Source organism: Pseudonocardia spirodelae (assembly GCF_037727765.1).
GTDB lineage: Bacteria > Actinomycetota > Actinomycetes > Mycobacteriales > Pseudonocardiaceae > Pseudonocardia > Pseudonocardia spirodelae.
In genome coordinates this window covers 1-45,263 of the sequence record NZ_JBBJUP010000027.1, presented here as the reverse complement: position 1 = coordinate 45,263, position 45,263 = coordinate 1, and the positions used below count along the sequence as shown (strand labels likewise).

The window sequence follows — 45,263 nt, the reverse complement described above, 5'->3', positions numbered from 1 at the left end:
GTGGCTCTGGAAGCCCCGAGGGTTCCCCTCGGAGCGCGCCGCTGCCGGGGGCGGAGGGCATGCGGCGCGCGCCGGGGTAGTTGCCGATGCTCAGTAGCCGCCGAGCCGAGGAGCTCCCGTGCCCCGCCTGTCCCCGACGGTGGCGTTCGCCGCCGTGGCCGCGACGTTCGTCTGGTTCCTCGCCGCGAGCTCGGCGCCGTCGCCGCTCTACGTCGTCTACCAGGAGCGGTTCGCGTTCACCGAGTCCACGCTGACCGCGGTGTTCGCCGTCTACGTCCTCGCGCTGATCGGGGCGCTGCTGGTCGCCGGGTCGCTGTCGGACCACGTCGGTCGCCGGCCCGTCCTGCTCGGCGCGATCGCGCTGGAGATCGTGTCGCTGGTTCTGTTCCTCGCCGCCGACCGCGTCGGCTGGCTCGTCGCGGCCCGCGTCGTGCAGGGTGTCGCCACCGGCGCGGCGACGGCGACGCTGCCCGCGACCGTCGTCGACCTCGCCGTCCGCGGCGGGCGGCCCGCCCGCGCGGGCACCGTCAACGGCACCGCCCCGCTCGCCGGGCTGGCCCTCGGCGCGCTCGGGTGCGGCCTGCTCGTGGAGTACGCCCCGGCCCCGACACGGCTGGTGTGGGTGCTGCTGCTGGCCGGGCTCGTGCTGGCCGCCGTGCTCGTCGCGCTGATCCCCGAGACGATCGACCGCCGCCCCGGGGCGCTCGCGTCGCTGCGCCCGCGGGCCGGGGTGCCCGCCCGGATCCGCGCCGGCTTCCTCGCGATCGTGCCGATCCTGCTGGCGAGCTGGTCGCTCGGCGGGCTGTACCTGTCGCTGGGGCCCTCGGTCGTCGCCGAGGTCCTCGGGGTGCGCAGCCACCTGGTCGGCGGTCTGACCGTCGTCGCGCTGGTGGGGACGGGCGCGGTGACGGCGTTCGCGCTGCGCCGGCGTGTCCCGGCGCGCCTGCTCGTCCCGGCTGCGGCGCTGCTGGCGCTCGGCACCGTCGTGACCCTCGCCGGGGTGGCCGCCGGGCTGCTCGTGCTCGCCGCGGCGGGCACGCTGACCGCGGGGTTCGGGTTCGGCGCCGCGTCCTACGCCACGTTCGGGACGCTGTCCTCGCTCGCGGCCCCGCACGAGCGCGGCGAGGTGTTCGCCGCGACCTACACCCTTGCCTACCTGGCGTTCTCGGTCCCGGCGATGGTCGCCGGGGTCGCCGCGACCGCGGCCGGGCTGCGCCCGACGGCGCTGACCTACGGCGGGGTCGTCGCGGCCCTCGCCGTCGTCGCGGTCGTGCTGGGACACCTCGTGCGCCCCGCGTCGACCGGAGAACCGGTGCCCGCGGCGAGCTGCCGCGGCTGATCGGCGGACGGCGCGACGCCTCTGCGTTACTGCATTCGTCGGTGATCGACGGCAGGCGACCGCTCGTCGCGCACCCGTCGGTGAGCGCGTGTCACGGGTTGTGACCGAAGGTCTCGGCATGGTTACGGTGTCCGCCGCTCCGGGCCGCTCCCCGTTCACGCCGGCCCGGGCGAGGAACTGCTCCCCGAGGTAGGAGGACGACCATGGCAGGACGCCACCGCAAGCCCACCGAGACCGGCCGCATGGTCGCGCGCGTGAGCGCGCTCGCCGCGATGGCCGCCGCCCCGCTGGGCATCGCCGGGACCGCGTCGGCGGCCGAGTCGGCCTCGTCCGCGGCGCCGTCGGTCGAGCGCACCGCGACCTGGGAGAAGCTCGCGCACTGCGAGAGCACCGGCAACTGGGACGCCGACACCGGCAACGGCTTCAAGGGCGGCCTGCAGTTCACGCCGTCGACCTGGAAGGAGTTCGGCGGCCGCCAGTACGCGCCGAGCGCCGAGCAGGCCACCAAGGCCCAGCAGATCGAGATCGCGAAGAAGGTCCAGGAGGAGCAGGGCTGGAAGGCCTGGCCCGCCTGCACCGAGAAGCTCGGCTGGCGCTGAGGCGCCACACTGGCGGCATGGATCTGGACGCGGTACGGCGGATCGTCGCCGAGGACTCCGGGCTGTGCACCGTCGCCGTCGTGCGGGCCGACGGCCGCCCGCACACCTCGCTGGTGAACGCCGGCGTCCTCGACCATCCCGTCACCGGTGCGCCGGTGGCCGCCTACGTCACCTACGGCCCCGTCAAGCTGCGGGCGTCGCGTGCGCGACCCGCGACGTCGCTGCTCTGGCGGGCCGGGTGGCGCTGGGCGGCCGTCGAGGGCGACGCCGAGATCATCGGCCCGGACGACCCGCGCGACGGCGTCGACGTGCCCCGGCTGCTGCGCGAGGTGTTCACCGCCTGCGGCGGCACCCACGACGACTGGGACGCCTACGACCGCACGATGGCCGAGCAGCGGCGGGCGGCGGTGTTGGTCGCGCCGGTGCGGGTGCTGGGCAACGCCTGAGCGGCGCGGCCGCTCCAAACGCTCGACGACGACGTCGCCGGGAGACCGTCGCCACCCGGGCGGTGCCGGCGTGGCCCGTGTCCCGCGGTGACCCGGCCCGGGGCGGGCGCGGTCACCGGTGCCGGGGACCCGGCCGGGCGGAACCGGCCCGCGGCGGGCGTCGTCCAAGCCGCATGACCCGCACCCGGACGGCCGCGCCGTGACCACCTACGCCCACGACCCGGCCGCGTCGACCCTCCTCGCCTGCTGGCCGACCGGCGACGGCGCCGTCGCCGCGCGGGTGGCCCGCGTCCCGCGCGGCCTCGACCCCGTGCGGGCCCGCCGGGCCGCGAAGGCCCTGACCACGCTGTCGGCGCACCTGTGGGCCGCCTACGCCGAGCGGGCCGTGCACGAGATCGGCGCGCTGCAGCTGCCCGAGGCCGTGCGCCACCCGAACCAGCCGGTCGGCGACCTGCTGCGCGTGATGGAGGACGGCTGCGCCGAGACCGCGCACCTGCTCGGCCGGATCGTGGCCGACGCGCCGGGGCGGGCGTTCCGCGAGGCCGTCGTCGCCGAGGTCCGCACCGAGATCGGCGCCGTCCTCGACGCCGACGACGGCGTCCTGCGCGGACGCTGCGCCCAGGCCGTGGCCCACCTCCGCCGCGACGCCCCCGCCGAGCAGGTGCGGCTCGCCCACTCCCTGCTCCACGACGACCCGCTCGGACCGCCCGCGATCGTGACCGACGTGGAGCCCGCGGCCGCCGCCGTCGCGCTGCTGGGGTGGCTGCGCGCCTCGGCCACGGTGGTGTCGGCCCGCGTCGGGCACGCGGTACCCGACGTCGTCGCGCTGGCCGAGGCGATCGGGCACGAGGACCTGCCGGTGGTGCGCCACGCGCTGTGCGGGCCCGGCGGCGTCGCCGACGACGAGCTCGTCACCGACCTGCTCGAGGAGGCGGCCCTGGCCCGGCTCGGCTGGTTCGTGCTCTGCCCGCAGCGCTCCGGACCCGCCGCGGGACCGGAGGGGCACCGCGCGTTCTCGACCGTCCTGGACCCGCTGGACCCGGCGTCCTGCCTGCTCGACGGCCTGGTCCGCGGCCTGCACGGCTGCTTCCGGGTGTGGCTCGACGACGTCGCGGGCGGGAGCGGGCTCCCGGCCGCGGCGCTGCGCGAGCGCTACGCCGAGCAGGTCCGCCGCGAGATCCGGGCGGGCCGGTGAGCGGCGCCGGTCGTCGCGACCACCGGCGGCGTCAGCCGTCGACCCGGCGGCCCGTCAGCGCCTGGACCAGGGTCCCCGCGACGGGCAGCACCAGCAGCAGCGCCAGGGCCGTCGCCTGCCCGAGGACCGGGGCGAACCCGCCGATCACCGCGGCCCCGATCCCGGCCCCGGTGAGGAAGCACAGGGTCGCCACCCCGATCGCGCCGCTGCGCCGCGCCGGGGCGACCGCGGTGCCGACGGCGGCGATCATCGCGGGCTGCCCGGTCCCGAACGCCAGCGTCACCAGCGCCGGTGCCAGGCCGAGCACCCACGGCAGGTGCGCGGCCACCCCGGCGACGGCCACGCCGAGCCCGGCGACGGTCGTCGCGCAGGCGAGGGTCAGCGTGCGTCGCGGCCCGATCCGGGCCTGCAGGTACGCCGACGCGGCCGGGCACGCCAGCGCCACCAGCGCCGAGGGCACCAGCACCAGCCCGGTGGCGAGCGGGCCCCACCCGCGCTCGGCCAGCGTGAGCGGGATGCCCAGCAGCAGTGCGAACCAGCTCGCAGGGATCGCCGAGGCGCACAGCGAGCTGCGCACCACGGTCGGGTCCAGGACCACGGCGCGCGGCAGGAACCCGTCGGGCCGGGCCCGCACCCACAGCGCCGTCGCGGGCACACCGGCGGCGAGCAGTACGCCACCGGCGACCGCGGCGGCGGTGCCCGCGCTGGGCGACTGCACGAGCAGGACCAGGCCGGACACCGCCGTCGCGACGATCACCGCGCCGGCCAGGTCGACGCGGGCGCCGTCGCCGGGGACCTGCGCGCGCCGCCACAGGTACGGCACCGCGAGCAGCGCGAGTGCGGGCAGCGCGACGGCCGCGCGCCAGCCGCCGACGGTGGTGAGCGCCCCGCCGACGAGCGGGCCGAGGGCCGACAGCATCGCCGAGGTCCCGGCGAGCCTGCCCAGCGCGCCGCCCCGGCGTTCCGGCGGGGTGCGCGCGCTCAGCAGGGCCGCGGCCAGCACCGGGACGGCCGCGGCGCCGAGCCCCTGCGCGACCCGCGCGACCATGAGCAGCCCGAACGACGGCGCGCACGCCGCGCCCAGCGCACCGAGCCCGAGCAGGCTCACCCCCGCGCACAGCGGGGCGCGGATGCCGACGGCGTCGGCGAGGCGCCCGTGCACCGGCGTCGCGACGGCCAGCGCGACGGCGTAGCCGCTGACCATCCACGTCGCGTGCGCGGTGCCGACGCCGAGCCCCTCGGCGAGGTGCGGCAGCGCGACCGTCACCCCCGACGTCGACGTGCCCGCCAGTCCGAAGAGCAGTCCGAGCACGACCGAGAGCAGCACACCGCGATCCTCACCCGCCCGGGCCGCGGGCGCACCGTGATTCGCTGTGCGACGTGACCGACCGAGCCGTGATCCGACCCGCCACCGCCGAGGACGCCGACGCCTGCGCCCGCATCTACGCGCCCTGGGTCCGCGACACCGCGGTCACCTTCGAGGCCGAGCCGCCCGGCCCGGTGGAGATGGCCGAGCGGATCGCGGCCGCGCAGCAGCGCCACGCCTGGCTGGTCGCGACCGCCCCGGACGGGGAGGTCCTAGGCTACGCCTACGGCGGCCCGTGGAAGTCCCGCGCGGCCTACGCCTGGACCTGCGAGGTCAGCGTCTACCTCGACGGCGCCGCCCACGGCCGCGGGCTGGGCCGCGCGCTCTACGACGCGCTGTTCGCCGAGCTCGCCGCGCGGGGGATGGTCGTCGCCGTCGCCGGGGCGACCGAGCCGAACCCGGCGAGCGCCGCGCTGCACCGCGCCGCCGGGTTCACCGAGGTCGGGACCTTCCGCGGGGTCGGCTGGAAGCACGGGGCGTGGCGCGACGTCACCTGGTACCGCCGGGCGCTCGCCGACGCTGCCCCGGACGGCCCCCGGGCCTGACGCCGTCCGCCCCCGGGGCACGTGCGAGGATCGGCGCCCGTTGCGCCCCGCACCGCCGCGGCCCACCGGCCCGCGACCGGCGGTGGCGCGCCCCGCCCGCGATCCGGGCCGGGGGAGCGGTACACCTGCGGGGAGCACGATGGACGGCCTGCGCCGTGATCTCGACGGACGCCAGATCGGCATGATCGCGGTGGGCGGTGCGATCGGGACGGGCCTGTTCCTCGGCTCCGGTCTCGCCATCTCCATCGCCGGGCCCGCGGTGGTGGTGGCCTACGTGGTCGCCGCCGTCGTCGCGCTGGTGCTGGCCTACGCGCTGGCCGAGATGGTCGTCCGCCACCCCGAGGCCGGCGGGTTCGGCCCCATCACCCAGCGCTACCTCGGGCACGGCGCCGGGTTCGTGCAGCGCTGGATGTACTGGGCCGCACAGGTCGTCAACATCGGCAGCGAGGTCGTCGCGGCCGGGCTCTACCTGCAGTTCTGGTACCCCGACCTGCCGCTCTGGATCCCGGTGGTCGGCTTCTCGGTGGTCATGCTCGCGGTGAACGCGGGCGCGGTGCGCTTCTTCGGCGAGACCGAGTACTGGTTCGCGATGATCAAGGTCGTGACGATCGTCGCGTTCATCGTGGTCGGGGTGTGCGCGATCGTGTTCGGGCTGCCCGGGCAGGAGCCGGCCGGGTTCGGCGCGCTGACCGCGCACGGCGGCTTCGCCCCGAACGGGCTCGGCGCGATCTGGCTGGCCCTGACCGTGGTGACGTTCTCCTTCCTCGGCACCGAGGCGGTCGCGGTGACCGCCGCCGAGTCCGCCGACCCGGTCCGCGACATCCCGCGGGCGGCCCGCCGGACCGTCGTGCGCCTGGCGATGTTCTACGTCGGTGCGATGCTGGTGGTCGTCACCCTGCTGCCGTGGAACAGCGTGACCACCGGCGACGACGTCACCGCCTCGCCCTTCGTGCGCCTGTTCGACCTGGCCGGGGTGCCGGCCGCGGCGGCCGTCATGAACTTCGTGGTGCTCACCGCGGCGCTGTCGGCGATGAACACCAACCTCTACGTCACCGCGCGCATGACCTACTCGCTGGCCCGCGACGGCTACGCGCCGCGCGCGCTGGCCCGCACCAGCCGGCACGGTGCCCCGCAGCGGGCGCTCGCGCTGTCCGCGGCCGGCCTGGCGCTCGCGTCGCTGGTGTCGGTGTTCGCCGAGGCCACCGCGTTCCCGCTGCTGGTCGGGCTCGCGCTGTTCGGCGCGCTCGTGACCTGGCTGCTGATCTTCGCGAGCCACCTGGTGTTCCGCAGGCGGACCGCGCACGAGCCCGGCCCGGTACGGCTGTGGGGCGCGCCGTACACGACCCTCGGGGCGATGCTGTTCGTCGCGGCCGTGCTGGCGACGACGCCGTTCACCGCGCAGTTCGCGACGGCGGCGCAGGCGGGCGTGCCCTTCCTCGCCGTGCTCGTCGTGGCCTACCTGGTGGTCCGGCGCCGTCGCCGGCGGCTCACGCCTTCTTCAGCTCCGAGTGGAGCTTGAGGACCGTCTGCCCGTCCTCCTGCTCCAGGACGTAGGCCGGGTTGTCGTCGGTCCCGTTGCGGGAGTGCGTCGTCCCGTCGATCGTCTTCTCGATCCGGTCGGTGGAGTGGTCCACGACCTTGCCGGTCGGGGTCCCGTTGCCCCAGTTCCACGCGACCCACGTGCCCTTGGCGAACTTCTGCGTCATGGGGACGGATACCCCTGCGCCGGGCGGTCAACCCGGCGCAGGGGCGGGGTTCACCAGATCCGGACGCGCTTGTCCGGGTCGGTGTAGAGCCCGTCGTCCTCGGTCACCCCGAACGCCTCGTGGAAGGTGTCCAGGTTCGTGACGACCGCGTTGCAGCGCAGGTCCGGCGGCGAGTGCGGGTCGGTGGTGAGCCGCCGGATCGCCTCCGCCTCGCGGGTCACCGCCCGCCACACCTGCGCCCAGCCGAACAGCACCCGCTGCTCGCCGGTCAGGTCGTCGATCACCGGCGGCTCGCCGCCCTCGTGCGCGATGGCGTAGGCCTTGAGCGCGATCGTGAGGCCGCCGAGGTCGCCGATGTTCTCCCCGACGGTCAGCGACCCGTTCACCGTGTGCCCGGGCAGCCCGGCGGGGGACAGGCCGTCGTACTGGTCGATGAGCATCTGGGCCCGGGACTCGAACTCGGTCCGGTCGGCGCTCTCCCACCAGTCGGTGAGGTTGCCGTCGCCGTCGTAGCGCGAGCCCTGGTCGTCGAAGCCGTGGCCGATCTCGTGGCCGATCACGGCCCCGATCCCGCCGTAGTTGGCGGCGTCGTCGGCGTCGGCGTCGAAGAACGGCGGCTGCAGGATCGCGGCCGGGAACACGATCTCGTTGAGCCGCGGGTGGTAGTAGGCGTTGACCGTCTGCGGGGTCATCAGCCACTCGGCGTGGTCGACGGGGCCGCCGAGCTTGGCGTACTCGAAGTCGTGGCGCCACTCGGCGGCGCGGCCGGCGTCGCCGAGCAGGTCGGCCGGATCGATCTGCAGGTCGGAGTAGTCCTTCCACGCCTCCGGGTAGCCGACCTTCGGGGTGAACTTGCCGAGCTTGTCCAGCGCCCGCTCGCGCGTCGCGGGGCTCATCCAGTCCAGCGTCGAGATCGAGCGGCGGTAGGCCTCGACGATGTTGTCGACCAGCTCGGTGATCCGCGCCTTCGCGTGCGGCGGGAAGTGCCGCTCGACGTAGATCCGGGCGACGGCCTCGCCGAGCGCGCCCTCGACCAGCGACACCCCGCGCTTCCAGCGCTCCCGCAGCTCCGGGGTGCCGGACAGGGTGCGGCCGAAGAAGTCGAAGTCCTCCTCGACCAGCTCCGCGGTCAGGTACTCCGCGCAGGACCCGGCGACGGCGAGCGCCAGCCAGGCCTGCCACTGCTCCAGCGGGCGCGCGGCCCACAGCTCGCCGGCGGCGGTGACGAAGCTCGGCTGCCGGACGATCACCTCGTCGTAGGCGTGCGCGGGCACCCCGAGGGCGGTCTCCCACTCGGCCCAGTCGAACCCGGGCGCGCTCTCGCGCAGCTGCTCGCGGGTCATGAGGGTGTAGGTCTTCTCCGCGTCGCGGTTGGTGACGCGGTCCCACGAGGCCTCGGCGAGCGCGGTCTCCAGGTCCAGGACCTGCTCGGCGACGCGGGCCGGCTCGGCGAGCCCGACCAGCTCGGCGAGGCGCTGCAGGTGCTCGGCGTACTTCCTGCGGATCTCCGGGTCACCCTCGGAGCCGTAGTAGGACTCGTCGGGCAGCCCGAGCCCGGCCTGGTTGAGGTTGACCAGGTAGCGGGAGGAGTCCTTGAGGTCGGTCGCGATGAACTCCCCGAACAGCGCGGCCCGGCCCTCGCGCTGGCGCCGGCCGAGCACCGCGGCGAGCGCGGCGCGGTCGCCCGCGGCGTGGATCTCGTCGAGCAGCGGGCGCAGCGGGGCCAGGCCGAGCTGCTCGACCCGCTCGACGTCCATGAACGCGCGGTACAGGTCGCCGATCTTGCGGGCCTCCGTGCCGGGCTCCGGCGACGACGACGCGCACTCCTCCACGATCGCGCGGACCTGCTCCTCCGCGCGGTCGCGCAGCACGCGGAACGCCCCGTCCTGCGAGCGGTCGTCGGGGATCTCGTGGGTCGCCAGCCACCGGCCGTTGACGTGGGCGAACAGGTCGTCCTGCGGACGGACCCCCGGGTCGACCCACCTGAGGTCGAGACCGGAGGGGCGCGCGGTCGGTGCGGACTCGGTGGTGGTCATGGGGCCATCCTGCCTGTCGGGGCCGACGGTTTCGAGGAACGACCGCCGACACGGCGGGCCACCCGGTCCGTGTGCCGTGGGGGAGTGCTGTCCGGCGCTTACCCCGTGAGCGGGTCCGCAACCGTCCTGTCCGGATCCCGGCACGCGGCCCGTGCTCAGACGGGACGGATCAGGCGCGCCGTCCCGTCCGGGCGGGAGTCCATCGTGATGGTGTCGGCCCGTACCGACGTGGGGAGCGACGCCTGGGGCGCCAGCGCTGCGGCCAGATGCGCGAAGAGGGCCTGCGTCCGTGCGTTGTCGGCGGCCTCGTCGCTGGCGAACGCCGGCAGGAACCGGCCGGAGAACGTGCTGGCCATCAGCGGTGTCGCCGCCAGCCGGGTGAACAGCGTCCGCATCCGGCGCACCTCGTCGGCGCGCGCGGCGAGATCGGCGTCGACCGCGGCGCGGAACGCGGAGAGGGGTGCACCGGGGTTCCGCAGCTGCGCCTCGGTCGCGGTGAGGACGGTGCGGCGGCTGTCGAGCGCGATCGCCCGGTAGGCCGTGTGCACGGCCAGGCCGAAGCCCTCCCAGCCCAGGGCGCCGACGTTGCCCAGCTTCTCCCGCAGCTCCGAGCCCGACGTCGTCGCGGCGCACTCCCCGACCACGTGCTCCCAGCCGTCGAGCAGCGCCACGGAGCGGTTCCGGATGACCTGCAGGTCCCGCATCGCCGCCCCGAGCCCCACACTCTCGGGGATGGTGGCGCCGTCGAGCAGCGCGGCGTGCGCGGTCTCGATCGTCTGCTCGGCGGTCCGCAGCTCCGCCTCGTCGTCGAGCTCGAGTCGCGCGGTGAGTCGCTCCACGCCCGAGGCGATCTCGCCGAGTGTGCGGGCCTGCTCGTCGCCCCCGAGCATCTCCGATGCGACCGTGAGGGCGAGAAGACCGACGCCGACCGGCCCCATCGCGCCCATCACGGCCTTCGGGCCCATCGGCAGGAGCCGGACCTGGCCCGTGATGGTGCCCGTCGCGTTGGTCGCGACACCGCGGTAGCCGCCGCCGACGGCCCTCACCAGGGAGTCGGTGCTCCCGCCCGGCATCTGCAGGACGAACCGCTGACCGGTTGCGCTCACCGCCTGGGTCGTGGCGGCCGCCGCCGACGACAGCCCCTGCGCGAGGGCGCTGGTGGCCCGCAGCGGCTTGCGCCAGTCGGTGCCCGTCCCCGGGCTCGGCGCGGAGTGAAGGATCGCGCCCTCACCCCGTGCGAGGAGTTCCCACGGATCGGTGGTCGCGGAGTCCCCCAGCGGGAGGACGACCGCGGTCTGCTCGGGCTGCCCGTCGCTGCTCATACCGGATCAACGCGCTCGGCGGTGCCAGGCAACGCCTGTTCCCGAGCGGTGCGCGCGAAAGGGGGCGCCGGTGCCCGCCCGAGGCGCCCGGGTAGAACCGTCCCCGATGACCGACATGTGGGACGAGCTGTTCGCACCCCCGGACCCGCCGACGTCCTCGGGGACCTGACCGAGGTCGCCGAGGACGTCTTCGACCTCTGCCACACCGGCTCCGAGCAGGCCTGGGCCGCGTGGACGTGGTCGGTGCTGACCCGGGCGGGCCTCACCGCCGCCGGCACCGAGTACGAGCGCGGCGAGCTGGTGCTGCGGCTGCTGGCGCTGAACATGTTCCACCGCGAGTTCTGCGCGCGGGCGCTGGACCTGGGCGAGCCCGGGCACTGGGACGTCGACCCCGACCGCGTCCTCGGCGACCACCCGCGGCTGCACCCGGTGCTGCTCGGGGTGATCGCCGAGCGGCGCAGCCTCGACCTCGCCGACTCCGCCGGAGCGGGTGACCCGGACTTCGACGTGTCGGTCGCCGCCACCGCCCTGGACGCGCTGGTGCGCTCGGAGTACCGGCGCGTCGTGCCGCTGCTCGCGACGGCGGTCGGCCCGGCCGACCTCGCGGCGTCGGTGTGGGCGTCGACCCTCGACGGGGTCCGGTTCCCGTTGCCCGACAGCGACGTGCGCGACGTCACGGCCGGGATGACGCCCGCCGGGCGGGCCGCCGCGGAGTGGGTCCGGGCCGGCGCCCGGCGGGGTTGACCGGACAGGTCACCGCGCAGTGGACACCCCGTTGTCCACGACCGGAGGGCCGACGCACCATGCACGACATGGTGCCCGGCTTCGCGCGCTTCCTGGACCCCGACCGGCTCGCCCGCGTGCAGGACCTGTTCCCGCCGGTCGTGCACCCCGTCGTCCGCACCCACCCCGAGACGGGGCGCCGCACGCTCTACGGCAACGCGTCGTTCACCACCGGGATCGCGGGCCTGCCGCCCGCGGAGTCCGACGCGCTGCTGCGCCACCTGTTCGCCCAGGCCCACGTGCCCGAGTTCCAGGTCCGCCACCGCTGGTCGGAGGGCACGCTCGCGTTCTGGGACAACCGCGCCACCCAGCACTACGCCGTCGCCGACTACGACCCGCACCCGCGCGTCGCCGAGCGCGTGGCGATCGCGGGGGACCGGCCCTTCTGAGCGCGGCCGCCCGAGTTCGAGTTGCCGAACCCGGGGGCCCCTCGATACTGGACGGGGAGGCGGTCGAGGAAGCGGCCGCCCTCCGCGAACCGGTCGGTCCGGCGCGTCACGCGCAGCGGGATCGGCGATCTCGACGAGCGTCCGCGCCCGCGCACGACCGTCCCGCAGCCCCTGGCCGGGACGGCGGTCGCGCGTGCCCCGACCGCGAAGGAGCACTGCCGTGCCCGCGATCCTCTTCGGCTCCATCAGCACCCTCGCCGACACCTCCGAGCTGCAGCGCGAGGCGTTCAACACCGCCTTCGAGAAGCACGGGCTGGACTGGCACTGGGACCGTGACGACTACCTGGCGATGCTCGGCTCCAACGGCGGCGCGGACCGCATCGCCGAGCACGCCGCGTCGACCGGTGAGACGGTCGACGCCGCGGCCGTGCACGCCACCAAGTCCGAGGTGTTCCGCGAGCGGCTGCGCGCCGACGGTGTGCGCCCGCGCCCCGGCGTCGTGGAGACGATCAGGGCCGCGCACGGGCGCGGGGTCACCGTCGGCCTGGTGACCACGACCTCGCGCGACAACGTCGACGCGGTCATCGACGCGCTCGGCCCGGACCTCGGCCGCACCGACTTCGCGCTGCTCATCGACCGCGCGATCGTCGCGCGGCCCAAGCCCGACCCGGCCGCGTACACGCACGCGGTCGCCGCGCTGGGCGAGAGCACCGACACCGTCGTGGCCATCGAGGACAACGTCGGCGGGGTCGCCTCCGCCTCCGCCGCCGGTGTCCCCGTCGTCGCGTTCCCGAACGCCAACACCGCGGGCCACGACTTCTCCGCCGCCACCGAGCGCGTCGAGGCCCTCGACGACGGCGCGCTGCTCGCCCGCGTCACCCGCTGAGCCCACCCCACCCGCACGGGCCCGGGTCCGGTCGCCACGACCGGGCCCGGCGCGAGCGTGCCCACGAGTCCCATGCCCCGCCCCGGATCGACCTGATCGGAGACCAGAGGACATGAGCAATCCCCAGGCCCTGCTGACCACGAGCGACACCGGCTTCCGGGTCGAGAGCTGGGAACGGATCGAGTTCACGCTGTCCTACGTCGACGGTGCCTTCGCGCCGGAGAACGGCCGGGTCGCGGACCTGTACCGCGAGCGGGGGCGCTGCCTGATGGTCGTCGACGAGACCGTCCACGAGCTCTACGGCGACCGGATCCGCGCCTACTTCGACCACCACGGCATCGCACTGACGACGGTCCCGCTGACGATCGCCGAGACGGCGAAGAGCCTGCGGACGCTGGAGCGGATCGTCGACGCGTTCGCCGGGTTCGGGCTCAACCGGACCGAGCCGCCGCTGGTCGTCGGCGGCGGGCTGACCACCGACGTCGCCGGGTTCGCGTGCGCGTCCTACAAGCGCGGCACGCCCTACGTCCGCATCCCGACCACGCTGATCGGTCTCATCGACGCCAGCGTCGCGATGAAGGTCGCGGTCAACCACGGCCGGCACAAGAACCGGCTCGGTGCCTTCCACCCCTCGCACGACGTGCTGCTGGACTTCTCGTTCCTGGCGACGCTGCCCGAGGCGCAGGTCCGCAACGGCGTCGCCGAGATGATCAAGATCGCGACGGTGGCGAACGCGGGGCTGTTCGACCTGCTGGAGAAGTACGGCGAGGACCTGCTGGCCACCGGGTTCGGCCACCGCGACGGCACCCCCGAGCTCCGCGAGATCTCGCACCGCGCGACCTACGACGCCGTCCACACCATGCTCGAGCTGGAGCACCGCAACCTGCACGAGCTCGACCTCGACCGGGTCATCGCGTTCGGCCACACCTGGAGCCCGACGCTGGAGCTGGCACCGGAGACCCCGATGCTGCACGGGCACGCGATCAGCGTCGACATGGCGTTCTCCGCGACCTTCGCCGAGCGCCGCGGCTACATCACCACCGGCGAGCGCGACCGCATCCACCGGCTGTTCAGCGGGCTCGGGCTCACCGTCGACAGCCCGTACCTGACCCCGCAGCTGCTCGCCGAGGCCACCGAGTCGATCACCCAGACCCGCGCCGGGCAGCTGCGTGCCGCCGTCCCGAGTCCCATCGGCACCTGCCACTTCGTCAACGACGCCACGCCCGCGGAGCTGGCCGAGGCCCTGGCCGCGCACAAGGACGTCGTCGCCGGCCTGCCGACGGCGTCCGGCGGGGTGGACATGTGGTCGCGCACGTGACCGGGGCACCCGTCCGGCCCGCCCGCCCGGTCACCCCGACGACGATCCTCGCCGAGCTGCTCGACGACCTGGCCCGCCGCGCGGCGATGGCGAGCCCCGGGTGGCTCGCCGACCTGCACCGCGCCCGCGACCTCGCCGCCGGGCTCGACCCCTACCTCGACGCGCACACCTCACCGGCCTCGGCGGCGCTCGTCGAGCTGGAACGGCGGACCCGGGCCGCGCCGTGGACCGGGACGCTGGAGCAGGAGATGCTGTCCGGGCACGTCGAGGGCCGGTTCCTCGCGTTCCTGGTCGGCATGACGGGGGCGCGCCGGGTGCTGGAGGTCGGCATGTTCACCGGCTACTCCGCGCTGGCGATGGCCGAGGCCCTGCCCGGCGACGGCGAGCTCGTCGCCTGCGAGGTCGACGCCGACGTGGCCGCGTTCGCCCGGGACTGCTTCGCCGGGTCGCCGGCGGGGCGGCGGATCCGGGTCGAGGTCGGCCCGGCCGCGGACACCCTGGCGCGGCTGCGCGGGCAGCGCTTCGACCTGGTGTTCGTCGACGCCGACAAGGCCGGGTACGCGGGCTACCTCGACACCCTGCTCGACGGCGACCTGCTCGCCCCGGGCGCGGTCGTCTGCGTGGACAACACGCTGATGCAGGGGCAGCCGTGGACCGGCGGGCGCACCCCGAACGGGGACGCGATCGCCGCGTTCAACCGGCGGGTGACCGACGACCCCCGCGTGGAGCAGGTGCTCGTGCCGCTGCGCGACGGGCTGACGCTGATCCGCCGGGTCGCATGAGCCGCACCACCGCACCGAGGGGCCGGGCCCGTTCGGGCCCGGCCCCGGCGGGGCGGCACCGGACACCGCCGGCCGGGGCCGGCGCGGCGCGGCGGACGGCCGGGCTGCTGGCCGGCGGCGTCGTCGCGCTCGTCGCGGCCGGCCTGGCGGGGCGTGCCCTGGGCCGCGGCCCCGACGGCGGGCCGCCCGGCGGGGCCACCACCCGTGCCCGCACCGCGGGCGCGCTCGCGCTGCTCACCGCCGCGCTGCCCGCCGACCTCGCGCTCACCGGGGCCGCCGCGCTCGCCGGGCTGGCCCGGCGACGCCCGCCGGCCCGGCCCGCCCGCCGGCTCACGGTGCTCCTGTCCGGCGGGAAGATGACCAAGGCGCTGGCGCTGGCCCGGGCGTTCCACCGGGCCGGGCACCGGGTCGTGCTCGTCGAGCAGGCCCGCTACCGGCTCAGCGGGCACCGGTTCTCCCGCGCGGTGGACGCGTTCCACGTGGTGCCGGCGCCGGACGCGCCCGGCTACGCCGAGGCGCTCGCCGAGGTCGCCCGCCGCGAGGGCGCCGACGTCTACGTGCCGGTGTGCAGCCCCGTCGCGAGCTGGTACGACGCCGACGCCCGGCGCCTGCTCGAACCGTCCTGCTCGGTCGTGCACCCCGACGCCGACGTCGTCGCGATGCTCGACGACAAGCACCGCTTCACCGCGACCGCCGCCGGGTTCGGCCTGCCCGTGCCGGCCGCGCGCCGGATCAGCGACCCGCAGCAGGTGATCGACCACGACTTCGCCGCCACCCCCGGGCGCACCTGGATCCTCAAGTCGCTGGCCTACGACCCGGTACGCCGCCGCGACCTCACCCCGCTGCCGCGCCCGACGCCGCGGGAGACGGCGGAGTTCGTGCGGTCCCTGCCGATCAGCGCCGACAACCCGTGGATCCTGCAGGAGTTCGTGGCGGGCACCGAGTACTGCACGCACGCCACCGTCCGCGACGGCCGGGTGCGGCTGTACTGCTGCTGCCCGTCGTCGAGCTTCCAGCTCAACTACGAGATGGTCGACCATCCCGTCATCGAGGACTGGGTGCGCCGGTTCTGCGGCGAGCTCGGGGTGACCGGGCAGCTGTCGTTCGACTTCATCGAGGAACCCGGCGGCCGCGTCGTCGCGATCGAGTGCAACCCGCGCACGCACTCGGCGATCACCCTGTTCTACGACCACCCGGGCCTGGCCGCGTCGTACCTGGAGGCCGGGCCGGACACGGTGCTGCCGACGGCGGCGAGCCGGCCCACCTACTGGCTGCACCACGAGCTGGGGCTGCTGCTGGCCGACCCGCGGTCGTGGCGCGAGCGGCTGCGGATCGTGACGCGCGGCAAGGAGGCGCTGCTCGACGTCGACGACCCGCTGCCGTTCCTGCTGGTCCCGCACCTGCAGATCGCCTCGCTGCTGTGGCGGAGCCTGCTGCGCGGGACGCCCTGGGTGACGATCGACGTGAACATCGGCAAGCTCGTCGAGCCGGCGGGGGACTGAACCGTGCTGCGTGTCCTGCACCTCGTCGGCTCCGGCGTGGACGACTTCTTCGGCGACCTGTCCCGGCTCTACGCCGCGGACTGCCTGCAGGCGACCGCCGACCCGGCGCGCTACGAGTTCGTGATCGCCCACGTCACGCCCGAGGGGTGGCGCTTCCCGGCCGCGCTGGACCGCGCCTCGCTCGCCGCGGCGCCGCTGCTGTCACCGGCCGCGGCCGTCGCCCGGATCGAGCGGCTCGGCGTCGACGTGATGGTGCCGCAGATGTTCTGCCGCCCGGGGATGACGCACTACCGGGCGCTGTTCGACCTGCTCGCGATCCCCTACGTCGGCAACACCCCGGACGTCATGGCGCTCGGGGCGGACAAGGCGCGCGCCCGCGCCGTCGTCGCCGCCGACGGCGTGGCCGTCCCGGCGGGGGAGACCCTGCGATCCGGGGGTACGCCGACGGTGGCCCCGCCCGCGGTCGTCAAGCCGGTCGACACCGACAACTCGGTCGGCGTCACGCTCGTGCGCGAGCCCGGCGGCTTCGAGGTGGCGCTGGAGGACGCGTTCGCCCACGGCGACCGGGCCCTGGTCGAGGAGTTCGTCCCGCTGGGGCGCGAGGTGCGCTGCGCGGTGGTCGAGCGCGACGGCGGGCTCGTCGGGCTCCCGCTGGAGGAGTACCGGATGGACGCCGTCGACAAGCCGGTCCGGCTCGCCGACGACAAGCTCGCCCGCACCGGCGACGGGGACCTGCGCCTGGTCGCGAAGGACGCCCGGTCCTGGATCGTGGACCCCGCCGACCCGGTGACCGGGCCGGTGCAGCAGGCGGCGCGGGCCGCGTTCACGGCGCTCGGGTGCCGCGACTACGGCCTGTTCGACTTCCGGGTCGACCCGGACGGCCGCCCGTGGTTCCTCGAGGCCGGGCTGTACTGCTCCTACGCGCGGACCTCGGTGATCGTCACGATGGCCGGCGCCGCCGGGATCGCGCTGCCGGAGCTGTTCGCCGGCGCCGTGGCAGGGGCCCACGGACGGCGCGGCCGGGGTCCGGCGGGGCCGCTCACCCCGGGGGCGTGAGTGCCCGCAGCGCCCCGTCCACGGTCCGCTTCACGTAGCCGGCCGGCGCCGACGGGTCCGGCCGCCACTGCGGGACCTCGTCCGGGTGCTCCGCGGGCGCCGTGCTCTGCTCGCCGTACTCGAACAGCCACCAGAGGTTGTGCCAGGGGTCCCGGAGCCGGGCGAGGCGCTGGTCGCCGTGGAACGGCGTCGGCTCGGTGACCACCTCCGCGCCCCGCTCCACCGCGCGCAGGACCGGCTCGTCCAGACCGGGCACGTACACCTGCAGCAGCGCCGGCGTGAACGCCCAGCCCGGCTTCGAGTCGCACAGCATGATCGTCGACGTCCCCACCCTGACCTCGGCGTGGATCAGCAGGCCGTCGGCGTCCGGCGTGCGTGCCGACCGCGTCTCCCGCCCCGCGAACACCGCGGTCAGGAAGTCGACGAACGCGGGTGCGCCACCCGGCCCGGTCACGGCGACGAAGGGGTTGACGGTGCCGTAGCCGGGCGGCAGGGCCGTCGCACCGAGGACGAGATCGCTCATGCCGTGCAGCATGCACCCGGACGCGGACGGATCCGGTCCTCAGACGTGCGTGCGGACCATCCCGCGGTGCATCACCCGGTCACCGACGACCCCGGAGTGGTCCGCCCGGTGCAGGACGCAGGCGTTGTCCCAGATCACGACGTCCCCCGGCGCCCAGCGGTGGTCCAGCACGTTGTCCGGGCGCGTGGAGTGCCCGAGCAGCTCGCGCACCGTGGCCGCCGACTCCGCGGCGTCCATCCCGCTGACCTCGGCGCAGCGTGCCGCGGTCGACAGGTACAGCGCCGTGCGCCCGGTGCGCGGGTGCGGCCGGAACACCGGGTGCCAGGCCTCGGTCTCCGCGCCCGCCTCGCCGGGGGGCAGGCCGGTGACGACGTGGCGGATGCTGCGCCCGTCGAGCCGGGCGCGCAGCGGCTCCGGCAGCGTCTCGTAGGCGCGGTACTGGTTGGAGAACTGCGTCGCGCCGCCCCGCTCGGGCACGGTGACCGCGCGCAGCGCGGTGTAGGCGGGCGGGGCGGCGACGTAGCTGGTGTCGACGTGGAACGCGCTGCGCGGCGGGGTCGTGCGCCCGACGTTGGAGACGACGTTGAGGTCCGGGTGGGTGCCGAGCGGGGTCTCCCCGGCGGTGAAGGCGGGCGGGCCGAACGCGCGCAGGAACGCGAGGAACGCGTCGTCGTCCACCGCGTCCTGGCCGGGCAGGACCAGCACGCCGTGCTCGGCCAGCAGTGCGCCGAGCGCGGCGGGGTCGGTTCCGGACAGGGCCACCCCGGTGACGCGCGCGCCGACCGGGTCCAGTACCTCGACGTCCATCGTCCGAGTGTGCGGTCCGCGCGCGGAACGTGCGCGGCGGTCAGGACGCGCGGCGGCGGCCCCGGCGGCGGCGCGGTCGCGCCTCGGGCTCGTCCTCCATCGGCGCGGCGATCGCCAGCCGCCCGACCTGCTCGTTGAGCACCTTCAGATGGACCCGGACGTCGTCGTGCGTCGGGTCCAGCACGGCCTGCTCGGCGATCTCCGCGGCCTGGTCCACCGACTGCTTCAGCGACGCCTTCGCCTTGTTCAGCCGGGCCGCGATCCGCCGCGCCGGGGGCTCGGTGATGCGGAACCGGGCGGGCTCGATGGAGTCGCCGACCGCGGCGAGGCGCTGCACGGCCTCCAGCTCGGAGTCCAGCCGCTTGCCGATCTCGGTCAGCCACGTCCGCACCTGCATCGCGGTGATCACCGTGGTGATCCGGTGGAAGCGGTGCACCTGCTCGGTGCACTCGGCCACGTAGGTCCGCCAGTACCGCGACAGCGGGGCGGGCGTCGGCTCGGAGGCGGGTCGCAGGAGTGCCACCCGCGCAGGCTACCGGCCCTCAGGGGGCGAGCCGGATCGTCGTCCCCGGCCCGAGCGGCACCCCGAGCAGGTAGAAGCCGCAGAGGATCACCACCCACACCACGAACACCGGCAGCACGAACTGCGCCATCCGGGAGAACACCATGCCCAGGGTGAACGAGCGGTCGTAACGCCGGCAGGTCAGCTGCAGCACGTACAGGTACGGGTTGAGCGGCGAGACCGGGTTGGTGATCGCGTCGCCGATCCGGTAGGTCCCCTGGACGACCGCCGGGTGCAGCCCCAGCCCGACGAACACCGGCACCAGCACCGGGGCGAGCACCGTCCACAGCGACGCCCCGGAGAAGATCACCATCGCCAGCACCGAGCACAGGACCAGCGCGAGCAGCAGCGCGCCCAGCCCGGTCAGCCCGACCGCCCGCAGTCCCGCGGACCCCTCGACGGCCAGCCACGTGCCGACCCGGCTCCAGGTGAACATCGCGATGAACTGACCCGCGGAGAACGCGATGACGACGAAGCCCAGCATCCCGCGCAGCGACTCGGCCATCATCTCCGGCACGTCCGCGGCGCGGGTCACGACACCGGCGGCGACGCCGTAGGACAGCCCGGTGACCAGGAAGGACAGGAACAGCAGCGGGACGATGCCGTCCAGGAACGGCGAGTCGACGAGGCCGTCGGGGCCCTGCAACGGGCCGCCCGGCACCAGCCACGCCGCGAGCGCGCAGGCCAGCCACACCGCCAGCGCGAGACCGGCGACGCGCAGCGCGCGCCGCTGCCGGGGCGTCACCGTCGTGTCGGGGTCGGGCTCCGCGCCGGGCTCGGGGTCCACCGGGCCGAGGCCCGGCTCGACGCGGTGCACCAGGATCCAGCCGAGCACCGCCGGGAGCACCAGCGACGACACCAGCTGCATCCAGTAGTTCATGAGCACGCCGACGCCGATGTCCGGCGGCGTCCCGGGCGGCAGCACCGACTCGGTGAGCGCGGAGAGGTTCGCGTCGAGCGCCCCCACGATCACCCCCGAGCCGTAGCCGACGGCGGTCGCGGCGAACGCGCCGAGCGCGCCGGCGACCGGGTGGCGTCCGACCGAGGCGAACGCGAGCGCCGCGAGCGGCGGGAGGATCACCATCGCCGCGTCGCCCATGAAGTGGCCCTGCACGCACAGGTAGACCACCGCGTAGGGCATGAGACGGCGCGGCACCCGGGCCAGCGCGACGTTCACCAGCGCCCGCAGCAGTCCCGTCCGCTCGCAGACCCCGACGCCGAGCAGCATCGTCAGCACCACGCCCAGCGGCGGGAACCCGATGAAGTTGTCGACCATCGTGGTGAGCAGCTGCTGCAGCCCCGCCACCGACAGGATGTTGCGGACGGGCTGGGCCTGCGGCGCCCCCGGCAGCTGCGCGGTCGCCCCGTTCAGCGCGAGCACCGCCGAGCCGGCGCCGAGCAGGAGCAGCAGGATCCAGAACAGGTAGAACGGGTGCGGGACCCGGTTGCCGACCCGCTCGATCGTGCGGATCACCGGGCCGGGCCGCGCCGGGGCCGTCACGGGATGCGTCCGTCGCGGGCCAGCACCGGCGGGTCGGCCTCGACGGTGTCGGGGTAGATCAGCCCGGTCCCGGTGTTGAGGACGACGACCTCCTCGGAGCCGTCGAGCCAGCCCGACTCGCGCAGCCGCCCGGCCGCGGCGACGCAGGCGGCGCCCTCCGGGCAGATCCAGGTGCCCTCGTCGCGGGCCAGCGCGTGCTCGGCCGCGAGCAGCTCGGCGTCGGAGACGGCGACGGCGGTGCCCCCGGTGTCGTACACGGCGTCGAGGACCAGGAAGTCCCCGAGCGCCTTCGGTACGGTGATCCCGAACGCGACCGTGCGCGGGTCCGCCGGGGCGGTGGACTCGCGCAGCCCGGCGTCGAACGCGTCGACGATCGGCGCGCACCCGGTGGCCTGCACCGCGACCAGGCGCGGCAGCGGACCGGTGATCCAGCCCAGCTCCTGCATCTCGCGCAGCGCCTTGTGGATCGCGATGATCCCGACGCCGCCGCCGGTGGGGTAGAGGATGACGTCCGGGCAGCGCCAGCCCAGCTGCTCGACGATCTCGTAGCCCATCGTCTTCTTGCCCTCGATGCGGTACGGCTCGCGCAGCGTCGAGGTGTCCTGGTAGCCCTGCCCGGCGGCGTTGCGGCGGGCGACGGCGTCGGCGACCAGCCGGCCCGCGTCGCCGATGAGGCCGTCGACCAGGTAGAGCTCGGCCCCGGACACCACGCACTCGCGGCGGGTGATCTCCGGGGCGTCCACCGGCATCGCGATCAGCGCACCCAGCCCGGCGCGCGCGGCGTAGCAGGCCCAGGCGGCGCCGGCGTTGCCGTTGGTGGGCATCGCGATCGCCCGCACGCCCAGCTCGGCGGCGCGCGACACCCCGACCGCGGCGCCGCGGGCCTTGAACGCACCCGTCGGGACCAGCCCCTCGTCCTTCATCAGCAGGCCGGGCAGGCCCAGCCGGGCGCCGGCGCGGGGCAGCGGCAGCAGCGGGGTCATGCCCTCGCCCATCGTCACCACGTGCGCGGGGTCCCGCACCGGCAGCACCTCGTGGTAGCGCCAGAGGTCCGGCGGGCGGGCCGCGATGTCGGCGGGGGTGACCAGCTCGCGGGCGCGGGCGAGGTCGTAGCGGGCGAGCAGCGGGGCGCCCTCGGGCGAGGTGCCGGCGACGACGTCGGCGTCCTGGCGGACCCCGGTCCGCGAGCACTCGAGGTGGGACAGCGTCGAGTACGGCGTCGAGTAGGGAGCGTGCACGTCCCCAGAGGAACCCGCGCCGTGACGCGGTGCAACTCCGGGCCCTGCTAGCCTCGGATTGTCAGTGAACGCTCAACTGTTGAGAGGTACCGATGCGTCCGCTCCCCGCGCCCGTCTCCGACGCCGCGCTCCTGCTGGTCCGCCTGCTGCTCGGCGTCGTCCTGGTCGCCCACGGGGTCCAGAAGCTCGGGAAGGGCGTCGACGGCGTCGCCACCGGCTTCGCGGGCATGGGCATCCCGTTCCCGACCGTGTCGGCGCTGTTCGTGATGCTCGTCGAGCTCGGCGGCGGCGTGCTGCTGCTCCTCGGCGCGGTGACGACGGTGGCCGGGCTCGCCGTCGTCGTCGCGATGGCGGGGGCGTTCCTGTTCGCCCACGCCGGGCTCAGCCCGTTCGTCGACGCCGGCGGCTGGGAGCTGGTCGGGGTGATCGCCGCCGGCGGCCTCGCGCTCGCCGCGGCCGGGCCGGGCCGCTTCTCGGTCGACGCGCTCCTGGGCGCGCGCCGCGCCCCCGCGCGGCACACGGCCGGCGCCGGCGTCCGCGAGTAGGACCGCCGTCCGCGGGGGACCCTGCGGGCATGCCCGAGGGACACACCGTGCACCGGCTCGCCCGGCTGCAGCGCCGCCGCTACGCCGGGCGGCCGGTCGCGGTGTCCAGCCCGCAGCACCGCTTCACCACCGGGGCCGAGGTCGTCGACGGCCGCGTGCTCGTCGACGTGCAGGCCCACGGCAAGCACCTGTTCCAGCACTACGGGCCGGACACCACCGTGCACGTCCACCTGGGACTGTGGGGGCGCTTCGCCAACCGGCGGCTGCCCGAGCAGCCGCCACGCGGGCAGGTGCGGATGCGGATCGTGGGCGAGACCCACTACGCGGACCTGCGCGGACCCGCCGCCTGCGAACTGCTCGACGACGTCGGGGTCAAGGAACTGCGCGCCCGCCTCGGCGAGGACCCGCTGCGCGACGACGCCGACCCCGGCCGGGTCCGCGCCCGCTTCGCCCGCTCCCGCGCCCCGCTCGCCGCGCTGCTCATGGACCAATCGGTGATCGCCGGCATCGGCAACGTCTTCCGCGCCGAGACCCTGTTCCGCACCGGGCTCGACCCCATGACCCCGGCCCGCGACCTCGACGACCGGTCCTTCGAGCTGCTCTGGGACGACCTCTCGCAGATGCTGCGCGACGGCGAGCGCCGCGGCCGGATCGAGACGCTGCGCCCCGAGCACGACCCGGCCCTGCTCGCCCCGCCCGACCGCGGGTCGGTGTGCGCCAGCGTCGTCTACGCCTACCGGCGCACCGGGCAGCCCTGCCTGGTCTGCGCCACCCCGATCGCGCACGCCGAGGTCCGCAACCGCAACCTGTTCTGGTGCCCCGGCTGCCAGACCGGCGCGACGGCGAGGTCGCTCACCGAACGGTGACGCGCGATGTCCGATCTGTCCTGTACCGGCCGGTACGGGTACCGTTGGGGGCATGCTGTCGACCGGCTCCGCGCGTCCGGATGCGGGCCGCCGGGCGGTCGTGCGGTGGGACGCCGCGCTGTCGGGCGCCGCGCTGGCACTGACCGGGATGCTGGTCGCGCTCGGTGTGTTCGGCGGCGTGTTCCTGGTCGCGTTCCTCGACTACTGCCCGCCCCGCACCTGCAGCTCCTCGGCGGTGCTGGTGTCGGTGGGCGGGGCGGTCGTCGTCGCGGTCGCCGCCGGCATCGCGGGACTGGCCATGACCGTGCTGCGCGTGGTGGAACGGCGCCCGGCGTGGCCCTTCGCCCTCGCGACGCTCGTCGTCACCGGGGCCGCCGTCACCTTCGGCGCCGTCCACTACGCCAGCGCGATCGGCTACTGAGCCACCGCACCGGTGCACGGTCAGGGACCCTTACCCGGTTCATCACTGTTGACGGTCGACGGGCGCCCCGGCTACGTCGGCCGGCGCAGCGCGCTGCACCGTCCGGCGCAGGGCCAGGGCGATCGCCGCGGACATCAGCATCATCGCGGCCACCACCCACATGCCGGCCCGGGAGTCGCCGGTGAGGTCGGTCAGCCAGCCGGTGACGAACGGCCCGACGAAGCCCGAGAGGTTCCCGAAGGAGTTGACCAGCCCGATCCCGGCGGCCGCGCCGGCCCCGGTCAGGAAGGCGTTCGGCAGCGACCAGAACGGCGGGATCGCCGCGAACACCCCGACCGCGCAGACCGTCACCGCGGCCATCACCAGCAGCGGCGAGTTCAGGTAGAGCGCGCCCGCGATCGCGACCGCACCCACCGCCGCCGGGACCGCGACGTGCAGGGCGCGCTCCCCGGTCCGGTCGGAGTGCCGGGCCCAGAGCACCATCGTCACCGACGCGATCGCGTACGGGACGGCGGTGATCAGACCGACCTCGACCAGCGTGTAGTCCGCACCGAACTGCTGCTCGAAGCCCTCCACGATGCGCGGCAGGAAGAACGCCAGCACGTACAGGCCGAACACGACGCCGAAGTAGACGACCGACAGCGCGACGACGCGGCCGTCGCGCAGCGCGGCGCGCACGCCGCGGTCCTGCCCGGCGGTCGCGGCGTCCTCGGCCGCGATCGTCTCCTCCAGCGCCGCGGCCTGGTCGGCGGGCAGCCAGCGCGCGCGGCTCGGCCGGTCCGGCAGCAGCCACAGCACCGCGATGCCGAGCAGCACCGCCGGGATGCCCTCGACGAAGAACATGAACCGCCAGCCGGCGTCGAAGCCCAGCGCCCCGTCGCCGACCGTGATCAGCCAGGTCGACAGCGGGCCGCCCACCACCGAGGACAGCGGCACGGCCAGGAAGAACAGCGCGACGATCCGGGCGCGCTCCACCCGCGGGAACCAGTAGGTCAGGTACAGGATGATGCCCGGGAAGAAGCCGGCCTCGGCGATGCCGAGCAGCACGCGCACGACGTAGAACCCGACCTCGCCCTGGATGAACGCCGTCGACGACGCGACGATGCCCCAGGTCACCATGATCCGGGCGATCCAGATCCGGGCCCCGACGCGGTGCAGGATGACGTTGGACGGCACCTCGAAGAAGAAGTAGCCGACGAAGAACAGCCCGGCGCCCAGGCCGTACGCGGCCGCCGACAGCCCGAGGTCGGCGTTCATCGTCAGCGCCGCGAAACCGACGTTGACGCGGTCGATGTAGTTGAGCAGGTAGGCCAGGCCGAGCAGCGGGATGAGCCGCTTCGTCGCCGTCCGTACGGCCGTCGAGACCAGCACGCGATCCCCCTTCGTTGCGGTGCGCACCCGCGGGGAGTCTCGCTGGCCGGGCTCAGTCCTTCAACCAGGCGTACACGGTGTGCCGGGAGACACCCAGTGCCGCGGCCATCGCACTGACCTCGCAGCCCGCCTCGCGGGCGGCCCGCAGCAGCTCGCGGCGGCGCTCGCGCGGGGCCCCGGCCGCGGCGCGCAGCGCGTCGAGCGCGGCCGCGGACTCCGCCGAGACCCGGCGGCGTCCGGCGCCGGGGCGGGAGAAGGCGCGCACGGCGTCGGCGTCCCACACCGTGCGGCCGCCGGGGCCGGGTGCGGGCAGCGGGGCGGGCGCCTGGCCGCGGCTGACGTAGGAGTTCCAGGTCCCCACCTGCACGCCCCAGTGGGCGGCGCACTCGTCGCTGGTCCAGGTCGTCACGGCGCTCAGCCTGTCAGCTGCGGGTCCGCGAGCTCCGCGCGCACCCCGAGCAGCCGCACCGGACGGTCCGGATCCAGCTCGTCGAGCAGCACCGCGGCGACGGCGGCGATCGCGACGCCGTCGCGCCCGGGCGGGGTCAGCGCGCGGCTGCGGGTGGTGGTGCGGAACGGGCGCGTCCGCACCCGGATGCCGACCCGGACGCAGTCGCGGTCCTCCTCCGCGACGTCCCCGGCGACCCGGTGGGCGAGGCCGGCGAGCCTGCGGTGCAGCTCCGCGCGGTCGGTGAGGTCGGTGGGGAAGGTCGTCTCGCGGCTGCGCGAGCGGGGCACCCACGGACCGGTGTCGAGCTCGGTGCGCCCGATCCCGCGCCCGATCGCCACGTAGTACGGACCCCGCCGCGGCCCGAGCCGGCCTGCGACGTCGCCGGGACGGGCCTCGGCCAGCGCGGTCACGGTGGTGATGCCCAGCTCGGCCAGTGCCCGGGCGGTGGCCCGGCCGATCCCGGGCAGCGCGTCGGGCGCCAGTGCGCCGACGGTGGCGAACCAGTTGGCCGCGGTGAGCGCGTGCACCCCGCCGGGCTTGGCGTAGCCGGTGGCCGTCTTCGCCCGCAGGGTGGTGTCGCCGATGCCGACCGCGCAGCTCAGCCCGGTCGCGGCGACCGCGCGGCGGACCCGCCCGGCGAGCTCGCGGGCGCCCTCGTCGCCGCCGTCGGTGGACAGGAACGCCTCGTCCCAGCCGATCACCTCGACGGGCGCGCCCAGCTCGCGCAGCCGGACCATGACGTCGTCGGAGACCTGCTGGTAGTACGGCGTGTCCGACGGCAGGAACACCGCGTCCGCCCCGGCCTTCTCCAGCCTGCGCCGGGCCAGGCGCATCGGCATGCCGGAGCGCACCCCGTGCGCGCGGGCCTCGTAGGACGCGGTCGCCACGACGGTGCGCGCGTCGGGGTCCCCGTCGCCGCCGACGACGACCGGCCGTCCGGCCAGCTCGGGCCGGCGCAGCACCTCCGCCGCGGCCAGGAACTGGTCGAGGTCGGCGTGCAGGATCCGCCGCGCGCTCACGGCCGCAGCGCGGCGACCACCCAGCGCAGCGACGTCCGGTCGGTGCAGGTGGCGAGCAGCTCGGCCTGCTCGGTGCTCTCGCCGTCGCGGCGGCGCCCGTCGAACAGGTCGTCGACGACACCGGGGACGTCGCGGTGCTCGCCGGGCAGCGGGTCGTCGTGGCCGGGCAGCCCGAGCCGGGCGACGACCAGGCGCAGCGTGCGGTGCCCGATCAGCCGCATCCCGGGGGAGAGCAGCGGTGAGCGCGGCGGGGGAGTGGCGCCGGCGGCGGGCTCGCGTCCCGGCAGCGGGACCGCGCCGGGCGGGGCACCGGGCAGGGTGACCGCGGAGACGGCGATGACGCCGCCGTCGAGCAGCGCCCAGGCGTCGATCGCGGGGCGGTGGGTCTCGCGCCCGGAGGCCGTGGGCAGGTCGTGCTCGGCGAGCCAGCGCCGCAGCCGCGGCCGCAGGTCCCAGCGCACGTCGAACACGCACTCGGCCAGGTCGGACGGGGTGAAGACCTCGTCCCAGCGGGGGCCGCCGGGCACCCCGCTCCCGACACCGGTCTCGGGCTGGATCGCCATGGTCGTCCCCCGGGGTCCTGCGGATCGTGCGATCAGGATAGGGCCGTGCGAACGGATGCACAGGCTGATGCGGACGGCCGTACCCGCAGGGGTGACGACCCGATGGGGGTGGCGACGAACGGTCCCGCCGGCGCGCCCGCACGCCGTCGATGTCACTCTCGGTGAACACTCGATGGTGTACCCGTGCGACACATGACACTTTCGAGGGTGTCCGCGGTGAGCGGTAACGAGGCAGGATGACCCGAGCGATCCACAAGTGACGGCGACGTGGAGGCGACATGGACGGGCAGTTCGACAGGGTTCCGGCGGTGCACCCGGGGATGATCCCCGCGGCACGGCGGTCGGTGGAGAACCTGCCGTCCGGGCGCGGTGTGGTCGACGCCGAGCGGGGCCGGATCCTGGCCCGCTACGCGCGGCTGATGCGGTCCGGCCGGCCGGAGGTCTGCCTCCCCGGCCGGCGCGAGATCGAGGAGCGCGAGCGCTTCGGCGGGCACGGCGCCGCCGGCAGCGACGGCAAGGTCATCTACCCCGACCGGGACGCGGCCGAGTGCGCCGCCCGCGAGCTGGAGGCCCTCGGCGGCCGCGCCCAGCGCGCCTACCTGTGCCGGCGGTCGCGCCGCGGCCACTTCCACCTGACGACCGACGCGGTGGCCCAGCGCCGGCGCAGCCCGGCCGAGCTGATCCCGCAGCCCCGCCGCGGCGACTGATCCCGCGCAGTGTGATGCGCGGCACACGCTGATCGTCTAGCGTGGGTGTGGTGGCGGTCACGCACCGCCCCGTCCCGCCTAGGAGGTCCCCGGAGTGAACCCGCATCTGCTGGAGGAGCGCGTCGCCACCGTCTCCGGTGGCACCGGCCTCGCCGACCCCGCCCGCGCCCGCCTGCGTGCCCACAAGGCCACCGCCGACGCCTGCCGCCGGCGCGCCGCCGAACGCCGTGCCGAGCTGGAACGCGCGCTGGCCGGCGGGACCACCGGCGACGCCCTGGACCTGATGCTCGAGCTCGACGCGCTGGAGCGGGTGCAGGACCGCATCGACAACCGGCTCTCCGAGCTGTGCGACGCGCTGAGCGAGCCGCGCACCCCGCGCTACGGCGACGCGCAGCCGGTCTAGGTCACCCGCGCGCCGCCCGGCCCCGTGGTTCGATGCACGACGGACACCGCCGTCGAACCACGAGGAGCACACGTGCGCGCAGTGCAGGTCAGCGAGCTGGACGGGCCGAAGTCGGTCCGCGTCGCCGAGGTCGAGCCGCCGGTCCGCGGTGACGGCGAGGTCCTCGTCGACGTCGCCGCGGCCGGGGTGAACTTCCCCGACGTCCTGCTGACCAAGGGGCTCTACCAGTACAAGCCCGAGCCGCCCTTCACCCTCGGCTCCGAGTGCGCCGGCACCGTGCGCGAGGCGGGCCCGGACAGCCGGTTCTCCGCCGGTGACCGGGTCGTCGCGTTCACCATGTCCGGGGTCTTCGCCGAGACCGTCTCCGCCCCCGAGCAGTTCGTCTTTCCGTTGCCCGACGAGGTCGAGTTCGCCGCGGGCGCCTGCCTGCCGATGAACTACCTGACCGCGCACTTCACCCTGGACACCCGCGGTGGGCTGCGGCCGGGGGAGACCGTGCTCGTGCAGGGCGCGGCCGGGGGCATCGGGACCGCGGTGATCCAGCTGGCCGTGGCCATGGGTGCCACCGTCATCGGCGTGACCTCGACCGAGGAGAAGGCCGAGGTCGCCCGGCGTGCGGGCGCCGCGCACACCGTCGGCGTCGACGGGTTCAAGGACGCGGTCAAGGAGCTCACCGGCGGTGCGGGCGTGGACATGGTCGTCGACCCGGTGGGCGGCGACCGCTTCACCGACTCGCTGCGCTGCCTCGGCCCCCTCGGTCGCCTCATGGTCATCGGGTTCACCGCGGGCGACATCCCGACCGTGAAGGTCAACCGGCTGCTGCTCAACAACATCGACGTCCGCGGCGTCGGCTGGGGTGCCTACGCCCTGGGCCGCGCGGAGTTCATCCGCTCCGAGTGGGACGCGCTCGTGCCCCACCTGCGCTCGGGCGCGCTGGACCCGCTGATCAGCGAGCGGTTCGGTCTCGACGACGCGGGCACCGCGCTGTCGCGCATCGACGACCGCACCGTCACGGGCAAGGTCGTGCTGCTGACCTGACGTGACGTGACCGGACCCCGGCGCGCCGGGCGTCAGCCGGCCGGCTCGAGGTTGTGCCGGACCGGCGCGCGCGGGTGCGGTGCCGCGGACGGGTGGCCCGCCGGGTCGCCCACCGCGGACCGCGGCGCCGGCGCCGGGCCGGCGGGGCGCTGCGCCGCCGGGGCGGGCACGGTCATCGGCTCCGCGACGTGCAGGCGGTGCCGCGCGGCGACCGCACGGCCCGCGGGCCCGGTTTCGGCCAGCGCGTGCAGTGCCAGCCCCCGGTGCGACGGCACCTCGCAGCGGCGCAGGAACCGGTCCAGCTCGCGCACGGCGTCGCCGGCCGAGCGGGCCCGGGCCCACGCGGCCAGCTCGGCCTCGGCGACGTCGGGGCGCACCCCGGCCATCCGCACGCACACGTACTCGAGGTCCTCGTCGGCCAGCTCGCCCGGCGCGGGCACGTGCATGCCCTGCTCGGTCAGGTACTCGTGCACCGCCCACAGCCCCATCGGGGTCAGCGCGACGACCGTCGGGTCCGGGTCGTCGCGGTGTGCGATCGCGGACAGGTCGTCGAGCTCGTCGGCGTCGAGGGTCTCGGTCAGCTCGATGGCGCCGAGCAGCTCGCACGCGTCGAGCAGCGCGGTGACGTCACGGCGCCACAGCCGCTGCTCCACGTCGCCCGCGAGGTCGTCGACGACGCAGCCCGCCTCGTCGTTGACCGCGTCGCGGACCTGGCGGTGGAAGTGCTCCAGCGGCACCTGGCCGCCGCCGGTGGCGTAGAGCCCGACCCACAGCATCGGGAACGCCTGCGACATGGACATCCCGAACAGCGACGGCGCCCCGAACACGTCGGTGCCGCCGAGGCTGTCCCCGAGCCGCCCGACGGACTCGAACACCCGCCGCCACAGCTCGATCGGCCGGTTGAGCAGCGGGCCCGCGCTCTTGACCGGCAGCAGCCGTCCACGCACGACGCGCACCAGGCGCGCGGAGCGGGCCCAGCGCAGCAGCAGCGACACCTCCGGGAGGTCGTCGCTGGTGCGGGCGGTCTCGCGGTAGATGTGGTCGAGCTGCAGGTGCGCGGCCAGGTCGAGGGCGTCGGTGCGGTCCAGCCGGCCGTCGGAGGTCAGCCGGCGCCCGGCTCGGACCCACAGCGTCAGCTTCCGCAGCAGCTCGAGGGCCTCGGAGCGCTCCGCGGCCTCGACGAGCGCGGCGGCGCCCGGCATCGGCACCGGCGGCAGCTCCGGGTTCCACTCGGCGCGCGCCGGGCGCTGCGCCTCGCGCCGCATGATCTCGGCCAGCGCGTGCCGGTCGACGTCGGTCTCCCCGGCACCGGCGCGGTCCAGGAAGCGCTGCACCGCGACCGGGTCGGCCGGGTCGACGCCGTGGCGGTGCAGCTGCACGCCCCAGAACTTGCCGAGGTCGTAGTTGCGCTCGTCGGCCAGGCCGTCGTGCAGCGCGGGCGTGGAGTCGAGCACCTGGCGGTGCAGCGCGTCGGCCGGGTGCGACTGCGGGTCGAACCAGTCGTGCTCGTCGACGAAGTCGATCAGCGCGTGGAACGCGGGGGCGACGTCGTCGGGCTCGCGGACCGTGACCTTGCGCGGGAACCACATGCCCAGCGCGTCGGCGATGTGCCCGCGCGTCCAGCGGCCCAGACGGCGGTCGCGCGCGTACTTGTAGTCCAGGGCGGCGGCGACGAGCGTGGTGTCGACCTCGACGCGGCGGCGGCGCGACCACAGGGAGAACTGCTCCAGCAGGCGGCTGCGGGACTCGGCGTACCCCTGGTCGTCCCCGGGGGTGAAGACGAGACGCATCCGGCCCACTGTGTCAGGTCCCTCCCATCCGCTCCGGCTGCCGCGCAGCACCTCTCGATGATCTCCGGTCCGCGCGGGGGCCGCACACCGGGTGGTCGCAGTGGTCCAACGAGCGGGACCGGCCCGGGTCACTCCGGACCGCTCACCGTCGGTGGGCGGTCGGTCACGCGATCACCGCGACCGGTGAGCCCTCGACCCTGCCACGGACGACGACGGCCGGACACCCCGGGGAGGGGGTCCGGCCGCCGTCGTCCGCGACGAGAGGTGCTCAGTCGCCGCCGACCGGGGTGTCGCGCCGTTCGGCGGACCGCCCGGTGCCGTTCCCGTCCTCCGTGGACTCGCCGGGCTCGGTCATCCGGTAGCCCTGCCCGGTCCCCGGACCGTGCGCGGTGCCGTTCCCGCTGCCGTTGCCGCTGCCGTTGCCGCTGCCGTTGCCGCTGCCGTTGCCGCTGCCGTTGCCGCTGCCGTCGGCGGTCTCCGGCGGCTCCTGGCCCGGCGGGAAGGCCCCGACCTTGACGTAGAAGTTGTCGCCGTGCCTGTCGGTGGCCCAGTCCACGGCCTGCTCCAGCACCTGCGCGCCCTTCTCGTCCCGCAGGACGACCGGGTCGCGGCGCAGGTCCCGGAACAGCGCGAAGCAGAGCAGGACCATGATCACCACGAACGGTGCGGCGACCAGGATGGTCAGGTTCTGGATGCCGTCGAGCGCGTTCTCCCCGCCGGTGACCAGCATGAGCACGGCGACCGCGCCCATGACCGCACCCCAGAAGATGACGACCCAGCGGCTCGGCTCGATGGTGCCGCGCTGCGACAGCGTGCCCATGACGATCGAGGCGGCGTCGGCGCCGGACACGAAGAAGATCGCGACCAGGACCATGACGAGCAGCCCGGTGAACGTCGCCCACGGGTAGGCGGCCAGCATCTGGAACAGCTGGACGTTGGAGTCGTCGGAGAACTGGGTGGTGCCCTGCTGGACCTGGGTGATGGCGGTGCCGCCGAAGATGCAGAACCAGACCAGCGACACCAGGCTCGGCGCGAGGATCACGCCGCCGACGAACTCGCGGATCGTGCGCCCGCGCGAGATGCGCGCGAGGAACATCCCGACGAACGGAGTCCAGGAGATCCACCACGCCCAGTAGAAGACGGTCCAGCCCGAGAGCCACTCGAGCATCGGCTCACCGCCGACGGCCTCGGTGCGCCCGACCATCTCGAAGAACTGCGAGAAGTACGCGCCGATCGAGGTGGGGATCAGGTCGAGCATGATGACCGTCGGCCCGAAGACGAACACGAACAGGGCCAGCACCGCGGCGAGCACCATGTTGGTGTTGGACAGCCACTGGATGCCCCGCTCGATGCCCGACACCGCGGACAGGACGAACGCGGCGGTGAGCACGATGATCACCGTCGGGAGCAGCCAGGCCGGGAGCGGCCCCTGCTCGATCCAGCCGACGGTCTGCATGCCGCCGCCGATCTGGAAGGCGCCCAGGCCCAGCGACGCGGCGGAGCCGAACAGGGTCGCGAAGATCGCGAGGACGTCGATGGCGCGCCCGATGCCGCCCTCGGCGGCCCTGCGGCCGATCAGCGGGACGAAGGCCTGGCTGATGAGCTGGCGGCGCCCCTTGCGGAAGGTCGAGTAGGCGATGGCGAGCCCGACCACGGCGTAGATCGCCCACGGGTGCAGCGTCCAGTGGAACAGCGAGGTCGCCATCGAGGTCTGCAGCGCGGCGACCGACCCGGCCTCGGCCGAACCGGGCGGCGGGGACTGGAAGAACGTCAGCGGCTCGTTCACGCCGAAGAACATCAGGCCGATGCCCATCCCGGCGGAGAACATCATCGCGATCCAGGAGACCGTGCGGAACTCGGGCTCCTCGTCGTCGGTGCCGAGCTTGATGCGCCCGAACCGACTGAAGGCCAGGAACAGCGCGAACGCGACGAAGGCGGTCGCGGCGAGGATGAAGCCCCAGCCGCCGCCGCGCATGAGGCCGTCGAGCATCGACTCGGCGGCGGCGCCGAGGGTGTCGGCGCTGACGATGCCCCACAGCACGAAGAGCAGGGCCAGCGCGGCGCCGACGCCGAACACCGTCCAGTCGGTGCCGGTGCGGCCGGCGCCCGACGTCGTCGCCGGACCGGTGTCCGGTGGTGATGGAGCCTGTGTCATGTCGGTTCGCGCCCGCACGCGGCGGGCGCATCCCCCTCCCGGATCGTGGCGCAAAGGCGGTGCACAAGTGTTTGGTTCGGGAAAGTGTAGGTAAAGACTTCGCCGGTGTCGCCGCGCAAGGGGTCCCGCGGCGTGATCGGCGGTGGTCAGCCGCCCCGTATCGATTCGGACACGGCCGCGTCAGGGCACGTCCCACCCGGTCCCGGCGACGCCGCCGGGCACCGGTGCGGCCGGGTCGTACGGGGTGCGGGTGAACACGAACGTCGCCAGCCACAGGTGGTCGGCCGAGATCCGCAGCGTCTCCCCGGCGAAGTAGCCGTCCAGGCCGACCCAGGTGCCGTCGGGGCGGACACGGAACCGGGACGCGCGCCCGGGGCGGCCCAGCCCGCCCAGGTGCAGCAGCCCGCCGCCGACGGCGCGCAGCGCGTAGGGCGACGGCCCCCAGAACCACGGGCCGAGCAGCTGCGGGTCGACCGGGCTGGGGGCGGGCGTCCACGGCTCGACCACGCGCGGCTCGGCGGCACGCACGTCGGCCAGCAGTGCCGCGGGCAGGCCGCCGTCCATGCCGGAGGTGGTGTTGCCCATCGCCAGCGCGCCGGTGCCCTCCTCGCGGTCCACCCACAGCCCCGCGAGGAAGCCGGGCATGGATCCGCCGTGCCCGACCAGCGTGGTGGTGTGGCCGTCGCGGACCAGGCGCTGCACCTGCACACCGAGGCCGTACCCGGACCAGACCGGCGACGACGGGTCGACGCCCGCGGGCAGCGTCATCTCCTCGACCGTCGCGGGGGACAGGACCCCGCCGGTGTCGCCGAGCAGCAGCGCGCCCAGGCGGGCGAGGTCGGCGGCGGTGCACCACAGCTGCCCGGCCGCGGCCATCACCCCGGCGTCGTGCTCGGGCTCGTCGAGGACGAGGTCGGCCCACGGGTGAACGGCCAGCCCGGACGCCGCCGGTGCCTGCGGGCGCGGCGAGGTGCGCGTCATGCCCAGCGGCAGCAGCACCTCGTCGCGGGCGACGTCGGCCCACGCCCGGCCGCGGATCCGCGCGACGACCTCGCCGAGCAGGCCGAACCCGAGGTTGGAGTAGTGGAAGCGGCGCGCGGCGGGCAGCACCCGGTCGGCGTCGGACAGGCCCAGCTCGTCGAGGGTGCCGCCGGGGGTGCGCTCCCACCACTGCCCGGGGCTCTCCGATCCCGCCCCGGCCAGGTGCGACAGCAGCTGGCCCAGCGTCCGCGCGCCGAGCGGGGTGCCGGGCACGTGGTCCTCGAGCGGGTCGTCGAGGTCGAGCAGGCCCTCGTCGCGCAGCCGCAGCACGGTGACCGCGCAGACGGTCTTGGAGATCGACCCGATGCGGTACTGCACGTCGTCGGCGGCCGCGCCGCCGGGCAGCGCGCCGCGCCCGGCGTGCCAGGCCAGGCCGCCGTCGCGGACGACCCCGGCGACGAGGGACGGGACGCGGCCGTCGCGCTGGGCGCGGGCGACACGGGCGAGCAGGACGCGCTGGGTGCTGGGGAGCAACTCGGTCACCCCGGCGACCCTAGATCCCCCGGATGTCGGCGAACGACCGCAGCCGCACGGCCCGCTCGGCCAGGGCCACCGGGCCGGCCGGGACCGGCATCCGGTCCGCCGCGGCCAGCGGGCCCAGCTCCAGCCCGGTCAGCCCGGCGATCCGCGCCACGGGCACCTGGAACGTCCGGAACGGCCCCAGCGGCGGCGGGTCCCCGGCCGGTGGCTCGGCCAGGTCGCCGAGCTCGGGGGTCTGGTCGAGCAGGTAGGCGGTGGTGCCCAGGGCGCCGCCGGTGACGAAGGCGCCGATCTTGAAGAACTGCCGGGGGATGCGCACGCCCCGGTACTCCGGGTCGTCGTCGGCGAGCACCGGGCCGGTGAACACCACGAGGCGGCGGTCGTTGTCCCCGGCGTTGTCGAGCAGGTAGTCCTCCAGCCCGCCCCAGGTCCGCTTGTCCTGGTTGAACGCCGCGGCCTGCGGGGCGGCGTTGGTGTAGTGGAACGTGTCGGACTCCGCGGTCGCGGCCTCGGCCTCGGTGCCCCACACCGGGTCCTGGCGCCGCACGAGGTGGCCGCGGTCGAGGTCGTTGCCGGTGTAGAGCTCGGCGCCGGCCTGCTGCGCGGCGGGCAGCCGGTCGTCGAGACGCCAGTCGTCGGAGCGCTCCAGCGAGCGCAGCGTCGCCCCGTCGATCGCGACCCCGGTGACGGCGGCCAGGCGCCGGTCGGGGCGGTGCAGCGTCGCGAAGTGGGTGTAGGTCAGCGGGACGGTCGTCACCCCCGGCAGCGACGGCATCGGTGCGGGCACGCCGAGGAAGTCCGGGTCGAGGCCGAGGGGGTCGCTCACACCCGCGACGCTAGCGGCGCGCGGCGCACCCCGGGTGCCGCGCCGCTCACCCGTCGCCGGCCAGGCGGCGCAGCAGCGGCGCGGTGCGGAACCCGACCAGCGAGCGCATGACCAGCGACGTCGACGTCCGCTCGACGCCGTCGATGGCGAGCAGGTGCCCGGCGATGCGGTAGAGGTCGTCCGCGTCGCGGGCGACCAGGTGCACGAGCAGGTCCTCCGGACCGGAGACCCCGTGCACCTCGAGCACCTCGGGGACCCGGTCCAGCGCGTCGGCGACGGCGGCGAGCTCGCGCTGCACCACCCGCACCGTGACGAACGCGGTCAGCGGGTAGCCCAGCGCGGCCGGGTCGACGCGGCGCTCGAAGGTGTCCAGCGCGCCGAGCCGGTCCAGCCGGGCCAGGCGGGCCTGCACCGTGTTGCGCGACAGCCCGACGCGCTCGGCGAGCGCGAGCACCGTCGCGCGCGGGTCCCGGGCCAGCGCCAGCAGCAGGCGGGCGTCGTGGCCGTCGAGCGCGTCCCGCTCGCCGCTCATGTCCGCTCTCCGCTCGCCGCCCGGTGGGGAGTGCGCATTCTGCCGCCCCGCGACCCGGTCCGCAGCACGGGCCGTGTGCAGTCTGCTCAGTGCCTCGCGCCCCGGTTGTGCACGGCTCGTCGTGGTGGTGGGCTGGTCGGGCAACCTGCCAGGACAGCGACGCAGCTGGGAGAGCCATGAGCACGGAGACGGTCGGGACCGACACCCTCGCCGACATCGAGAAGCGGGTGCTGTGGCTGTCCACCGCGATCGTCGATGCCGCCAACCGCCGCGGGGACCCCAGCGGGCTCAAGGTCGGCGGGCACCAGGCGTCGTCGGCGTCGATGACGACGATCATGACCTCGCTCTGGTTCGAGCACCTGCGCGCCGGGGACCGGGTCTCGGTCAAGCCGCACGCCTCGCCGGTGCTGCACGCGATCAACTTCCTGCTGGGCGAGCTGGACGAGCGCTACCTCACCACGCTGCGCGAGTTCGGCGGGCTGCAGTCCTACCCGTCGCGGTCGAAGGACCCCGACCCCGTCGACTACTCCACCGGCTCGGTCGGCATCGGCGCGACCGCCCCGATCTGGGGCGCGCTCGCGCGCCGCTACGTCGACACCCACTTCGGCGGGGCCGGGCAGGGACGCCAGTACTCCCTGGTCGGCGACGCCGAGCTCGACGAGGGCGCGGTCTGGGAGGCGATCCTCGACCCGATGGTCGGCGACCTCGGCGAGGTCGTGTGGATCGTCGACCTGAACCGCCAGTCCCTGGACCGGGTCGTGCCCGCGATCGGTGCCCCGCGCATCGAGGGGATGTTCTCCGCCGCCGGCTGGCAGGTGCTCACCGTGAAGTACGGCCGGCTGCTGCACGAGCTGTTCGACCGCCCGGGCGGGGACGCACTGCGCGCCCGCATCGACACCATGGAGAACGCCGAGTACCAGCGGCTGCTGCGCTGCGACGCCGACGAGGTCCGCACCCGCCTGCCCGGCGACGACCCGGCGCTGAAGGACCTCGTCGCCGGCCTCGACGACGCGACCCTGCTCGCCGCGGTGCGCAACCTCGGCGGGCACGACACCGCCGCGCTGCGCGACGCGTTCTCCGCGATCGACGACACCCGTCCCACCGTGGTCCTCGCCTACACGGTCAAGGGCCACGGCCTCGCGACCGCGGGCCACCCGCAGAACCACGGCTCCATCCTCACCACCGAGCAGGTCCGTGAGCTCGCCGACGCCGTCGGCGCCGACCCCGCGGACCCGTGGCGGCGCCCCGACCCGTCCTCGCCCGCCGGGGAGGTCGTCGCGGCGACCGCGCGGCGGCTGCGCCGCGACCCCGTCACCGACGAGCCGGTCCCGCCGCTGCCCACCGACATCGGGCGCACCCCGACCGGGCGTGCCACCACCCAGGCCGCGCTCGGCCGCGCCCTGCTCGACCTCACCCGCGAGGCACCCGACGCCGCCCGGCGGGTCGTCACGCTCTGCCCGGACGTGTCGTCCTCGACGAACCTCGGCGGCTGGGTCAACAAGGTCGGCGTCTGGTCGACCGCCGAGCGCAAGGACTGGTTCGACGACGACCCCGAGACGATCCTGCACTGGCGCGAGCGGCCCACCGGCCAGCACCTGGAGCTGGGCATCGCCGAGGGCAACCTGGTCGGTGCGCTCGGCGAGCTCGGCGCGACCTGGTCGCGCTGGGGCCGGCCGGTGCTGCCGATCGGGGTGCTCTACGACCCGTTCGTCGAGCGCGCGCTGGAGCCGTGGTCGTTCGGCATCTACGCCGGCGGGCAGTCGATCCTGGTCGGGACGCCGTCCGGGGTGTCGCTGGCGCCCGAGGGCGGCGCCCACCAGTCGGTGACGACGCCGTCGGTGGGGCTGGAGCAGCCCGGCTGCGTGACCTACGAGCCGGCGTTCGCGATCGACACCGAGTGGGCGCTGCTCGCGTCGCTGGCCCGCCTCGGCCGGCCCGACGGCACCAGCGCCTACCTGCGCCTGTCGACGCGGCCGGTGGACCAGTCGCTGGCCGCGGTGCCCGCGGACCCCGCGGCCCGCGAGCGCCGCCGCCGCCAGGTCGTCGCCGGGGCCTACCCGCTGCGCCGTGCCGCGGGCGACCCGGCGCTGACGATCGCCGTCGCGGGGGCGCCGACGACCGAGGCGCTCACCGCCGCGGACCGGCTGGCCGAGCTGGGGCACGACGTCGACGTCGTCGTGGTCACCAGCCCCGGGCTGCTGTTCGACGCGCTGCAGGCCCGCGCCGGGCGTCCGGCCCGCCCGCAGGCCGAGCCGTGGATCCTCGGGTCGGCGTTCCCGGCCCGCCGTGCGGCGCCGCTGGTGACCCTGCTCGACGGCCACCCGCACACGCTGGCGTTCCTGGCCGGGGTCAACCGGGTCCCGGCCACGCACCTGGGCGTGACCCGCTTCGGGCAGTCCGGGGACCTCGCCTCGGTCTACGCCCACCACGGCCTCGACGCGGACACGGTGGTGGCGGCCGGCCTCGACCTGCTGTGAGGGCGAAACGGACACGGGGTGACGGACGTCGCTGGATCGCCTAAACGATAATGACTACTGTTACGCCTCATGTTGCTGTTGGGGCTGGCGTCCGTCACCTTCCGTGAGAGATCCGCACCGGACGTCGTCCGGCTGGCCGTCGAGGCCGGCTCGGAGGTCGTCGAGTGGGCCGCCGACCGGCACGTGCGGCCCGGCGACCGGGCCGCCGCCACGGCCGTCCGCGACGCCTGCGCCGCGGCCGGGCTGCGCGTCGGCACCTACGGGAGCTACCACAAGGCCGGGGCCGACGACCCCGCCGCGTTCGCCGACGTCGTCGCCACCGCGGCCGAGCTCGGGGCGCCGCGGGTGCGCGTCTGGGGCGGCACCCGCGCCTCGGCGCAGGTCTCCCCGGCGCAGCGCGCCGGCACCGTCGACGCCCTGCGCCGCTGCGCCGACGCCGTCGCCGCACGAGGGATGGCGCTGCTCGTCGAGCACCACGTCGAGTCCCTGACCGACGGCCTGGACACCGCGCTCGCCCTGCGCGACGAGGTCGGCCACCCGGCGCTCCTCACCCACTGGCAGCCGCGCGAGCTGCCCGTCACCGACGACTGCCTGGCCGAGGTCCGGGCGCTGCGCCCGGCGACCGTGCACGCGTTCTCCTGGGGGGCCGACGGCTTCACCGAGCGGCTCCCGCTCGCCGACCGCGCCGACCTGTGGTCGCCGGTCCTGGCCGAGCTGGCCGCCCAGGCCACCGCGGCCGGCACCCCGGTGGAGGTGCTGCTGGAGTTCGTCCCCGGCGACACCGCCGCGTCGCTGCTGCGCGACGCCGCCGCGCTGCGCGACCTGCGCGCCGGACGCGACCTGGCCGGTGTCCGGTGACCCGCCGGACCACGCGGGCCGCCGCGCTGCTCCCCGCGGCGCTGGCCGCGCTGCTGCTCGCCGCCTGCGGCCCGGGCGCCGACCCCGCCCCGCAGGCCGCGGACCAGCGGCCCGCCGTCTCCCGTGACGTCGCCCCGCTCATCCCCGCCCTGTCGGTCACCGACCCGAAGGGCGTCGCCGTCACCGTCGACGCGCCGCCGCAGCGGATCGTCTGCCTCACCGGGCTGTGCGACGACATGGTCGTCGAGCTCGGGCTGACCCCGGCGGGCACCTCCACGCCGGCGCTGCTGAAGAACCCCGCCCTGCTCGGCGACCGGGCCGCCGCCGTCCCGACGGTGGCGGGCAGCTTCGGCAGCGAGGACGTCGAGTCCATCGCCGCGCTGCGCCCCGACCTCGTGATCGGCCTCGGCGGTGTCCACGAGCCGCTGCGCGCCGCGATCGAGCGGTTCGCCCCGCTGTGGCTGGTGCAGCCCGCCACCTGGGAGGACTCGGTCGGCTACCTGCGCGGGCTCGGTGCGCTCACCGGGCGCACCGAACAGGCCACCGCCGGGGAGCGACGCTTCCGCACCACCCTGGCCGACGGCGTCGAGCGGGCCCGGGAGACCGGGCAGGCCGACCGCCGGGTGCTGCTGATGTACGGCAGCGCCGACACCATCGGTGTCGACACCACCGACACCGTCAACGGGAACCTGCTCGCGACCCTCTACGACTACCCGTTCGTCCCGCGCGGCGCGGACGTCGAGACGGCCAGCACCTACAGCGTCGAGGAGATCCTCGCGCAGGCCCCGGACGTGGTCTTCGCGTTCTCGCTGCTGTTCTCCTCCGCCGACCGCACGCTCACCGACCAGCTCGCGGCCAACCCGGTGTGGGCGCAGGTGCCGGCGGTGGCTCAGGGGAACGTGCACGAGATGGACCCGCGCCTGTGGGGCAGCGGCCGCGGCACCCGCAGCCTCGGTGCGATGGTCGAGCAGTCCCTGGCCGTGGTCCCCGGGCGGTGAGGACGACCCTGGTCCTGCTCGGCGCCCTGGCCGGTGCGGCCGCGCTGGCGGTGCTGGTGCTCGGCACCGGCACCCCGGCCGTGGCGCCGCACCGGCTGCCGGGGGTGCTCGTCGCGGGCGGGGGGATCGAGCACGTCGTCGTCACCGAGCTGCGGGTGCCGCGGCTGGTGCTCGGTGCGCTCGCGGGCGTCGCGCTGGGCCTGGCGGGGCTGCTCCTGCAGGACGCGCTGCGCAACCCCCTCGCGGTCCCGGAGATGCTCGGGGTGTCCTCCGGCGCGGCGGCCGCGGTGGCGGTCACGATCGTCTCCGGTGCGGCGGTGCCGTTCGCGCCGCTGCTGCCCGCGGTGCTCGGCGCCGCCGTGGGCGGGGCGCTGACGCTGCTCGCCGTGCGGGGCGCGGTCGGGCCGGCCGCGGTGCTGCTCATCGGGGCCGGGGTCAGCGCGGCGCTGCAGGCGCTGCTGCTCGCGTCGGTGGCGATGACCGGCTCTACCGAGCAGGGCGTGCTGGTGCGCTACCTGCTCGGGTCGCTGACCGGCACCACCTGGGCCACGGTCGCCCCGGTACTGCCCGCACTGGTCGTCGCGGTCGCGGCCGCCGTCGCGGTGCTGCCGCTGCTGGGCGTGCTGCGCCTCGGCGACGACGCCGCGTCGTCGCTGGGGCTGCGGACCGGCACGGCACGGGCCACGGTGCTCGCCGTCGCGTGCCTGCTGGTCGCGGCCGTCGTCGGACCGGCCGGGCCGGTCGCCTGGGTCGGGTTCCTCGCCCCGCAGCTCGTGCGGGCGATCGTGCCCGCCGCGGGCCCGCTGCCCCGCGCCGCGGGGTGTGCGGGGGCGGGGGCGGTGATCGTCGTCGTCGCGGACCTGCTGGCCCGCACCGTGCTGTACCCGGTGGAGCTGCCCGTCGGCGGGCTGACCGCGGTGGTCGCGATCGTGCTGGGGACGGCGGTGCTGGTCCTGCGCCGCCGGGACGCGTCGCCCGCGGGCGGTCCCGCGGCGGCGGTGGCCCGGTGAGCGCGCGCCCCGCCGCCCTCCCGGCCGCCGTCGCCGCGCCGGTGGGGTCCGGACGGTCCCGCCGCGGCCCCGGCACGGCCGCCCGCTACGCCCTGCTCGTGGCCGGGGCGCTGGCCGCCGCGACCGCCGGGCTGCTCGCGGGCACCTCCGTCGGTCCCGGCACCGCGCTGGCGGCGCTCGCCGGGGCGGCCGACCCGCTGTCGGTGGACCTGGTCCGCGGCCTGCGGGTCCCGCGGGTCCTGGTCGGCGCGGCCGCCGGGGTCTGCCTCGGCGTCGCCGGGACGGTGCTGCAGGCCGTGCTGCGCAACCCGCTCGCCTCGCCCGAGGTGACGGGCGTCGGGTCCGGGGCGGTGCTGGGCGCCGTGCTGGGGACCCTGCTGGGCGGCCCGGTCGGCACCCCGTCGGGGGTGCTCGCGGTCGCGCTGCTGGGCGGGACGCTCGGCGGCGGGGTGCTGTGGCTGCTCGCCGGGCGTGCCGCGGGACCGGGGACGGCGGACCCGCTGCGGCTGGCCGTCGTCGGTGTCCTGGTCTCGGCGGTGCTGTCGGGGACGACGCTGCTGCTGCTCACCGCGCGCCCCCAGCTCGCCGGGGCGATGGTCCGCTGGCTGGTGGGCTCGCTCAACGGACGCGGCTGGGAGCACTGGGCGGCGCTGTGGCCGGTCGCGGCGGCCGTCGTCGTGCTCGGGGTGCTGATCGGCCCGGTGCTGGCGGTGCTCGCCGTCGACGACGACCACGCCCGCGGCGTCGGCCTGGCCGTGTCCGGCTGGCGCTCGGCGGCGGTGCTGCTCGCGGTGCTCGCCACCGGTGGCGCGGTCGCCTCGGTCGGGCTGCTCGCGTTCGTCGGGCTGCTCGCGCCGCACCTGGCCCGCTCCGTGCTGGGACCGCGCGCCGCGGCCGACCCCCGGCTGCTCGTCCCGGCCGCCGCGCTCGCCGGCGCCGCGACGGTGACGGCCGCCGACGCCGTCGCGCAGGCGGTCACGGCGCTCGCTCCGGTCGGTGACCGGCCGCTCGGGGTCCCCGCCGGTGCGGTGACCGCCGTCGCCGGTGCGGTGGTGCTCATCGGGCTCGTCCGCCGACGGTCCCGCACGACGGTGGGAGGTGTGCTGTGACGACGGTGCTCGCGGCCGAGGGGGTGACGGTGCGCTTCGACGGGCGGACCGTCCTCGACGGCGTCGACCTGGCGGTGCGGGAGGGGGAGTGGCTGTCGCTGGTCGGGCGCAACGGCTGCGGCAAGACCACCCTGCTGCGCGTGCTCGCCGGGCTGCACCGGCCCGACGCCGGTGCCGTGCACCTCGCCGACCGGCCGCTGGCCGGGACCGCGCGCCGCGAGGTCGCGAAGCGGGTGGCGGTGCTGCCCCAGTCGCTGCCGCCGCTGGGCGGGGTGACGGTGCGGGCGCTGGTGGCGCAGGGCCGCTACGCCGTGCGCGGGCCGCTGGGGATGCTCGGCGGCGGGAGCGACGCCGTCGTCGACGCGGCGCTCGCCGCCACCGGTACCCGGGCCTGGGCCGACGTGCCCGTGGAGCTGCTCTCGGGCGGTGAGCGCCAGCGGGTGCGCCTGGCCCTGGCCCTCGCGCAGGACGCGCCCGTGCTGCTGCTCGACGAGCCGACGACCTACCTCGACGTGCGCCACCAGCTCGAGGTGCTCGACCTCGTGCGGGAGCTGCAGGCCGAGCGGGGGCTGACCGTCGTCGCGGTGCTGCACGACCTGGCGCAGGCCGCGCGGTGCGCGGACCGCGTCGTCGCGCTGCGCGAGGGGCGGGTGCACGCCGACGGTGCTCCCGGCGACGTCGTCGACGCGGCGCTGCTGACCGAGGTGTTCGGGGTGCGGGGGGTGGTGTCGTCCCACGAGGGGCGGCTGACCTGCAGCTACCTCGACGCCGGCTGACGCGCGCCGCTCCGTCGGTCGCGCCGCGCTGCCGGCCGGGGTGCCCTGTCGGCCGTGCCGCGCCGCCGGCTGTGGTGCTCCGGTCGGCCGCGCTGCCGGCTGGGCCGCTCCGCCGACCGCCTCGCCGTGGACCCGGGGTCCGTCCGGGAGCGCGCGGACGGTGCCGCCCGGCCGGTTCGCGCGCGTCGTCTCCGTTCGCGCGCGCTGCAGCACGCGCGGACGCGGGATCACCGCGCGAACGCGGAATCACCGCGCGAGCGGGAATCACCGCGCGAGCGGGAATCACCGCGCGGACGTGGGATCACCGGGCGGACGTGGGATCACCGGGCGGACGTGGGATCACCGGGCGGACGTGGGATCACCGTGCGGACGCGGGATCACCGTGCGGACGCTGCGGGAGGTGGCCGGGGCGGTCAGTGCGCGGCGGCCCGTGCGGCCCGGCGCAGCGGCGGGGTCACCCAGGCCAGCGCGACGCCGACCGCCAGCACCGCGGCCCCGGCGGCGAGCCCGCCGCGGGGCCCGGCCGGGGTGCTCGCGACCGCCCCGGCCAGCGCCGCGCCGACGGGGGTGCCCGCACCCCAGGACAGCATCCGCGCGGTCGTCGAGACCCGGGCGCGGGCGTGCTCGGGGGTCACCTCGAGCCGGTAGGTGACGGCGTTGAGCACGACGGTCGAGTAGGCGGCGCCGAACGCCGTCGCGGCCAGCAGCGCGGGCACCCAGTGGGTCGCGGCGACGACCGCGAGCGCGCAGGCCAGCGACACCGGCAGCGCGGCGAGGGCGAGGCGCGCCCCGCCCCAACGGCCGGACAGCGCGGGGACCAGCCGCGCGGCCCCGAGCCCGCCCACGCCCCAGCAGGCGAACAGCAGACCGAGCCGGGCGTCCCCGGCGGGTGCGATGCCGAGGACCCGGTCGGCCCACGGGACCGTCATCGCCAGCCACGCCCCGCCCGCGACGGCCTGGGTGGTGCCGACCAGCGTCAGCGTCCGCACGACCCGGTGCCCCCACAACAGCGACAGGCCCTCGCGCACGTCGGCGAGCATCCGGGTCGGCGCGCGGGTGCCGGGTCCGGGGGACAGCCGTCCGGCGACCGAGCGGATCAGCAGCGCTGAGGCCAGCGCGGTGAGCGCGGTGACCGACAGCAGCGGGGCCGGCGCGACGACGGCCACGGCGAGCCCGGCCAGCGGCGGCACGAGCAGCTCGACGACGGTCGTCGCGCCGTAGAGCGTGGAGAACGCGGCGGTGATCCGGTCCGCCCCGACCAGCGTCGGCAGCGCGCCGAAGTTGGCGGCGTCGAAGAACACGAACCCGGTCTGCACCGCCACCGCGGTGCCCAGGACCTGCACCGGTGTCAGCACGCCCGCCCACCAGGCCAGCGGGATCCCGGCCAGCACCAGCCCGGACGCCAGGTCGACCCCGACCATCAGGCGTCGCCGGTCGACGCGGTCGGCCAGCGCGCCCGCGACCAGCCCGAACAGCAGGTACGGCAGTGCCTCGGCGGTCGCGACGGCCGCGGTCCACGCCGCCGAGCCGGTGAGCCGGTAGACGAGCACCGGCAGGGCCACCGCGGCGACCAGCGCGCCGGCCACCGACACCACGCGGGCGGCGAGGTAGCGGCGCAGGTCGGTGCGTTCGCGGGCGGGCACGGGCGGGGCGGTCTCGCTCACGTCGTCCTTCCGGTGGGGGTGCGCGAACCATAGACGAAAACGACTGTCGTCACCAATATTGATGAACGAGGCGTTCCTCACTGTTGAAAATCAGTGTCATTTATGGCCGGATGGAGGAGTCCGAACCGGACACCACACCGCACCACAGGAGGAAACGATGAAGGACTTCTTCACCGAGCTCGAGGCCGAGCGCGCCCTGCCGCACAACTCCGCGAGCCACTCCAACGCGCTGGTCGAGAACCCCTTCGAGGCGGCCGACGAC

44 protein-coding genes and 1 pseudogene are annotated in these 45,263 nt (G+C 75.6%); 26 read left to right on the top strand and 19 right to left on the bottom strand.

Features of this window, described 5'->3' with window-relative positions; translation table 11 throughout:
* Positions 1–118: 118 nt before the first annotated feature.
* The 4 genes from WJX68_RS24270 to WJX68_RS24255 all read left to right on the top strand — a co-directional run bounded on the left by WJX68_RS24270 (position 119) and on the right by WJX68_RS24255 (position 3,579).
* Complete coding sequence (locus WJX68_RS24270) at positions 119–1,339, top strand: MFS transporter (protein WP_340295123.1); 1,221 nt, start codon at positions 119–121, stop codon at positions 1,337–1,339.
* A 203-nt stretch (positions 1,340–1,542) separates the two neighbouring features.
* Entirely contained in the window at positions 1,543–1,938 is a 396-nt protein-coding gene (locus WJX68_RS24265; protein ID WP_340295121.1) for a transglycosylase family protein, read from the top strand.
* A gap of 17 nt (positions 1,939–1,955) precedes the next feature.
* Complete coding sequence (locus tag WJX68_RS24260) at positions 1,956–2,384, top strand: pyridoxamine 5'-phosphate oxidase family protein (protein ID WP_340295119.1); 429 nt, start codon at positions 1,956–1,958, stop codon at positions 2,382–2,384.
* 199 nt (positions 2,385–2,583) lie between these two features.
* Positions 2,584–3,579: a hypothetical protein gene (locus tag WJX68_RS24255; protein ID WP_340295117.1), complete on the top strand. Its 996-nt coding sequence runs from the start codon at positions 2,584–2,586 to the stop codon at positions 3,577–3,579.
* Positions 3,580–3,610: 31 nt separating this feature from the next.
* Here WJX68_RS24255 and WJX68_RS24250 read toward each other — a convergent pair whose 3' ends face one another.
* Positions 3,611–4,906 (bottom strand): MFS transporter, encoded by a 1,296-nt coding sequence (locus WJX68_RS24250; protein WP_340295115.1) that lies wholly within the window; start codon positions 4,904–4,906, stop codon positions 3,611–3,613.
* Positions 4,907–4,959: 53 nt separating this feature from the next.
* Here WJX68_RS24250 and WJX68_RS24245 point away from each other — a divergent pair, with 53 nt between their 5' ends.
* Both WJX68_RS24245 and WJX68_RS24240 read left to right on the top strand, forming a co-directional pair.
* Positions 4,960–5,490 carry a GNAT family N-acetyltransferase gene (locus tag WJX68_RS24245; protein ID WP_340295113.1) on the top strand — a complete coding sequence of 177 codons (531 nt, stop codon included), beginning with the start codon at positions 4,960–4,962 and terminating at the stop codon, positions 5,488–5,490.
* A 139-nt stretch (positions 5,491–5,629) separates the two neighbouring features.
* A complete protein-coding gene (locus WJX68_RS24240) occupies positions 5,630–7,009 on the top strand; it encodes an amino acid permease (RefSeq protein ID WP_340295111.1) in 1,380 nt (459 codons plus the stop codon).
* Here the strand turns inward: WJX68_RS24240 and WJX68_RS24235 are convergent.
* The 3 genes from WJX68_RS24235 to WJX68_RS24225 form a co-directional block, all read right to left on the bottom strand.
* Complete coding sequence (locus WJX68_RS24235; RefSeq protein ID WP_340295109.1) at positions 6,978–7,196, bottom strand: hypervirulence associated TUDOR domain-containing protein; 219 nt, start codon at positions 7,194–7,196, stop codon at positions 6,978–6,980. The genes WJX68_RS24240 and WJX68_RS24235 overlap by 32 nt on opposite strands.
* A 50-nt stretch (positions 7,197–7,246) precedes the next feature.
* Entirely contained in the window at positions 7,247–9,232 is a 1,986-nt protein-coding gene (locus WJX68_RS24230) for a M13 family metallopeptidase (protein ID WP_340295107.1), read from the bottom strand.
* Positions 9,233–9,387: 155 nt separating this feature from the next.
* Positions 9,388–10,554: a hypothetical protein gene (locus WJX68_RS24225; protein ID WP_340295105.1), complete on the bottom strand. Its 1,167-nt coding sequence runs from the start codon at positions 10,552–10,554 to the stop codon at positions 9,388–9,390.
* Between the two features lie 117 nt (positions 10,555–10,671).
* Here WJX68_RS24225 and WJX68_RS24220 point away from each other — a divergent pair, with 117 nt between their 5' ends.
* From WJX68_RS24220 to WJX68_RS24190, 7 genes and pseudogenes are all read left to right on the top strand, one after another.
* Entirely contained in the window at positions 10,672–11,298 is a 627-nt protein-coding gene (locus tag WJX68_RS24220) for a hypothetical protein (RefSeq protein WP_340295103.1), read from the top strand.
* 62 nt (positions 11,299–11,360) lie between these two features.
* Positions 11,361–11,726 (top strand): annotated as a pseudogene (locus WJX68_RS24215) (TauD/TfdA dioxygenase family protein); the annotation flags it as partial.
* Positions 11,727–11,946: 220 nt separating this feature from the next.
* Positions 11,947–12,612: an HAD family hydrolase gene (locus WJX68_RS24210; RefSeq protein WP_340295101.1), complete on the top strand. Its 666-nt coding sequence runs from the start codon at positions 11,947–11,949 to the stop codon at positions 12,610–12,612.
* Positions 12,613–12,724: 112 nt separating this feature from the next.
* Positions 12,725–13,930, top strand: a complete 1,206-nt coding sequence (locus WJX68_RS24205) for a sedoheptulose 7-phosphate cyclase (RefSeq protein ID WP_340295099.1) — start codon at positions 12,725–12,727, stop codon at positions 13,928–13,930.
* Positions 13,927–14,712 carry an O-methyltransferase gene (locus tag WJX68_RS24200; RefSeq protein ID WP_340295097.1) on the top strand — a complete coding sequence of 262 codons (786 nt, stop codon included), beginning with the start codon at positions 13,927–13,929 and terminating at the stop codon, positions 14,710–14,712. Before WJX68_RS24205 ends, WJX68_RS24200 begins: the two co-directional genes overlap by 4 nt.
* Positions 14,709–16,214: an ATP-grasp domain-containing protein gene (locus WJX68_RS24195; protein WP_340295095.1), complete on the top strand. Its 1,506-nt coding sequence runs from the start codon at positions 14,709–14,711 to the stop codon at positions 16,212–16,214. Before WJX68_RS24200 ends, WJX68_RS24195 begins: the two co-directional genes overlap by 4 nt.
* 3 nt (positions 16,215–16,217) lie before the next feature.
* A complete protein-coding gene (locus WJX68_RS24190) occupies positions 16,218–17,270 on the top strand; it encodes a D-alanine--D-alanine ligase family protein (protein WP_340295093.1) in 1,053 nt (350 codons plus the stop codon).
* Here WJX68_RS24190 and WJX68_RS24185 read toward each other — a convergent pair.
* From WJX68_RS24185 to WJX68_RS24165, 5 genes are read right to left on the bottom strand one after another with little or no spacing between them, the layout of a single operon-like run.
* On the bottom strand, positions 17,254–17,793 hold the full coding sequence (locus WJX68_RS24185) for a VOC family protein (RefSeq protein ID WP_340295091.1): 540 nt from the start codon (positions 17,791–17,793) through the stop codon (positions 17,254–17,256). The two genes, WJX68_RS24190 and WJX68_RS24185, sit on opposite strands and share 17 nt — an antisense overlap.
* Positions 17,794–17,832: 39 nt before the next feature.
* A complete protein-coding gene (locus tag WJX68_RS24180; protein ID WP_340295089.1) occupies positions 17,833–18,600 on the bottom strand; it encodes a TauD/TfdA dioxygenase family protein in 768 nt (255 codons plus the stop codon).
* Positions 18,601–18,640: 40 nt separating this feature from the next.
* Positions 18,641–19,123, bottom strand: a complete 483-nt coding sequence (locus WJX68_RS24175) for a hypothetical protein (RefSeq protein WP_340295087.1) — start codon at positions 19,121–19,123, stop codon at positions 18,641–18,643.
* A 19-nt stretch (positions 19,124–19,142) separates the two neighbouring features.
* A complete protein-coding gene (locus WJX68_RS24170; RefSeq protein WP_340295085.1) occupies positions 19,143–20,663 on the bottom strand; it encodes an AbgT family transporter in 1,521 nt (506 codons plus the stop codon).
* Positions 20,660–21,901 (bottom strand): threonine synthase, encoded by a 1,242-nt coding sequence (locus WJX68_RS24165; RefSeq protein ID WP_340295083.1) that lies wholly within the window; start codon positions 21,899–21,901, stop codon positions 20,660–20,662. The genes WJX68_RS24170 and WJX68_RS24165 overlap by 4 nt, the downstream gene beginning before the upstream one ends.
* 92 nt (positions 21,902–21,993) lie before the next feature.
* On the opposite strand from WJX68_RS24165, the gene WJX68_RS24160 reads away from it, so the two are divergent.
* The 3 genes from WJX68_RS24160 to WJX68_RS24150 are packed head-to-tail and all read left to right on the top strand — an operon-like array spanning position 21,994 to position 23,733.
* Positions 21,994–22,446, top strand: coding sequence for a DoxX family protein (locus tag WJX68_RS24160; protein WP_340295081.1), 453 nt, complete (start codon positions 21,994–21,996; stop codon positions 22,444–22,446).
* Between the two features lie 29 nt (positions 22,447–22,475).
* Positions 22,476–23,312 carry an Fpg/Nei family DNA glycosylase gene (locus WJX68_RS24155; protein WP_340295080.1) on the top strand — a complete coding sequence of 279 codons (837 nt, stop codon included), beginning with the start codon at positions 22,476–22,478 and terminating at the stop codon, positions 23,310–23,312.
* 52 nt (positions 23,313–23,364) lie between these two features.
* Positions 23,365–23,733 (top strand): hypothetical protein, encoded by a 369-nt coding sequence (locus WJX68_RS24150; protein ID WP_340295078.1) that lies wholly within the window; start codon positions 23,365–23,367, stop codon positions 23,731–23,733.
* Positions 23,734–23,775: 42 nt separating this feature from the next.
* On the opposite strand, the gene WJX68_RS24145 is transcribed toward WJX68_RS24150, so the two are convergent.
* The 4 genes from WJX68_RS24145 to WJX68_RS24130 are packed head-to-tail and all read right to left on the bottom strand — an operon-like array spanning position 23,776 to position 27,137.
* Entirely contained in the window at positions 23,776–25,104 is a 1,329-nt protein-coding gene (locus tag WJX68_RS24145; RefSeq protein ID WP_340295076.1) for an MFS transporter, read from the bottom strand.
* Between the two features lie 52 nt (positions 25,105–25,156).
* On the bottom strand, positions 25,157–25,513 hold the full coding sequence (locus WJX68_RS24140; protein WP_340295074.1) for a hypothetical protein: 357 nt from the start codon (positions 25,511–25,513) through the stop codon (positions 25,157–25,159).
* A gap of 5 nt (positions 25,514–25,518) precedes the next feature.
* Complete coding sequence (locus tag WJX68_RS24135) at positions 25,519–26,574, bottom strand: DNA polymerase IV (RefSeq protein ID WP_340295072.1); 1,056 nt, start codon at positions 26,572–26,574, stop codon at positions 25,519–25,521.
* On the bottom strand, positions 26,571–27,137 hold the full coding sequence (locus tag WJX68_RS24130) for a hypothetical protein (RefSeq protein ID WP_340295070.1): 567 nt from the start codon (positions 27,135–27,137) through the stop codon (positions 26,571–26,573). The genes WJX68_RS24135 and WJX68_RS24130 overlap by 4 nt, the downstream gene beginning before the upstream one ends.
* Positions 27,138–27,415: 278 nt before the next feature.
* Between WJX68_RS24130 and WJX68_RS24125 the strand changes: the two genes are divergently transcribed.
* From WJX68_RS24125 to WJX68_RS24115, 3 genes are all read left to right on the top strand, one after another.
* Positions 27,416–27,844: a hypothetical protein gene (locus WJX68_RS24125; RefSeq protein ID WP_340295068.1), complete on the top strand. Its 429-nt coding sequence runs from the start codon at positions 27,416–27,418 to the stop codon at positions 27,842–27,844.
* A gap of 94 nt (positions 27,845–27,938) precedes the next feature.
* A complete protein-coding gene (locus tag WJX68_RS24120; RefSeq protein ID WP_340295066.1) occupies positions 27,939–28,247 on the top strand; it encodes a hypothetical protein in 309 nt (102 codons plus the stop codon).
* A gap of 72 nt (positions 28,248–28,319) precedes the next feature.
* On the top strand, positions 28,320–29,285 hold the full coding sequence (locus WJX68_RS24115) for an NADPH:quinone oxidoreductase family protein (protein WP_340295064.1): 966 nt from the start codon (positions 28,320–28,322) through the stop codon (positions 29,283–29,285).
* Between the two features lie 32 nt (positions 29,286–29,317).
* On the opposite strand, the gene WJX68_RS24110 is transcribed toward WJX68_RS24115, so the two are convergent.
* From WJX68_RS24110 to WJX68_RS24090, 5 genes are all read right to left on the bottom strand, one after another.
* Entirely contained in the window at positions 29,318–31,075 is a 1,758-nt protein-coding gene (locus tag WJX68_RS24110) for a hypothetical protein (RefSeq protein ID WP_340295062.1), read from the bottom strand.
* Between the two features lie 268 nt (positions 31,076–31,343).
* Positions 31,344–33,230, bottom strand: a complete 1,887-nt coding sequence (locus tag WJX68_RS24105) for a BCCT family transporter (RefSeq protein ID WP_340295060.1) — start codon at positions 33,228–33,230, stop codon at positions 31,344–31,346.
* Positions 33,231–33,410: 180 nt separating this feature from the next.
* Positions 33,411–34,754: a serine hydrolase domain-containing protein gene (locus WJX68_RS24100; RefSeq protein ID WP_340295058.1), complete on the bottom strand. Its 1,344-nt coding sequence runs from the start codon at positions 34,752–34,754 to the stop codon at positions 33,411–33,413.
* A 10-nt stretch (positions 34,755–34,764) separates the two neighbouring features.
* Positions 34,765–35,577 carry a DNA/RNA non-specific endonuclease gene (locus WJX68_RS24095; protein ID WP_340295056.1) on the bottom strand — a complete coding sequence of 271 codons (813 nt, stop codon included), beginning with the start codon at positions 35,575–35,577 and terminating at the stop codon, positions 34,765–34,767.
* A 46-nt stretch (positions 35,578–35,623) separates the two neighbouring features.
* On the bottom strand, positions 35,624–36,109 hold the full coding sequence (locus WJX68_RS24090) for an Lrp/AsnC family transcriptional regulator (RefSeq protein ID WP_340295054.1): 486 nt from the start codon (positions 36,107–36,109) through the stop codon (positions 35,624–35,626).
* A 176-nt stretch (positions 36,110–36,285) separates the two neighbouring features.
* Here WJX68_RS24090 and WJX68_RS24085 point away from each other — a divergent pair, with 176 nt between their 5' ends.
* From WJX68_RS24085 to WJX68_RS24060, 6 genes are all read left to right on the top strand, one after another.
* Complete coding sequence (locus WJX68_RS24085; RefSeq protein ID WP_340295052.1) at positions 36,286–38,586, top strand: transketolase-like TK C-terminal-containing protein; 2,301 nt, start codon at positions 36,286–36,288, stop codon at positions 38,584–38,586.
* Between the two features lie 69 nt (positions 38,587–38,655).
* Complete coding sequence (locus WJX68_RS24080) at positions 38,656–39,444, top strand: sugar phosphate isomerase/epimerase family protein (protein ID WP_340295050.1); 789 nt, start codon at positions 38,656–38,658, stop codon at positions 39,442–39,444.
* Complete coding sequence (locus WJX68_RS24075) at positions 39,441–40,442, top strand: ABC transporter substrate-binding protein (RefSeq protein WP_340295048.1); 1,002 nt, start codon at positions 39,441–39,443, stop codon at positions 40,440–40,442. The genes WJX68_RS24080 and WJX68_RS24075 overlap by 4 nt, the downstream gene beginning before the upstream one ends.
* Positions 40,439–41,452, top strand: a complete 1,014-nt coding sequence (locus tag WJX68_RS24070) for an iron chelate uptake ABC transporter family permease subunit (RefSeq protein WP_340295046.1) — start codon at positions 40,439–40,441, stop codon at positions 41,450–41,452. Before WJX68_RS24075 ends, WJX68_RS24070 begins: the two co-directional genes overlap by 4 nt.
* On the top strand, positions 41,449–42,561 hold the full coding sequence (locus tag WJX68_RS24065) for a FecCD family ABC transporter permease (protein WP_340295044.1): 1,113 nt from the start codon (positions 41,449–41,451) through the stop codon (positions 42,559–42,561). The genes WJX68_RS24070 and WJX68_RS24065 overlap by 4 nt, the downstream gene beginning before the upstream one ends.
* Positions 42,558–43,337: an ABC transporter ATP-binding protein gene (locus tag WJX68_RS24060; protein WP_340295042.1), complete on the top strand. Its 780-nt coding sequence runs from the start codon at positions 42,558–42,560 to the stop codon at positions 43,335–43,337. The genes WJX68_RS24065 and WJX68_RS24060 overlap by 4 nt, the downstream gene beginning before the upstream one ends.
* Positions 43,338–43,750: 413 nt before the next feature.
* On the opposite strand, the gene WJX68_RS24055 is transcribed toward WJX68_RS24060, so the two are convergent.
* The gene (locus tag WJX68_RS24055) at positions 43,751–45,001 is read right to left on the bottom strand and encodes an MFS transporter (RefSeq protein ID WP_340295040.1); all 1,251 of its coding nucleotides are present in this window, start codon (positions 44,999–45,001) and stop codon (positions 43,751–43,753) included.
* Between the two features lie 61 nt (positions 45,002–45,062).
* Here WJX68_RS24055 and amiA point away from each other — a divergent pair.
* A partial coding sequence (gene amiA, locus WJX68_RS25280; protein WP_422785768.1) for a streptamidine family RiPP occupies positions 45,063–45,263 on the top strand: 201 nt, incomplete at its 3' end.

What these genes read in the sequence shown, in the direction of transcription:
- WJX68_RS24265 (WP_340295121.1), top strand. Translation starts at nt 1,543, where the DNA reads ATGGCAGGACGCCACCGCAAGCCCACCGAGACCGGCCGCATGGTCGCG.
- WJX68_RS24260 (WP_340295119.1), top strand. Translation starts at nt 1,956, where the DNA reads ATGGATCTGGACGCGGTACGGCGGATCGTCGCCGAGGACTCCGGGCTG.
- WJX68_RS24240 (WP_340295111.1), top strand. Translation starts at nt 5,630, where the DNA reads ATGGACGGCCTGCGCCGTGATCTCGACGGACGCCAGATCGGCATGATC.
- WJX68_RS24235 (WP_340295109.1), bottom strand. Translation starts at nt 7,196, where the DNA reads ATGACGCAGAAGTTCGCCAAGGGCACGTGGGTCGCGTGGAACTGGGGC.
- WJX68_RS24230 (WP_340295107.1), bottom strand. Translation starts at nt 9,232, where the DNA reads ATGACCACCACCGAGTCCGCACCGACCGCGCGCCCCTCCGGTCTCGAC.
- WJX68_RS24225 (WP_340295105.1), bottom strand. Translation starts at nt 10,554, where the DNA reads ATGAGCAGCGACGGGCAGCCCGAGCAGACCGCGGTCGTCCTCCCGCTG.
- WJX68_RS24205 (WP_340295099.1), top strand. Translation starts at nt 12,725, where the DNA reads ATGAGCAATCCCCAGGCCCTGCTGACCACGAGCGACACCGGCTTCCGG.
- WJX68_RS24195 (WP_340295095.1), top strand. Translation starts at nt 14,709, where the DNA reads ATGAGCCGCACCACCGCACCGAGGGGCCGGGCCCGTTCGGGCCCGGCC.
- WJX68_RS24185 (WP_340295091.1), bottom strand. Translation starts at nt 17,793, where the DNA reads ATGAGCGATCTCGTCCTCGGTGCGACGGCCCTGCCGCCCGGCTACGGC.
- WJX68_RS24180 (WP_340295089.1), bottom strand. Translation starts at nt 18,600, where the DNA reads ATGGACGTCGAGGTACTGGACCCGGTCGGCGCGCGCGTCACCGGGGTG.
- WJX68_RS24160 (WP_340295081.1), top strand. Translation starts at nt 21,994, where the DNA reads ATGCGTCCGCTCCCCGCGCCCGTCTCCGACGCCGCGCTCCTGCTGGTC.
- WJX68_RS24155 (WP_340295080.1), top strand. Translation starts at nt 22,476, where the DNA reads ATGCCCGAGGGACACACCGTGCACCGGCTCGCCCGGCTGCAGCGCCGC.
- WJX68_RS24150 (WP_340295078.1), top strand. Translation starts at nt 23,365, where the DNA reads ATGCTGTCGACCGGCTCCGCGCGTCCGGATGCGGGCCGCCGGGCGGTC.
- WJX68_RS24130 (WP_340295070.1), bottom strand. Translation starts at nt 27,137, where the DNA reads ATGGCGATCCAGCCCGAGACCGGTGTCGGGAGCGGGGTGCCCGGCGGC.
- WJX68_RS24125 (WP_340295068.1), top strand. Translation starts at nt 27,416, where the DNA reads ATGGACGGGCAGTTCGACAGGGTTCCGGCGGTGCACCCGGGGATGATC.
- WJX68_RS24110 (WP_340295062.1), bottom strand. Translation starts at nt 31,075, where the DNA reads ATGCGTCTCGTCTTCACCCCCGGGGACGACCAGGGGTACGCCGAGTCC.
- WJX68_RS24105 (WP_340295060.1), bottom strand. Translation starts at nt 33,230, where the DNA reads ATGACACAGGCTCCATCACCACCGGACACCGGTCCGGCGACGACGTCG.
- WJX68_RS24090 (WP_340295054.1), bottom strand. Translation starts at nt 36,109, where the DNA reads ATGAGCGGCGAGCGGGACGCGCTCGACGGCCACGACGCCCGCCTGCTG.
- WJX68_RS24085 (WP_340295052.1), top strand. Translation starts at nt 36,286, where the DNA reads ATGAGCACGGAGACGGTCGGGACCGACACCCTCGCCGACATCGAGAAG.
- WJX68_RS24080 (WP_340295050.1), top strand. Translation starts at nt 38,656, where the DNA reads ATGTTGCTGTTGGGGCTGGCGTCCGTCACCTTCCGTGAGAGATCCGCA.